The following is a 55,530-nucleotide window of genomic DNA, read 5'->3' on the forward strand; positions in this document are numbered from 1 at the left end:
GACGACAGCCATGCACCACCTGTACACCAACCACAAGGGAAGCCCCATCTCTGGGTGTGGGCGGGCGTCGCCATCGGCGGTCGCGTCGATTCGCACACCGGGGTGGTCGACCATCCCAAGCTGGAATGGAAGGGCGCCCCGATCGGTCAGGTGCTCGGTGACGTGCTGGAGCTGCCGGTCTCGGTCGCGCCGCACGTCGAGGCGATGGCCGCCTCGGAGCTGCTGCTGCCGACCTTCGACGCGCGCAGGCCCGAGCCCGACACCGAACTGCCCGCCACCCAGAACGGCAGCAGCCTCTACTTCTACGTCCGCGAGACCGCGGGCATCGCCGTCACCCTCGACGGCCGCGTGCACACCCCGAACAACGGCCCCGGTTCCATCGCGCACCTGCCCACCGGCTCGGACGTGCAGTGCACCTGCGGCCGTCGCGGCTGCTTGGAAGTGACCGTCGGCGATCGCGCGCTGCAGGCCAGGGCCGTCGGCCGCGGCATCATCCCCGCGCACAACGGCACCGCGGGCACCACCATCGCCGACCTGTACCGGGCCGCCGAGTCCGGGTCCGACGGCGCGCGGGAACTGCTCGCGGAGCGGGCCACGATGCTCGGGCAGACCGTCGCGCTGGTCCGCGACATGCTCAACCCCGACCGCGTCGTCCTCGGCGGCCAGGCGTTCACCGGGTACCGCCCCGCGCTGCCGCACGTCGCCAGGGCCTTCACCCAGAGCACCCAGCTCCCGCCCACCGACATCCGGATCAGCGGATTCGGCGGCAAGGTGCAGGAATTCGCCGCCGTCGTCACCTCGCTCAGCGCGCTCTACGCCGACCCGCTGGCGGCCATCCGCCGGATCTGAGCGGAACCTCGGACAGACGAACGGCCGCCTCGACACAGTCGAAGCGGCCGTTCGGCATCCGCTAGCGGGGGTTGAACGCGCCTTCCAGCGCGGTGATGAAGAACGGGAACTGCGCGGCGAAACGGTGCAGGTTGCGGTCGCGGTCGTAGCCGGCGAACCAGTACAGCCCGGGCTGGGAATCGGCCGACGGGTCCATGTCGCGGAAGGCGCGGATCCAGTTGTCGGCCCGGCCGCTGATCACCGTGTACGGCAGGGCGCGGGAGAACACCGTCTCCTGATCGATCGGCGGGATCTGTTCGCGGGCCACGGTATCCAGGCCGCGCTGCATGGCGCGCACCCGGCCCGCGACGGTGTCGCCGAGGGTGGTCCTGGTCGGCTGGGACGGAACCGTCGCCACTGTCACGTTCCGAGAGGTGGATGTGGCGTTGGAACGCAGCACCACCACGATTTCCACTAAGTTGACCGCCGATGTGAAGGCCTTCTGCACCAACGGCGAAACAACTCTCGACGTCCACGCCTCCGCGACCGGCCGGACCACGGCGGACTACCCGATCAAGGACGGCACCGTCGCCGGGACCGCCAAGTTCCCCGTCCAGGTGAAGATCGAGCACGATCCCGGGTACACGTGCGTGCTGCGGCACAAGGAGATCACCGCGGTTCTCGAGGACTTCCGGACCGGTGCGACCCTGGTTCACCACCAGTCCTGACCCGTCGTCCGAGAGGCCCCCGCTCGGCCGGGTCCGGATCGTTTCGCGCCGCGCCGTGTTCGCAGTCCCCGGCGCACACCCGGGGACTGCGAACATGCGCCTCGGAATGCACTCCTGCGGCCCCGGCGGATTCCGGGGTGACGCGGCGGTGACGGCACTCCGCGACCCCGACGGATGGCCACATCCCGGTGTTGCGACTGCCGAGCAGGTGCGTGGGCGAACGTGGCCGTCCTCAAAACCTTGCTGCTGGTTCAGGCGGCGACGATGGCCGGTCTGGCCCTGTTGCAGCTCAAGGGGATCGGCCCGCTCGGCGGGGCGAGACGCTCGTCCTCTCGCCCGCGGTGCGGTCCGGCACGCGCATCATCGACTCCAACGTCGCGATCGCGCTCGGCAAGCGCGCCCGGGACCTGCAGCTTCTTCCGCTCGAAGAGGCCTTTCTCAAGCGGTTCGACGCGCTCGGAGCCGCCGACGTCCGGGTCGCCGACAGAACGATCGCGGAGGGAACGGTCAGAGGCGGGCCGTTGCCGCAGCGGGGTTTCGCGGTCAGCGTCGACCGGGCGGGCCCCGAATACCAGGCGTTGCTCGCCGAACTCACCAACGCCCGGGTGGGCGCGGTGAAGGGCACCGCGGCCGGACGCGGACATCTACAACCGGCTGTACCGAATGAAGATCGCCAAGGAAGGCGGCATCCCGCTGGCCAAGCTCGGCGCGGCGCTGCCGGAGGCCGACCCGGCGCAGCTCGGTTTCGACGTCAGGAAGGACGGTTTCGACGTCACCGTCAACGACCGGACGCTCAACGTGCTGCCGCTGCCGAAAAGGTGAACGCCGGGCCCTATTCTGTCGCCGCCACGCTGCACTGTTCCCGATGCGGCGGCTGCGCCCGGTGCCTGAACTCGAGCAAAACACGCAAACAACAGTTTTCCGGCGCCGCCCCATGCCGGTCGGAACGAACCGAGTTCCGCGCCCGAAACGGATGTTCGGCCATTCGCAGCAATACCCGATCAGCCGCCGCCTCCCGTCCGTAATCGATCGAGCGCGCTGATAACACATTTTTTGATCATTCCCCGAGAAGTGCTCCCGGGTTTTGCAACCATTAGGCGACACGTCCCCGGGTCGGGTAGCATCCGTCTGCGGAAAATCGAATACCGTGCGGGGGGCCACGACTCAGGGGGACCAATGGGGGCGGAAACACGACCGTCGGCGCTGTCGCGGCCGGTGCCGGAAACTGTCCAACCGCGACCGGACCTCCGTCACGTCGGCGACCTCCTGCACGATCTCGTCGGGCACCATCTCGTCCTGATGACCGCGCAGACCCGGCTGTGGAGCGAAAAAGGCGGCGGCTGCAGCCAGGCCGAGCTGGCGCTGCTCACCGGCATGGCCGAAGCGGCGCTGCGGGATCTGCGGCGCGTGTCGGGACTGTTGCGCTCCGGAAGCGCCGCGAATCCGTCGCCGCGCGGGGTCGCCGACTGGGTCCGGGAAATCCCGTCCCGGATTCCGCGCGAGGTGGCCGACGTGTCGGCGACAGTGCGCGGGCCCGATTGCCCGGACATTTCATCAGCGCAGGAACTTCTGCTCGAGCGCATCGTAATGGAGGGAATTTCCAATGCGGCGAAACACCGGGCGGGCGGGCGCGTGTCGATTCTGGTCGAATTCGGCGGCGAAATCGTGGTGACGATCGTGAGCGGCGGAGTGCCCGAACGGCCCGCGCACCGCGAACTCGATCGCGGGCACGGCCTGCGCGGCCTGGCGCTGGCCGTCACCCGATGCGGCGGCCGGGTGACCACGCGCCGAAGATCCGCCGGCCGGTTCGTCCTCGAAGTGTCCCTTCCCCGCTGAACCGCCCGCCATGATCCGGGTGCTGCTCGTGGACGACCTGCCGCTGGTCCGGATCGGCTTGCGCAGCGTGCTGTGCGAACGCGCCGGAATGACCGTCGTCGGCGAAGCCGGGGACGGCGGGCAAGCGGTGGAACTGTGCCGCCGGCTCAAGCCGGACGTGGTGCTGATGGACATCCGCATGCCCGGCATGAACGGACTGGACGCGCTCTCGCACATCACCGGCCCCGGCGGCTGCGACGGCGTGAAAGTCGTGATGTTCACGATGTTCGACCACGACGAGTACCTCTTCACCGCCCTGCGCCGGGGTGCGGTCGGCTTCATCGTCAAGGATTCACCGCCGGACAAGATCATCGCCGCGCTGCGGGCCGCGCATTCGGGCGAGGCGCTGCTCTCCCCGAGCTCCACCGTGCGGCTGATCTCCGCGTTCGTGGCCCAGCCGCCGCCCGGCGAGACCGCCGAAATGCCGGGCGGCCTCACCGAACGCGAGGCGGAGGTGCTGCAGCTGGTCGTCTCCGGGCTGCGCAACGAGGAGATCGCCGAGCGCCTGATGATCAGCTACACGACAGTGAAGAGCCACATCCGCCATCTGCACGAGAAGCTGTGCTGCCGCGACCGGGTGCAGCTGGTGATCTACGGATTCGAGCACGGAATCCGGCAGTGGTGAGCGCGGTGGCCGAAACGACGGTGATCGCCGCCCGGGCAAAGCTCGTGAGCTACGGATTCGAACCCGGCATCCGGCGCTGCTCAGCGAAAAGCGCGGTCAGCCAGCCCCGCAGCTCCGCTTCCCACGCAGGCCGATGGTTGAAACACAGATGATCGCCATCCGCGTAAACCACACTGCGCACCCGCTCCCCCAACGCCGCCCGCAGCGGCTCGCTCTGCGCGACAGGGACCGTCCCGTCCCGCCCGCCGTGGATCTGCAGCACTGGGCATTCGATGTCACCGAGCAACGGCACCACGTCGAAGGCGCGCAAGCGTTCCCGCGCCGCCTGGTCGGACTCCGCGGCCAGGTTGTACCTCATAGTGCGCGGAATCGGCTCCGGCGCAGACTCGTAGACGTCCAAAAGCCGCACCGGAGCCGAAATCACCGCACAACCCGCGACCCGGTGATCAGTGGCCGCGACCCGCAGGGCGAAATAGCCGCCCGCGCTGCCGCCGACCACCGCGATGCGGTCCGGGTCGATCTCCGGCATCTTGACCAGGTCGTCGAGCACCTCGGACACGACGGTCTCCGCATCAGCCCGCCAGGGCACGCCGTCGAACCGCCGCACCTCACCTTGGCCGGGCAGGTCTAGCGCGACTCCGGCCCAGCCGCGGGAAGCGTAAGCGGCGAGCAGGGCGAAGAACTCCTCTTTCACCCCGTCCACCCCGCCCAGGGTCAGCACGCAAGGCACCGGCTCCGCCGCAGGCGGAAGGCTCACGAAAGCCGGGACCGGCGTCTCCCGGCGCACCACGCGCGGCGTGCTGTGGTCAGCGACCAACCCGGCCACTGACACCAGGCGCGTCCACAACCGGCGACGCGCTTCTTCATCGGCTTCGAGGTATTCGGCGACCCGCAGGTAGGCGACGGCGCGGGTCAGGCTTTCGACCGCGCCCACCGGGTCGCCGCGGTCGATGGCGCGTTGCCCCAGCTCTTCGTGCCGGTCGCCGAGGGCGGTCCATTCCCGCACCCAGCCGGACACGGATTTGATGCGCCGCAGAGCATCCACCGCTTCGCCGGGGTCCGCGCCCATGAACAGCAGGCGCGGCAGCAGCGGTTCGCCCGGCCGCAGGCCCAGCACCTTCAACGCGCCGAGAACCCGCAGCGCCAGCCGGAACGGCACCGGGTAGTCGCTCACAGCGCGCCCGCGACCTCGCCAGCGTAGCGGCGCATGGACCGCTCCACCAGCTCCTGCGGCTGGCCGAAGTCGAAGGTGGCGGCAACGGAGGTGCAGTGCAATTGGTCGGCGAGTTCGCGGAGAATGCGTCGGCAGGTCTCGGGCGAGCCAGCCGCCACCGCGCCGCGTTCGACAGCGCCGCGCACCGTGAAGTCGAACCAGCGCTTGCCCAACGCCGGGTAGTGCGCGAAGTCGGCGGGGACTCCGTCGCGGTGGAAGGTGGCGATCGCCGAGGCACCGGCCGCGCGGGTTTCGTCGACGTACCGGCGCAGGTGCGGCTCGGCCTCGGCCAGCGCCCGCTCGTCGTCCTCCGCCACGTGCACATGCACGTTGACCACGATCTGCGGCTGTTCCGCTTTGGTCCACGCGTCCAGGTACAGCCGCACTTTTTCGCCCAGCGACGGCAGATCCGGCGACAGCAGCGGCGCGACCATCAGATTGAACCCGTTGCGCCCGGCCCATTCGAACGTCTCCGGCGTGGTCGCGGCGGCCACCCAGACCGGCGGCGGATCCTGCACGCACGCAGGTTCCACGTGCAGTTCGGGGAACTCGAAAAAGCGGCCGGAATGCGCGAATTCCTTGCCGGTCAGCGCGGTGAGGACGATTTCGACGCCCTCGGCGAACCGGGCGCGGCTTTCGGTCATCGGAATCCCGAAGCCGTCGTACTCGCATTTGAGGAACGCCCGTCCGAGCCCGAGTTCGACCCGGCCGCCGGTGACCTGGTCGAGGGTCGCGACGCGCTCCGCGACGGACAGCGGATGGTGGTAGGGCACCTGCACGACGCCGAGCCCGAACCGGATCCGCGGCGCGCGCCCGGCCAGCGCGGCGATCAGCACGTCCGGCGCGGACAGGATGCCGCCGTGCGGCTGGAAATGGTGCTCGGCGAACCACGCGCGGCCGAAGCCCAGCTGGTCGGCGAGCACGGTCAGCTCGCTGATCCGCCGGAACATGGCGGTCGGCGGCCCGTCCACGGACCCGGCGAAGGTGGGGAGCGAGAACACGTCGGAACTGATGGCCACGGGCTCATCCTTTCGTCGCTGCGAGAAGCCGCTTTGTCTGCTCGGCGCGCGTTTTCGCCAGATGGCGGCAGGCGCGGGCGATCACCCAGGCGGCCCCGGGATCCCCGGCCCATTCGCTGAGCGCGGCCAGGGTCAGGTCCGGATGGGTCTTGCTGATGTCGGACAGCGAATTTCCCACCGATTTGCGCACGTAGTCGCTGGAATCGGCGCGCAATCGGCCCAGTAGTTCCAGAGCATGGTCCGGGTGGTCGATGAAGTACGGGCGTTTCGTCCACACGCGCGGGCCCTCGGCCGCGGCCCGGCGCACGTTGTGGTGTTCGTGGCCCAGCCATTGCTCGATCACCGGCAGGGATTTCTCCCAGCCGCGCACGGCGCAGAACCAGTCGAACCCTTTGGCCAGCGACTCCTGCACGCGCCAGTCGCCGTCCTCCGGCACGGTGCCGAGCAGGAATTCCATCGCCCCGGCGACGGTGTCCGCGGCAGGCCCGAGCGTCATCGCGACGCCCATCCGGAGATTGGTGTCGGCAGCGCCGGTCCACAATCCGATCAGCGCGGTCGTCACGGTCTCGGGATCGGCTTGATGCCGTTTCCAGAACGCGGCTGTGTTCTTCCGCAATTGCGGCACCGACACGTCCGCAGTGGTTTCCTTGAACTCTTTCCGCAGCGACGCCGAACTCACGCGGCCACCGCCTTCACCGGCGCACCGCGCAACGCCAGAGCCAGCACCACCGCGACCACACCGGCGCCAGCGAGCACCCAGAACCGGGCGTCGACGCCGACTCCCTGCACCAGCAGGCCGCCGAACACCGGGCCGAGAATGGGACCGATGCCCTGGATCAGCCGGTTGGCGCCGAGCGCGGACCCGACCCGGCGCGGGTCCAGCTTCAGGACCTCGTCGGTGACCATGGTGGTGGTCATCGAGATAGCCGGGCCTTCGGCCAGTCCGACGAACGCGTAGATGATCGCGACGCTCACCACCGACACCCCCGCCAGCGGCAGCAGCGCCAGCGCCACCACGACCAGCGCGATGCACCCGATCAGCACCGGCTTGCGGCCGATTTTGTCCGAAATCGCGCCCGCCACCGTGGTCCCGACCGACGCCACGACCTCGTACGGGATGAACACGAACGCGATCAGCCACGCGGACGCGTTCAGCGCGGTCAAGCTGAACGGCACCAGGAAAGTGGCGGCCACGCCGACCGCGAACGCGACTCCGGCCACCAAACCGGACACCACCACGGTCCGGTTGGCGAACCAGGTGAACGTCTGCGCGAACGCCTTCGGCAACGTACTCGGCAGCTTCTCTTTCAAGCTCTCCGGCAGCAGGGCGGCCGCCACGGTGGCTACGGCCAGCAGCGCCCCGTCCACCCAGAGCACCAGCTGCCAATTCCCGCCCGCGGCCAGCAATCCGCCGAGGACGTACCCGAGCACCGAACCCGCGCCGATGCCCCCGGCGAGCACGCCGATCGCCTTTCCGCGCTGCTGAAAGGAGAACAGATCGGCGGGCACGGTGAACGTCGGCGACAGGAACAGGCCGCGGCCGACGCCGAACACCAGCCACCCGGCGATCAGCAAAGCGGGCCCGGACGACGACAGCGCGGCGAGGAAGATGCCGACCGCGCTGACGCCGAGCCCGACGGTGATCGGCGGTTTGCGGCCGTACCGGTCGGCGAGCACACCGGCCGGGACGTTCAACACCGTCATCACCAGCGACGACACCGCGAGCAGCGCGCCGAGACTCGAGGATCCGAGCCTGAGCTCCGCGGCGATGTGCGGCAGCGCCGGGAAGACCGACATCATCACCGCCCACACCAGCACCACGCAGCCCGTCAGCACCGCAAGGGTATTGCGGTGCGGCGACTGCCAGACGCTGTCGGGACGGACTTCGCCGGTTCTTCGCTCGGCCATGCTTTTCTCCTTTGCCACGACGGCTTTTCCCGGCAGGGCCATCGCGTGCGGAAGGGTTATCCGCCCGACGGGCCGGACACGAAGTCCCGGATCGCCGAAGCGACCTCGGCCGGGTGTTCCAGAAACATGAAATGACCAGCGTCGGAAACCACGTGCAGCCGCGCATCGGGAATGCGCTCGGCGAGGAGTTCGGCGCTGCTGACCGGAGTGCTCCGGTCCTGGTCGCCCGCGATCACCAGAGTGGGCGCGGTGATGCCGGCGATGCGTTCCCTCAAATCAGGGTGCCGCAGCTGAATGAGGTTGCGGTGCACGGAGAACGGCACCCACGACCAGCTCGCGATGACCCGTTTCGCGACCTCGGGGTACTGCGGCAGGAAGAAGAACGGGCCCGCCCGTTCGTTGGATTCCGCGATGACATCCCGGTAGGTCTCCTCGGTGACCGGCGGACGCTTCCACTTCATCTCGTAGTGCGCGGCCGCCCCCATCAGCACCAGCGAGCTGACCCGAACCGGTCGGTCCAGCGCGAAAACCATGGCGGTCACCGAACCGAGCGAGTGTCCCACCACGACGGCCCGGCGCCAACCCAGCGCGTCCAGCACGGCCGCCAGGTCGTCGGCGCACTGCTGGGCGGACAGCGGAACATCCTCTTTGGAGGACAGCCCGTGCCCGCGCAGGTCCACGCTCGCGCACGGTCGTTCCCCCGAAAGCCGGGCCGCCAATTCGGCGAAATGCGTGTGATTGTCCCGGTTTCCGTGCAGGAAAACCATCGGCGTCGCGCGCGGGTCGCCGTGGTCCACCCGGACGAAGAGCTGGGCTCCGTCCGGCAGCGTGACCACCTTGCCCTCCGCGGTGCGCGCGGTCAGCTCTCGCGTCATGTGGGTTCTCCCATTCCGATCTCGACCGGCACCGGGCCCTGGCCCGCGGCGTCGCGGCTCACCGCCAGCACCTCGGTGACGGCGTCGCGCGTGGTGTGCGTGCCGGAGATCTGCCGGACCAGGCGGCCGAGGCGGTCCACCACGATCAGGTAAGGCTCCACGTTCGCCGACAGGCCCAGCTCGCCGCTGAACCCCCGGTCCCAGTCCAGCAGCACCGGCACCTGGTGGCCCTGTCCGGCGATCTTGTCCTTCACGAAGTCGCGGGTGATGAAATGCGGCAGCTGGTCCACCACCGCCACCAGCCGGACGTCCAGCTGCGGGGCCAGCTTGCGGATCCGCTCGATGCGCTGCTGCGCCTCCTCGCTCTTCGCCTGCCCCGCGACCACCAGCACGGTCAGATCGCCCGGGCCGTCCGAGACATCGGCCGGGTGGTCGGCCAGATCGGTGAGCAACGTCAACTGCTCGCTGATGTCCCGTCCGTCGCTGCGGCCCAGCCGCGGCGACGAACCGTTCACGTTGAACGTGGAGAAGCCGATCGCGTCCGCGACCCGGCGGCCGATCTGCCTGCTGATCTCGATCGCGTACTCGGCGTTCTCCACGCCCTGGCCCCACGGTTTGGTGCGGATGCCCGGCTGCTCGTCGAACTCGATCAGGCTCAGCCCGACGCTGGCGATCACCGACAGCTTCACGTTCGTCCACAGCGGCATCAGGCTCGCCATCGCCCATTCCTGCCCGATGCCCGCGGAGGTGACGATCTGCGCGGCCACCTTGCCCTGGAACGCGGTGCCCTTGACGTCCGCGGCGACCTCGTAGTTGTAGTACTGGTACTGGAGTTCGTCGGCGTTGGCCGGCTCGCACCGGTCCAGCCACTGCTTCCAGGTGAAGGGCAGCCCGAGCGCGTAGACCGGCGAGGCGAAGACGAACGCGTCGGCCCATTTGATGTGCTTGTACAGCTGGATGTAGCGGTCCTCCGGCCGCTTGAACAGATGACACGGCGTGCGGTTCATGCAGTCGCCGCATCCGTCGCAGTCGACGATCGGGTAGTCGACCAGCCGGATCACCCGGGTCGCGGCCCCGACCTCCTCGGCGCCGCGCATCGCCTGCCGGCACAGGAATTCGCTCGCGCTGGGCCCGCTGGTCTTGGGCGAGCCGCAGATGCCGAGCACGTTCTTCGTCCGCATGTCAGCGATCCAGCCGTTTCGGCATCTTCTGGCCGTCCTTGAGCAGCCGCCCGCGCGCGAGCACCTCGCGCGGGATCGCCTCGACCTGGGCGAAGCGCTCGGAGAAGAACTCGCGGCACACGTTGTTGCCCCAGAACACGCCCTCCTCGGTAAGCGAGATCGCCTCGTCGGTGACGACGAGCAGGCCCTGTGCGGTCAACCGGGCGATCTGCTCGGCGAACACCTCCACCGCGTCGCGGTCGAACAGTTCGCGGAACATCCGCCGGTCGACGCTGAACAGGCGCAGCCCCTTGGCCATCTGCCCGCACATTTCCTCGTCGCGGTCGGCCTTCGAGCCGATCAGCACCGGGAGATCGCCGCCGTCCACGCAGCCCTCGTACTCCGCCAGCGGACCCTTGTTGACGTACATGTACCGGCCCAGGTAGCCGAACGCGGCCGCGCCGACGCCCAGCAGGTCGCGCTGTTCGGAGAAATACAGCACCGCGTGTTTGTTGATCTTGCCGGGCAAAGCGAAGTCGTACACCGAGTACTGCTCGTAACCGGCGTCGCGCAGCATCTGCGAGGCGAGCCGGTACAGCGTCACTTCGTGCTCGTGGTCGCCGGGGCGGGCCAGCTTCTCCTTGTCGATCAGCGAGTGCAGGCGGGTGAACGGCGGGATGATCAGCGAGAACAGGGTGACGTGGTCGTAGTGCCAGTCGATGGCCTCCTGGACGTCGGCCCGCCACTGTTCGACGGTCTGGCCGGGCAGGTTGTAGATCAGGTCGATGCCCACGTTGTCGTAGCCCGCCCGGCGGGCCTGCCGGGTCGCCTCGCGGGACGTTTCCGGCTCTTGTGGGATTTCCAGCGTGGCGGCGAACGCGTCGTTGAACGTCTGCACGCCGAAGCTGATCCGGTTGCAGCCCGCCTCCCGCGCGGCCACGAGCTTGTCGTAGGTGAAGTTGGACGGGTTGCCCTCGATGCTGAATTCGGCGTCGTCGGCGAAGCGCAGCCGGTCCTGGCAGTGCTCCAGGAAACCGGCCATCTGCCGGGCGGTCATGCAGCTGGGCGTGCCGCCGCCGATCGCCAGCGACCCGAACGTCATCGAGGACACCCGCCGGGTCTCGGCGTACCGGGAGACCTCGGAGTTCAGCCGCAGCAGGTAGGCGTCCATCTTCGCCTCGTCCATCAGCTGCTTGTTGAACGGGCAGAAGTTGCAGATCTTGTCGCAGAACGGGATGTGCACGTACATCGCGTTCTGGCCGGGGCGCGGATTCGGCTGGTCGAGTTCCATCAGCGCGGCCAAATCAGCCGGCTGGGGCGGAGCTTCCGGCAGCGGGTAGTGCGAAACGCAGATCCGCTCGCGGCTGGCGTAGGGAATGGTCGGCGTGCTCACGCGGCACCTCCAGAGGCCTTGATGTCCAGGTCGATGACGTCCCGCTTGCGAGCGAGCGATTCGGCGAGTTTCTGCCCGACGGCCTTGATCTCGTCGGAGTAGAAGGCCTTGGCCACGTCGTAGCCGAACAACGTGCCGGTCGGCGTCAGCCGCACGCCGTCCTCGTCGACGGTGATCAGGTCCCGCTCCGCCAGCTCAGCCAGCAACGGGCCGAACAGGTCCTCGGGCTGCGCGCCGTGCCGGGCGACGAACGTGGCGCGCTTGACCTCGAGCATGCGCAGGCCCATCGCCATGGTGGCGCGCGGCTTTTCCGGTTCGGGCGTCTGCTGTCCGGCGTTGATCGGCGGCAGGCCGCGCTCCGTGAGCTCGCGATAGCGCTTGAGTTCGGCGACGTTGACGTAGGTGTACTCGTTGACCGTCCCCATCGCGCCCGCTCCCAGCCCGAGCAGGTCCTCGAACTGCTCGAAATGGATGCGCGCGTGCCGGTAGGTGACCTCCGGCAGCGAGAAGTCCGGCACGGACGTCTGCACCAGCCCGAGGTCGCCGAGGTGGTCGGTGGCCGCGCGGGCCAGTTCCAGCTCGTGGCCGAGTTCGCCGACGCTGGCGATCTTGCGCTCGTGGACGTCCCGGAACAGCTTGGTGTGCGGCATCACCGACAGCGGGAACATGGTGACCTGCTTGACGCCCGCGGCCAGCGCGCTCTCGATGTCGGACCGGACGTGCGCCGCGGTCTGGCCGGGCAGGTTGTAGATCAGGTCGATGCTGATGTGGTCGATGCCCGCGGACTGGGCCCAGCCGATCACCCGGCGCGAGGTGTCGCCGTCCTGGGCGACGTCGCTGGCCCGGCCGATCTCGTCGTCGAAGGTCTGCACGCCGAAGCTGACCCGGTTGATCCCGGCCGCCGCGACCTGCCGGAGCTTGTCGTCGGTCACGGTGATCGGGCTGCATTCGAGGGTGAACTCCGCGTCGCCGACGAAGGAGAACCGCTGCCGGGCGTGCCCCACCAGATCGGCCAACTGCTCCGGCTCGAGGATGCTGGCGGTGCCGCCGCCCATGTACAGCGAACCGAACGAAGCGCCGTCGAAGTACGCCGCGGCCGCGTAGTTGTCCATCTCGCGCTTGAGGTCGACGACGTACTGCCGGATGCGTTCGGGGTCCTGCTTGTACTTGACGAACGGGCAGAACCCGCACAGGTACTGGCAGAACGGGATGTGCATGTACATCGCCTTCGGCCCGGGCGTCGGGGCCGGCGCGGCCAGGCCCATCTGCCCGGCGATCGCCGCGTGGTCCGGCGGCGCCCACGGCATCGGGTAGCACATGATCGGGTAGCGGTCCCGTGCCGCGAACGGCAGCGCGGGTTCCCGGGTTGCTGTCATCGACTCACCCCTGTGTCTTGGAAACGCGCAGCGAACTGGCGGCCACCTCGGCCGCGAGCTTGTTCTGGTCGAAGTTCATCCGCACCATCACCTCCGGGTGCTCGGCGATGAAGGCGTCGATCAGCTGGAGGATCCGCGAGCACTCGTCCCCGCCGAGCGCTTCGTCCACATAGAACAGCGGCATCAGCATGTCCACGCTGCCCTCGGCCTTGCCCAGCGCGTGCCACAGCGGGGTCTGCGGGTAGAGCCGGATGCCGAAGGCGATGGTGAGCACGTGCGGACGGCATTCGGCCATCGTGTCCAAAGTGGACTTCACCGTGTCGACGGTCTCCCCCGGCCCGCCCAGCAGCAGGGAATGCACGATGCGCAGCCCGGAACGGTGCGCGCAGGCGGTGGCGTTGACGATGTCCGCGCGGCTGAAGTCCTTTTGCAGGCTGGTGAGCATCTCGTCGCAGCCGGCGTCCAGGCCGAAGTTCAGCGTCTCGCAGCCCGCTTCTTTGAAAAGGCCGGTCAGCTCGTCGTCGTACTGCAACGGGTTGGTGTAGGCCATCCAGCCGACGCCGAGATCGGCCTTGACCAGCTCGCGGCAGACCGCGATCGCGTGCCGCCGGGGCAGGTTGAAGATGCTGTCGGTGATGAAGAACCGCCGCACCCCCGCCAGATCCCGGACGTGCCGCATCTCGTCCACGATCTCCTTCGGCGAGCGCAGCCGGAACCGTTTGCCCTCGATCGACGGCACCGGGCAGTACGAACAGCGGAAAGTGCAGCCGCGTTTGGTCTGGATGCCGTATGTCGGCTGCGGGCCGACCACCTTCATGCTGAAGTAGCGCGGATCCGGCACGAACGTGCGCGGGGCCCGGATGCTCGCCGGGTCGGCCACCCGCGCCGGTTCGGCCGCGACCAGTTCGCCGTCGACCAGCCGGATCAGCCCGGGCGCGCTGTCGATCGGCTCGCCCTTGCCGATCGCGTCGGCCAGCGCCACGATCGCCGGTTCGCCCTCGCCGACCACGCCGAGGTCGACGCCCAGGACGTGCATGATTTCGGTGGGCATCAGCGAAAACGCCGAGCCGCCCAGCACGACGGGAGCGGCCGAGGTGTCGCGACAGGCCTCGATCACGATGCGGACGTCGCCGAGATTTCCCCGGTAGCGCAGGTAAGTCTCGTTGTCCACGTTGCGGATGGACACCCCGATCAGCGCCGGATCGAACTCCCGCACGGTCTCGGCGACGAGCGGCCCGAGCCGTTCGTCCGGTTCGAAGCACAGGTCGAGGATCCGCGCCTCGTGCCCGGCTTCGAGCAGGGCGTTCTGGAGGTAGGCCACCCCGGCGGGCACCGCGTAGGACGGGCGGGACTCCCGGTTGGTGGCGATCAACAAGACACGCATGTCACCCCTCACTCGCATCAGCGGGCACGAGCGCGACCGGCCGCACCCAACCCGCACCCGCGTCACGGACGTTGATCGGCAAACAGCACGCGGTGAAACCGGTCGGCCGCACCAACCGGTCCAAACCGCCCATCCGCTCGATCTGCAGGTACTCGCGGCGGCGGCCGTACAGGTGGCACGGCCACAGGTGCGTCCGGTCGCCGGTGCGGTAATAGCGTTCGATCATGACCCCGGCGGGCAGGTCGAAGCCCGCCGCGTCGGTGCCGATCACCTTGATCCCGCGGTCCAGCAGGAACTCCAGGGCGGGCACCGTCATGCCCGGGTGGCCGCCGAAGTACGCGGGGGTCGGCCACAGCCGGTCGGATCCGGTGCGCAGCAGCACGATCTCGCCGGGCGAGAGCTCGTGGCCGATCCGGTCCAGTTCGGCGGCGAGGTCGTCGGCGGTGATCGACTCGCCCGCCTCGCGGTGGGTGAGCGTCAGCACCACGCCCGGGCCTACGCACCAGTCCAGCGGGACCTCGTGGATCCGTTTGGCGGCACCGCCTTCGCAGGTCGGTCCATAGTGGAACGGCGCGTCCATGTGCGTGCCCGCGTGCACCGACAGCGTCAGGAATTCGTTGCCGAGGAACAACCCGTCCGGGAAGCTGCGCTCGTCGATCCGCCTGCGACCGGTGAGATACCCCGCCGCGCGCCGCATCCGGGTCGGGAGCGGCAACTGCCGGGAGAAGGCCGCCTTGCGCCCGATCCGGCGCGGACCGTCCTTGTGCGTCCACGGTTTGATCCGGACCACGCCCGGGTCGAACGGAAGGTCGGCGACCGGCATGCTGAGGTCGACGATCGTCGCGGCACTGTCCATTGTGGTCATGCCCGGCCCCCGATCGACTTGAGCACGGCCGCCGCATTGAACCCGCCCGCTCCCCGGGCGATGACGAGCGCGGTGTTCAGTCCGGCGGCGAAGCACGGCTCGCCGGTCACCGCCAGCGGCCCGTCGGCGCCGCCCAGCGCGGGCGGCGCGATGTCGTAGGCCAAAGCCTGCGCGGCCCAGCACAAATCCAGCAGCGCACCGGCGGAGTTGAGGCGGCCGGTCATGGTTTTGGGCACCGCGACCGGCACGTCGGCGAACCCGTCGCCGAAGCAGGCACGCAGGGCAGCCAGTTCGAGGCGGTCCCAGTCGGCGGCGCCGTTGCCGTCGGCGAACACCACGTCGACCTCGTCCGGAGCGACGTCGGCCCGGCGCAGCGCACGGGTGATCGCGGCGACGAGCGCGCCGGGAGTGTGCGGGGCCTGAGTCTGGTCGTGCGCGTCGTGGGTGCTGACGACGGCGGCGAGTTCGCAGTACCGGCCGGGTGCGTTCCGCGCGGTCGCCGACTCCAGGGTCTCGACGAGCAAAGCGGCCCCGCCCTCGCCGAGCACGCCGCCGGTGGCCGGAGTGCGGAACGGCTGGTACTCCCCCGACCGGCTCAGGTCGGGCCGCCGCTGGTGGCACACCATCGAGTAAGGCGAGAACGGCGCTTCGCCGCCCGCCACGAGGATCCGCTGGCCCGGGTCGGTGCGGAGCATCCGCAGCGCCGCGCCCGCCGCGGCGAGCCCGCCCGCGCCGTCCGCCGCGGTCACCGCGCAGCGGCCCCGCAGACCGTGCCGGATGGACAGTTGCCCGGCGCTGGCGGCGTAGAACCAGGCGATGGACTGGTAGGCGGTGACGGCTCGAGGACCCTGTGACCACAGCGACTGCAGCTCCCGCTGCCCGAAGACGTTGCCGCCGGTGGAACTCGGCGTGACCACCGAAAGGCAGTAGGGGTCGGCGCGGTCCAGGTCGAGTTCGGCGTCGGCGAAACAGAACTGGGCGGCGGCCAGGCAGAACCAGGTCCACCGGTCGGTCTGCACTCGTTGCTGGGGAAGGACGAACTCGTCCGGGTCGAAGTCGGGCACCTGCCCGCCGAAGCACAGCCCGGACCCGCCGTGCACCTCGGCCGGCAGCGGGGCGATGCCGCTCTGCTTGGCCAGCGTGGCTTTCCACTGCTGCTGCGTGCCGACGCCGTTCGGCGCGACGACGCCGAGGCCGGTGATCACGACGGGATTCACGAGGCCCCGCCCGAGAGCTCCGACAGCACCATCGCGGATTGGAAGCCGCCGAATCCGCTGCCCACCGACAACGCGTGCCGGACCCGGTGCTCCCGCGCGACCAGCGGCACGTAGTCGAGGTCGCATTCGGGCGACGGGGTGCGCAGGTTCGCGGTCGGCGGCACCGCGCGGTCGCGGATCGCCAGTACACAGGCAGCCGTTTCGATCGCCCCGATGGCGCCGAGCGAATGCCCGACGACGGCCTTGATCGAGCTGATCGGCGTGCGGCGGGCGTGGTCGCCGAGGGCCAGTTTGAACGCGGCGGTTTCGTGGCGGTCGTTCTGCTTCGTGCCGGAGCCGTGCGCGCTGATGTAGTCGATCTGCTCTGGTGCGAGCCGGGCTTGCCGCAGGGCGATCCGGATCGCTTCGGCCATCTCGGTGCCGTCCGGCTTGAGACCGGTCATGTGGAACGAGTTGGCACGGCCCGCGTAGCCGGACAGTTCGCAGTACACGCGCGCGCCTCGCCGTCGCGCCGCTGACAGTTCTTCCAGCACCAGCACTGCCGCGCCTTCGCCGAGCACGAACCCTTCCCGGGTGGCGTCGAACGGACGGGAGGCCCGCGCGGGGTCGTCGTTGAGCGGGCTGGTGGCGCGGATGGCGTCGAAGGAGGCTGCGGTGATCGGCGTGACCGGCGCGTCGGACGCACCGGCGAGCACGACGTCGGCTTCGCCGTCCAGGATCATCTCATGTGCCAGGCCGACGGCGTCGATGCCGGAGGTGCAGCCGGTGGACACCGTCACGACCGGACCGCAGGCGTGCAGCCGGATCGCGGTCTCGGCCGCCAGGCTGGACGGCACCAGCGCCGGGTACAGATCGCCGGTCACCCGCGAGCCGTCGACTGTCCACATGCGACCGTTGCCGCTCGCCAGCGCGTACTGCTCCTCCAGCCGGACCGACGCGCCGACGGCGGTGCCCATGCTCACCCCGACCTCGAACGGGTCCAGTGTGGACAGATCGATCGCCGCGTCGGCGACCGCCTCGTCCGCGGCGGCCAGCGCCATCGCGACGTAGCGGTCCTCGTGCAGGTCCGGCACGTCGTCGCATTCGGCGGCGATCCGGGACCGGAAGGGCGCCGGGTCGAAGGCGGTGATCGTGCGGATCGCCGGGCGGCCGGACAGCACCCGCCGCCAGAAGGCCTCCCGGTCCGGGCCGCCGGGCGCGAAGACGCCGACGCCGGTCACCGCGGTGCGACGGGTCATCACTGCTCTCCGGACTCGGTGTCCACGTGCCCGAGTTCCGGGCGAGGGGCCAGCGGACTCAGCGCGAACACCGCCGTCAACGGGCCGTCGCCGGCGTTGCGCAGCCGGTGCCGGACGTCCCGCGGCACCAGCAGCCCCTCGCGAGGCCCGAGTGGGACCGGCGTGCCGTCGAGGTCGATCTCAGCCCGTCCGGACACCACCAGCAAGTGCTCCTCGGAGTACGGATGCCGGTGCTCGGCGATCCGCTCGCCCGGGGCCAGTTCGACGAATCCGCTGATGCCGTAAGCGGATCCGCACGCCGCCGGCCCGATCAAAGTGCGCATGTCGCCGCCGCGCCCGCGCACCGAAGGCGTGTCCTCCCAGGTCCGCCGACGGCCCCGGCGCTGTTCGATCCGGCGGGCGATGATCTCCATCTGGGCCGCGGAGTTCGTGTCTAGCCGACGCGTCATCGCGGCGTCGTCCAGCGGCGCGGACGGCTTCATCCGGAACTCCTGCGCCCACGTCATGCGGGTGCGGTCCTTCTCCAGCGCCTCGAACGTCCAGCACAGCCGCATGAATGCGAAGTTGCCGCGCTCGATCCGCCACGCGCGGACCGTCCAGCTGTCCCGGTTCCAGCGGCGGCGCGACACCCAGGACCAGCTGACGCCGTTCGCGTCCGGGTTGAGGGTGAGCCGGAAGGTCACCCAGTTCTCGCCCTCGGCCAGCACCTCCACCGCGGCGTACTCGGTGAACAGTTCGGTCCAGCGGCGGACGTCGTTGACCGCGTTCCACACGTAGCCGATCGGCGCGGCGATCTCCACCTGATTCTCGACGCGGGCCGGCGGACACGGCGCGGCGAGGCCGCCGATGATCTCGCCCAGCGCGACCGGGGTCGTCTCCGCGGTCAGCAGGTCTTCGATGTCGCTGCCGTAGCGGTCCTGCACGCGTTTCGAGATTTCCAGCCGGGCCAGCGAATCCACGCCCAGATCGCCGAAGCAGGTGTGCCCGTCCCGCGCCAGGACCTTCGTGCCCACCGCACCGAGCAGGTCCTCGACCTCGCCCGTCACCGCACTGCCGTCTTCGGTCGCCGCCACAGCCGATCCCCTTCCCGCCAGGACTCATCGCCCCACCGGGAAAAGATTCGCAGCCGACAGGTCCGGCCGGCATCGCCCGCAGGTCGGCAGGGAGCGCGACCGCCGGGAGGAGATCGGGCGGGCGGACGTCCTCCGCCGGGAGGAGGTCAGTCCACAGTGGACGGACGGCGGCCGAGGAAGCCGACGAGGCGGTCCAGCAGCGGCGCGCCGCCGGGAACGGGCACCGGGGCCGCGAACATGTAGGGCTGGCGCAGATCCTGTTCGCGGTGCCCGCGTGCGATGCCGTCCACGGCCTGGACCAGTTCGTCGCCGAAGGGACTCTTCTGTCCCGTGGCGGTGGCGAGATCCCAGCCGTGCACCACGTGTTCCAGCACGAGATAGCCGAGCAGGCCGCGGCCGGGCATCGGCCCCCACGGCATCGGATGCTCGGCAGCGAGCACTTCTTCCCGCGACCACACCCCGACCGCCCGGACGGCCGCGGCCCAGTAGGCGGCGAACACGTCGGCACCGGCGAGCTCGACAGTCAGCTCGGTGTCGAATCGCTTGGCGTCCACCAGATCGGCGTACTGGATCAGGCTTTCGACGACGTGCTCCACGACGCCCAGCGCGGTGAAGTCGGGGCACGGCGACGGCAGCCGCCACTGGTCCGGCTCCACCGCGCGAACGAGGCCGCCGAATCCCTCGACGGCCTCGTCCAGCAACCCCGCCAGCTCTGTCATCGCGCCACTGAACCACCCGGGCGCGGCGAGGTCAAACCTCCTGTGCGGCCACGGATTCGATCACCTGGAGCCCGTGCAGCACCGGCGTGAGCGCGGTGACGCGCAGCCCGGCCCGGCTGAGCAGGGCACGGAACTCGTCGCCCGTCCTCTCCCGGCCGCCGGTGCCCACCAGCATGGTCAGATCCGACAGCGCGGACGCCAGATCCGGCTCGCCCGCAACCACCCGTTCGAGTAACAGGACCTTGCCGTCCGGCTTCATCGCGCGGCGGCAGCGGGCGAGAATGTCCACGGTGCGCTCGTCGTCCCAGTCGTGCACCACGCGGGACAGCAGATACGTGTCGTACCCGGCCGGAACCTCGCCGAACAGATCGCCGCCGACGACCTCGCACCGATCCCGCACCGCCGCGAGCTCCTCGGCCCCCGCCACCGTCCGCGGCAGGTCGAACAGCACTCCCCGGATGCCCAGGAACGCCTGGAGGATCGACGCCAGCATCCGCCCGTGCCCGCCGCCGACGTCGACTACAGTTCCGGCCGAGGCGAAGTCGTACGCCCGAACCAACGCGGCCGAACTCATCGCCGTCAATTCGGACATGATGTTGTTGAAGAGCGCCGCGGTTTCCGGATGCTGTTCCCGGTACTGCCATACATCCGTCCCGAAGACGTGCGGGTAAGCCGGTTCTCCGGTCTGGACGCAATGCAGCAGCGACCCCCAGACGCTCCAGGTCGCGTGGTCGCCGAAGAACAACGCCCGGTTGCGCGCCGAACCGGGCACGCCGGCGCGCAGCAACTGCCCGGCGGCAGTGAGAACGAACCGGCCGTCGGACTCGGTCGCGAGCAGATCGGCGGCCACCAGGGCCAGCAGCAAGCGGTGCAGCGCGGCCGGATCCGCGTCCGTCGCCTCCGCCAGTGCGTTGCTCGTCAACGGCCCGTCGGCGAGGAGGTCGGCCACGCCCAGCCGGGCGGCCGCGTAGACGGTCTGAGTGAGCTGGAAGCCCTGGATACAGCGCTGCACCACCAATTGCGGTGGCAACTCGACACCTGGCATGGCCGTTCTTCCTCTCGCCGCGGTACCTGCGTCCACAGTCAGTCACTGGGTCCGAGGTCTCGGCATCGCCCGGGTTGAGGAAAGTGCCTTGTCCCGGAGGAGGACGGGCGGGGCGGTCGGCTCGTCTCCGAGGAGGAGAGAGGCGGTCGATGGTGTTCCCGGCCACCGGATCGTGGTTACTCAGGCTTCTCACAGCGTCGCGTTCATAGCCTGCGACGCGCCTGGGGTCCCGAGCGAACGAGGAGCACGTCATCGTGACACCGCATGCCTGCCGGAAAACCGTGCGGGCCAGGCTCGCGGCATCGGGTTCGGTCGCCGGAGCCTGATCGCGAGCCGCTTGTGTTCCGCCGCACGGATTTCCCGCGCGAACCGCACGACACCCATCCCCCGCAGAAGGAAACCTTGTGAGCGAGGAACTGTCGCTTTCCCTCGAGGACACCGCGCAGCTCCGCCCGGTTCCGCGCCGCGCGCCCGTTCCGGCGCGGTTGCACGAATTCTTCGAGCGCGCGTGCGACGAGACACCGGACGCCGTTGCCCTCGAATGCGGGCGCGACCAGCTCTCCTACCGTCAGCTGGACGAGCACGCGAACCGGCTCGCGCACGTGCTCATCCGCCGCGGCATCGGCCCGCACCGCCGGGTCGGCCTCCTGATTCCCCGGTCGACGCCGATGTACGTCGCGTTGCTCGCAGTGCTGAAGACCGGGGCCGCGTTCGTGCCGATCGACCCCGCGGCGCCCGCGGACCGCGTCGCCTACGTCGCCGCCGACGCCGCGCTCGACCTCCTGCTCGTCGCACCCGAACTGGCCTCGGCAGCCGGCGCGGTCCGCTGCCCGGTGCTCCGGCCCGGGGAACTCGCCGCCGACGCGATGCGGGCCAGCCCGGCGCGGCCGCAGCTCTGGCCGGTCGACGGCGAGGTGTGCTACGTCATCTACACCTCGGGGTCGACCGGACGGCCGAAAGGCGTCGCGGTCAGCCAGGCGAGCATCTGCAACTTCATCGGGGTGGTCGCGGACGTCTACGGCGTGCGCCGCACCGACCGCGTGTACCAGGGCATGACGATCGCGTTCGACTTCTCGATCGAGGAGGTCTGGCCCACCTGGGCGGCCGGAGCCACGCTCGTCGCGGGGCCGGTCGGCGCCGACCGCATCGGCTCCGGTCTCGCGAATTTCCTGGAACGGCACCGCATCACGGTCCTGTACTGCGTGCCCACGGTACTGGCCACTGTGGACCGCGACCTGCCCGGCATCCGCACGCTGCTGGTCGGCGGCGAGGCCTGTCCTGCCGAACTGGTCCAGCGGTGGAGCAGGCCGGGACGCCGGATGCTCAACACCTACGGGCCCACCGAGGCGACCGTCACCGCGACCTGGTGCGAACTGCTTCCCGGCCGTCCGGTCACCATCGGCCGCGCCCTGCCGACCTACCGGATCCGGCTGCTGGACGAGCGGCGGCGGCCGGTCCCGGACGGCGCCGTCGGGGAGATCTGCATCGGCGGGCCGGGCGTCGCGCTCGGCTACCTGAACCGGCCGGACCTGACCGCCGACCGGTTCCTCGACGACCCGCGGATCACCGGCGGGGGCAGGCTCTACCGCACCGGCGACCTCGGCCGGGTGCTGCCCGGCGGCGAGATCGAGTACCTCGGGCGGGCCGATTCCGAGGTCAAGATCCGCGGCCACCGCATCGACCTCCAGGAGATCGAGAGCGTCCTGATGGAACACGCGGAGGTGGCGGTGGCCGCCGTCGCCCCGCATCCCGCAGCGCCGACCGAGGACCTCGTCGCGTACCTCGCGTTCACCCCGGGTGCCCACGACCGGGACGCGATCGTCGCGCAACTGCGGGAAAGCCTGCGGCAGCGGCTGCCCGCGCCGATGGTCCCCGGTTACGTCGACACGCTCGCCGAACTGCCCATGATGCCCAGCGGCAAGGTCGACCGCGGCCGCCTTCCCCGCCCGTCCGGGGCCCGGTTCCACGCGGTCGCCGCGGTGGCCCCGGAAACCGGCGCGGAACGAGCGATCGCCGCGGTGTGGGCAGAGCTGCTCGGCACCGCCGAGGTGTCGGTGACCGCTGACTTCTTCCACGACATCGGCGGCCACTCGCTGCTGGCCGCCCGCGCGGTTTCGCTGCTGCGGAAACGGGGCGTGGCACCGGACGCGTCCGGTGCCGACATTTACGCCCACCCCACGATTCGCGCGCTCGCCAAGGCATTCGCGAACCGGGCGCCCGCGCACTCGCGCCGCGAACCGGTCCAGCCGGCCCCGAGCGTCGGCCGGGCGCGGCTGTTCGGCTGGGGCACCGCGCAGATCGGTGCGTTGTGCCTGCTTCTCCTGCTGCTCGGCGGACCGGCCGCGGCGATTCTCGGGCTCAGCGCGGGCGTCCTGTCGCTCAACACCGTGTGGCTGCTGGTGGCGATCGCGCCCGTGCTGTACCTGACCGCGCGGTTCCTGCTGCCGATCGCCGGTGTCCGCCTGCTGTCGCGCGGGATCCGGCCGGGCGAGTATCCATTGTGGAGCGCCGCGTACTTCCGGGTGTGGCTCGTGAGCGGACTGCTGGCGATGGCCCCGCTCGGCTCGATGAGCGGATCTCCGTTGCTGCCCTGGTATTTGCGGCTCCTCGGCGCCCGGGTGGGCCGGCACTGCCAGCTCGCGACCGGGAATCTGGGCCTGCCGTCGCTGCTGACGATCGGCGAGGACGTCAGCGTCGGCTACGGCGCGCACGTGCAGAACGTCCGGGTGCGGGGCAACCGCGTCGAGATCGCGCCGGTCGTGCTGCGCGACCGGGTCTTCGTCGGCGCGAACGCGGTCGTCGAGCCAGGCGCCCGGCTCGACGTCGGCTCCGGTCTCGCGGAAATGTCGGCCGCGGCGGCCGGGCAGCGCATCCCGGCCGGGCAGTACTGGTCCGGTTCTCCCGCTCAGCGTTGCGCGGAAACCGACCCGCTCGTCGCCGCATTGCGCGCCCGACCCGGGCAAGCCCCGTCCCGGGCGTTGCAGGCCCGGTTCACGGCAGCTTGGCTGTGCATCGAACTGCTGCCGCTGCTGTTCCTCGCTCCCGCCATCGCGCTCGGCAGCTGGCTGTATCTCGCGCACGGCGTCGCCGGCGGATGGTGGGCGTGCCTGCTCGCCGGACCGGTCACCGCGGCCGCCGTGTGCCTCGTGGTCTTCGCCGGCAAACGGCTCGTGCTCCCCGTAACCCGCCCCGGCGTGCGGCACGTCGCCTCCTCGTTCGGGCTGCGCAAGTGGGTCACGGACAAACTCCTCGGCGCGAGCCTCGCCGCCACCAACTCGCTCTACTCCACGCTGTACACGCCCGGCTGGCTGCGCGCGCTCGGCGCCCGCATCGGACCGCGCGCCGAGGTGTCAACGGCCTCCCAGCTCGACCCCGGATTGCTCACGCTCGGAGCGGAAAGCTTCGTGGCCGACATGGCCGCGGTCGGGGCCGCGACGTACTGCCACGGCCAGGTGGCGGTCGGCCGAACGACAGTCGGGACCAGGTCGTTCCTCGGCAACGCCTCGTTCCTGCGCTCCGGCGCCACGGTCGGCGACGGCTGCCTGATCGGCGTGCACACCGCGGCTCCCGCCGACGGCAGCCCGGACGGCACGTCCTGGCTCGGCACCCCGCCGATCCGGCTCCCCCGCCGCCAGGACAGCGGCCAGTTCGCCGACGAGCTGATCTTCCGCCCGACCCGGCTGCGCGTCCTGGAACGGCTGGTCATCGAGTTCTTCCGGATCGTGGTCCCCGGCAGCCTGCTCGCCGCGGCCGGCTACCTCGTGCTGCTCGCCCAGCTGCAGGCCGGGAAATCGTCCGGCGTGCTCGCCGCCGTCCTCGTGACCCCGATCGCGGCCCTGCTGAGCGGATTCGGCGTGGTGCTCGCGGTCGCCGCCGCGAAGTGGCTGATCGTCGGGCGGTACCGGCCGCGCGTCGAACCCCTGTGGAGCCGGTTCGTGCGCCGCACCGAATTCGTGACCGCGCTGTACGAAACCGCCGCCGTGCCCGCTTTGCTGGGCTCGCTGGCGGGCACCCCGCTGCTGGGCCCGCTGCTGCGGCTGTTCGGCGCGCGGATCGGCAAACGCTGCTGGATCGCGACGACGTACCTGACCGAATTCGACCTGGTCCGCCTCGGCGACGACGTCTGCGTCGGCCCGGCGACGTCGCTCCAGACCCACCTCTTCGAGGACCGGGTGATGAAAATGTCCACTGTGGACGTCCGATCCGGCGCGAGCGTCGGCGCGCGCTCGGTGGTGCTGTACGACAGCGTGGTCGGCGATCGCACGGAGGTGGACGCGATGTCCCTGGTGATGAAGGGAGAACAGCTTCCCCCGGGGACTGCTTGGCGCGGCATCCCGGCGCGGGGAATTTCCGGGGCCCGCCCTTGATCCGTCCGGAGCGGCTGGCTAGCCCGCGCTGACGCGCAGGTCCTCGACATCCGCGGTGGCCGCGTTTTCCCGCTGGGCCTCGACCTCCGCCAGCCGCTCCCGCAGCACGCCGGTCATCAGACGCCAAGCATCCGAGCCCAGCACCAGACGCCGCGGCGGCTCCGGCGACACCGCCGCGCGGATGATGCCCGCGACCGTGCGTTCCAGGCTGTCGGTCATCTCCTCGACCGGGATCGGCTCCTGATCAGCTGGCCCGCCCCGGTACGGCGCGCTGACCGGCACCCGGGTCGCCGCGTCGAAGAAGCCGGTGCGGACCATGCCCGGCTCGATCAGCGTGGTGCGGATGCCGAACGGCGCCACCTCGGCGGCCAGCGCGTCGAAGAAGCCCTCGATGCCCCATTTGGTCACGTGGTAGAGCGAGAACGACGGGAAGGCGAGCTGTCCGCCCATGCTCGACATCTGCATCAGCAGCCCGCCGTCCTGCGCTCGCAGACGCGGGACCACCGCGCGGGCGAGCTGGATCGAACCGGTCAGGTTGGTCGCGATCATCTGGTCGATCTGCGCGTCGGTCAGGTCCTCGGCCGTGGCGAACACGCCGTAGCCCGCGTTGGACACGACGACGTCGATGCGCCCGTGCGCGGCGAACGCCTCCTCGACCACGGCACGCACTCGCGGCGTGTCGGTCACGTCCAGCGCCCGCACCCAGAGGCGGTCGCCGTACCGTTTCGCGAGGTCGTCCAGCTGCTCCGGGCGACGCAACGTGGCAGCGACCCGGTCACCGCGCGCCAGCACCTGTTCGACCAGTTCCCGGCCCATCCCCCGGGAAGCACCGGTCACGAACCAGCTTCTCGACATGATCTTCTCCTTTTGCCTGCCTGACTCGACAACTTCAAGCATGCCAACAAAAATCCATGCGCGGGATGACAGCTTTGGATGGGACCCATACGCTTTCCGGATGGGTGAAGTAACCGTGTCCGGCCTGCGGGCAGTCCGGGAGATCGCGCTGACCGGATCGTTCACCGCGGCGGCACGCCTGCTCGGCTATTCGCAACCGGCGATCTCGCGGCAAGTCGCCGCGATGGAGACCGCGACCGGATCCGCGCTGTTCCTCCGCGAAGGCCGCGGCGTGCGGCTCACCCCGGCGGGCACCGTCGTGATGGAGCACGCGGGCCGGATCCTGGCCGGAGTCGAGGCGCTGCACCAAGATCTCTCGGCCCTGGACGACCGCTTGTCCGGCCGGATCAAACTGGGCGCCTTCCCCGCCGCGACCGCCGTGCTGGTCCCCCTGACCCTCGCGCGCCTGCGCACCGAACACCCCGGTCTGGAAGTGACGCTGGCCGAAGGACCGACACCCACCCTCCTGCGGCAACTGCGCGCCCGGCGCTTGGCACTAGCCGTCATCGGCGTCGGCGCCGGACTCCCGGACTACGACCTGTCCGGCCTCGGACAGGAGATCGTGTCCGCTGGCGGCCTGTGCGTCGCGGTACCCACCGGCCACCGGCTCGCGACCGCCGCTGCCGTCCCCGTGGCGGAGCTGGCCGGCGAAACCTGGATCGCCGGCGCAGCCACCGGCGGCGACCCCCAGTTCCAGGCCTGGCCCACCCTCGCCGACCCGGTCATCGGCCACGCCGTCCGCGGCTGGCCCGCCCGGCTCGGCCTGGTCGCCGCTGGACTGGGCGTATGCCTGGTGCCAGAGGTCGCCGCCCTGTCCATTCCGGCTGGAGTGACCACCATCGACGTCGACGACCCGACCTGGCCGGGACGGTCGACTGTGGCGGTCACTCCGCCGGACCCGGACGCCGAGACTGCCGCTGTGGTCGCCGCGCTGCGCCACGCGGGCGAGGAGATCCGGAGTCGCCGCCGGAATGCGGTGCAGGGCCGTGGATGACGGGAACTGCACCGCAGCAGAGATCGAGGCGCTCTACCGCGCTCCGTCCCGACCTACCGCAGGCGGCTAGAAAAGAACGACACGACCTCACGAACCGCGGCGCCGCGCTGCTGAGCCGGCGTCAGCTTGCCGACGCAGTTCGCGGGCGCGTCGTCCTCCCCGCCGATTTTGCCGGGCGACCATTCGGTGTTGTAGAAGTTGTGGTTCGCCCCGGTGAACGTCACCGAGCTCGCATCGGGATTCTTCCCGGCAGCGTCTTTGACGTACTGCAGCCCCACGGTGCCGACCGCGCCGTCGCAGCTGCTGACGATCACCTTGAACGGCACGCGGGTCACCAGCACGTCGCTGTTGTCGTCCTCGGTGGAGTTGAAGTAGACCGGCGCGAGCGGGACCACCGCGCGGATCCGGACACCGGCGGGCCACTCGGGCGCGTGCTTGTCGGAGGCCTGCCACATCACGCCCTTGCCGCCTCGCGAATGGCCCATCGTTCCGGCGCGGGAGAGGTCGACGTGTCCGCGGAACCGGCCGAGGGTGCTCGCCAGGGGTCCTTCGCCGCGGGCGAGGTCGCGCCACAGCTCCAGGTGCTTGTTGACCAGGTGGGCACGGGCGAAGTAGCCCTCGTCGCCGAGGAGGTGCGCGTTGATGGCGTTGGCGCTGATCGACACGACGACGAAACCCCGTTCGGCCAGCTTCTCTCCGAGGTAGTCGTAGCCGCGGTAGCTCGGCAGGGTCCGCTGCCCCGCCGGGCAGGGCCAGTCGCCGCCCGGCGCCTTCGCGACCGGGTCCACACAGCTCCACCAGCTGCCGTGCTCCTGCACGATCAGCGGATGCGGCCGGCCGCCGAGATCGCGCGGATAGTGCACGACGGCGGCCAGCTCCATCGGCACGGACACGGTGGGATCGCGGAAAGCCTGGTCGCCGAGGTTGTACTCGACAACGCCGACGCCCGGCGCGGCTGATGCCTGCGGTGCCAGGATCGTCACCAAAGCCAGCGCCAGCGCGGCGACGGCCATGCGAAGGAAGGTCATGCCGCACAGGGTGCCGAAGAAGTGTCAAGGACTCATGAGCGTCGGCCGCCCGTCTTCTGCCAAGGTGGAAGCATCGAGGAGGAAGGCGGACACGATGCGGAATTGGCGAAGATGGCTGGCGGCGGCGGTGCCGGGACTGTGCCTCGCCGCCTGCACCGGCACCTTGACCCAGCCGGAAACCGCACCTGCGACCCCGACAACGCAGGCTTCCTCCCCCGCGCTCGGCGGAAACCAGGACACCGCACGGTTCGCCCCGACGGCGCGGACGCGGGCGCAGGAGGCGGGCGTGTCGCCGCGGCTGGTCATGGCGATCCTGTTCAACGAGTCGTACAAACCGCACGACCCGGGTCTCGAACGCGCCTGGCAGCGGATGAAACCGGGAGCGGCGTTCGGGGTCGCGAACATGCACGAGGCGACTTTCAACGCCACGAAGAAGGGCCGGGCGTTCGCCGGGCGCTCGTGGGACCAGCTGCCGGACGACCCAGACCTCGCGATCCAGGCCGAAGCCTGGTACCTGCACGACCTGGCCGCGCAACTGCCCCCGCACCGGTCCGGCTCGATCACCTCCGACGAACTGCTCGCGCTCGGCTACAACGCGGGGCCCGCCGCGATGAAGACCTTCGCGCGCGGGACCAAACCCGGCCCGCAGGCACAGTCCTATTTGGACACTCTGCGCGGGAACTGGGCCAAGGCCGGGCAGTCGCTCGGCGAGTCCTGAACAACTCCCTCAGCGGGCCTAGTGGTTCGGCGAAGGAATCTTTACCGAGCGATACCCGTTGTCGTCGCGGCCCATCGGTCTTTCCCGGACGCCCCATTCCCGGTGCGTGCGCTCGGTTCGGTTCGGGCCGCCGACGGCTTGCGGGTGCGCAGCGCGTGCGCGCGTCCGGAGGCCGCCGGGAGACCGTCGTAGGTCACGGTGTCTGGGTGCGTCATGATGGCGCAGCGTCTGGGGCGCCGTAAAGGAACGCGAACCGGGCCCGCTCGGATTCCGGGTCGAAGTCGGGAACGCGCGCCGCCACGCGGGTGACGAGTTCGTCGAGCGGGATCGCCGGTCCGCCGTAGACAGTCCGGAAGGACGGGCGGCCCGGAAGCCCCCCGCTCACGCGAAGGTACCGATCCGCCAGAAGCCCTCGGGCGCCTCGGCGGGAATCAGCGGCGTGAGCCACTCCGTGACGACCTCGACGACGGCCGCTTCGAGGTCGTCGCGCGTCCAACCGCGCGGACGCGGCGGAACCGCGGGCGCCCAGCCGTCTTCACCCCACTCCACGCCGAAAAGGTGCCGATCGTCGTCGAACCGGCGGTCGAGCGCGAACGCGTCGGGTCCTTCGAACCGGGCCCAGACGTCGAACGGGCCTTCGCCGTCCTGGTCCACGAAGACGTCGATCACGATGCCTTCGGCGCCCGCCGCGGTCCAGAACCGCTCCAGCCTGGCGGAAGTTTCCTGTGCCGCGGAGCCGAGGATCCCGGTCACCGCGGCCCGGTAATCACCCGTGTCCACGGGCCGAGCTTATCGCCGAAGGTCAGGAACGGGCCAGAAGCGTCCAGTCCGCTGTGGACTCGGCCATCCGGAAGTGCTGCGCCAGATAGCCGCCGTAGATCCGGGCCATCGTCTCGACAGTGTCCTGGCAGCAGCCCTGCCCGGCCCGCAGCTTGGGCACCATGACCCACTGCGCGTCCCCGAAAACCTGGTCCGCCGGCGGGTAAGTGCGCTCGTCGAAGCTGATCTCCAGGTCCCACCAGAGCGGGCCGCCGGTCGCCGGGGCCAGGTCGAGCGCGAAGGCGAACGGGTTGGCCAAGGACATGCTGGCCACGCGATCGCCGGGCCGGATGTGGCGACGCAGCAACGCCAGTCCGTCGTCGAGCATCGCTGGAACGGCGGAGGCGGTGCGGTAGGCGGTTTGCCAGGTCGCGTCCGGCGGGACGACGAAGTCGCCGAGGTGCGCGCTGGTGATCCGTTGCGACTGCGGAGGTGCTTCGACGAGGCCCCGGCGCGACGCGCTGATGCCGAGTGCCAGCGCGTCCTTCCCGGCGATCGGCGCCGTCGTCACGATGAGCAGCAGGACGAGCCCGGCGAGCAACGGCGCCGGAATCCGGCGTCGACCGTCTCCTCCGGTCCAGCGCGGCAGCTCCGGTTTCAGCGCCGCCACGAGCACGAGCGGGATGACGGCAAGTGCGGCGAGGTCGGACTTCTCCGGGCTGTTGGCGGCCGAGATCACGACGCTCGAACCGAGCACGAACAGCGTGATCAGGAGCAGGCGCCACGGCCGAGCCGGTTCTCCGCGCCGCCGGGCGAGGAGGAAAAGCCCGGCTACGACGAGCAAGGCGAGCGCGCCGACCGGAGCGTTGTACGCGACGGCGTGCAGCAGCATGCTCAGCCGCTTCCCGCTTCCTTGTGCCGCGAACGCCGTCGCGACGTCGCCCGCGTAACCGACCGGACTGATCCCGAAACCCAGCCAGAACACCACCACGATCAGCCCGAAACCGCCGGCCAGGCCAGGCATCTCCCGCGCGGCGAGGGTCCGCAGAAACAATCCGAGGACGACGGCGACCACGCCCATGAGGAAGAAGCTCGCCTTGTCGTAGGCGAGCAGTCCGAGCAAAACACCGAGGACGGCACCGTCGGCCAGCGGTCGCCGCGTGCGCGGCCGGACCAGCACGGCGAGCAGGAGCGTGGAGTAGAGCAGCCAGCCGAACTTGTTGTAGAGCATCGCGTACGTGGTCGTGCCCGGCGAGTAGCCCGGCGGCCGGACGGAAATGACCAGCAATGCCATGAAGACGGTGAATCCGGTCGCGTACCCGCCGGGCAACCGCCGATGGGAAACATATCCGGCGAGCACGGCCGCGACCGGGAGAAACAGCAAACAGCCGTACGTGACCGCGGCAAGCGATGGAACTGCTTGCAGCTGAATGCCGAGCGAAGCGAGCACATAGACCAACGGGCCGATGGCATTCGAGAAATCGGCGCCGGGAACTTGACCCTGCGCGATCCGGTAGCCGCCGTCCAGCAGGATGAAATTGTCCCACGGCGCCACGAGCGCGACCGGGCCGAGCCACCAGGAGTACAAGCCCAGCAGGACAACTCCGGTGACAGTCAGCAGCGGCCACCGCACCCGGCGGCGCGCATCGCGCACGGAAGCATCGGAATCCTCGAGACGGACATCATTTTCTGCCGACATGCGTTTCCCATCCCCGGGATTCGTTCGACTGATCATTTCGAGGCGCCGAAGATCCGGCCGCCCCGCGATGCCTCGTAATCGAGAAGGAAACACCAGGCGTTACATTCGATTTTCATCAGGGAAAATTATCGACAAGATAATTGCTGAAGCTCTTTTCCACTGCTGGCGCGGCGGGACAATTGACACCCGCGGGCCGTCCCGGTGTGCCGTCAACGCCGGGCGCGGAGCGCAATTATCGACTCGCACACAGCAATCTCGGACATGGAGACGGGAGCCGCCCGGCCCTACGGTTGCACTCGTGGCCGATATTTCCGCGAACGACCCGCTGCCCAGCCCCGCGCCCATCCGCGTCGCCGAAGAGGATCTTGCCGATCTGCGGACGAGACTGGACCGGGTCCGGCTCCCCGAACACGAGACCGTGCCGGACGCGGCCCAGGGCATCCCGTTGGCGCAGCTGGCGAAGCTGCTGACGGCCTGGCGGGAACACGACTGGCACGCGCGGCAGGAGCAGTGGAACGCCATCCCCCACTACCGGGCGGTGGTCGACGGCCTGGGCATCGCGTTCTGGCACGTGCGTTCCCCCGAACCGAAAGCGCTGCCGCTGGTCCTGACGCACGGCTGGCCCGGGTCGATCCTCGAGTTCGAGAACGTCATCGGACCGCTGAGCGATCCCGTCGCGCACGGCGGTTCCGCGCGCGACGCCTTCCACCTGGTGATCCCGGCGCTGCCAGGGTTCGGCTTCAGCGACCGGCCGCGGGAGCAGGGCTGGGATCCCGGGCGCACCGCGCGGGCGTGGGCACAGTTGATGACCGTGCTCGGCTACCCGCGTTTCGGCGCGCACGGCGGGGACTGGGGCGCGTTCGTGAGCACCGAGCTCGCGCGGATCGTGCCCGAGCGCGTCGCGGGTCTGCACCTGACGATGCCGGTGGCCTCGCCGATGCCCGACGATCTGCTCGCGCCCAGCCCCGCCGAACAACGCGTCCTCGACCGGCGCGCCCTGCACCTGACCGACGGCTACGGCTTCGGGATGCAAATGAGCACCCGCCCGCAGACCCTGGGCTATTCGCTGCTCGACTCCCCCGCCGGGCTGGCCGCGTGGCTGGGCGAGAAATTCGCCGCCTACGCCGACAATCGGCCCGAAATCGGCGGCGGCGTAAGCATTTCGCAGCAGATCGACAACATCGCCCTGTACTGGCTGACCGGCACTGGCGCCTCGTCGTCCCGGTGGTACTGGGAGGCGATGCGCTGGGTGCCGCGCAGTGCCGAAGCGGAGAACGCGCAACCGGTGACCGTCCCGACCGCCTGCTCGATTTTCCCGGCCGATCCCTGGCCGACCGTCCGGCACTGGGCCGAACGCCGGTACCTCGATCTGCGCTCCTGGCACGAACTCGACCGCGGCGGCCATTTCCCCGGCCTTGAGCAGCCGGATCTGCTGGTGTCGGAGATCAGGGAAGCGTTCCGGCACACGCGAACCGGTTCCTGATGCCGTCCCGGTCAAGAATCGCGGTACGCCGAGGGCCGCATTCCGGTGTGCCGCAGGAAAGCCGTCGACAGCACCGCCGGGTTCGCGAAGCCGCATCGCCCGGCGATCTGGGCGATCGTCAGATCGGTGTCGCGCAACAGCCGTTTCGCTTCGTCGATCCGCAACCGGGTCAGATACCGGTACGGCGTCGCCCCGGTCGCTTCCTTGAAGACCCGGACGAGGTGGTAGACGCTCAGGTGCGCCTCGCCGGCGAGGTCGGCGAGGGTGATCGGCTCGGCGAGCCGCTCGCGCATCGCCGCGACCACCGCCCGGACCCGCGGATGCTCCCGCTTCGGCTGCGTCCCGGCGGACAGCCGGGCATGGCGGATGAGCAGCTGCATCGTCAGGAACGCCGCCGCGGACTCGGCGTAGAGATCGTCGGCTTCGCTCGCGCCGCCGAGGGCTCGGATGATTTCCTCGACCAGCGGATCCCCCGCCGTCAACGACGCGGCCATCGCGGCGAAGTCCACCGCGGCGCCGCCGAGCTGGGCCGCGGTCGCATCGACGGTGGCCCGCGGAATGTGGACCTGCACGCTGTTCAGCACCCCGTCCGCCCGATAGCGGCGCACGGCGGGCTGATCCGGCGGCATCAACTCGACCCGCCCCGGCATCCACGGACTTCGCCTCCACGGGCCGCCTCGCCGCGTCTCCAGCACCGCGCGTCCCTTGGTCGGCAACACCAGGTGCAGATCGGCCGCGGCCGGGAGTTCCATGTCCTCGGCCACCGGGACGTGCTCGAACCGCTGCACGAGCAAGGATTCCCAGCCGGAGTCCTCCCAGCTGCAATACGTCCGCCGGACGTAACGGCCCATTTCGAACCCGGCGTACGGCTGGAGGTCCAGCCGCGTGGAGTCGAACACCATGGTCCACAGGCTATCGACCCCAGGAGGTTCCATGACCGCCGCACGCACCGCCGCCCAAGCCTTGCACGCCGCCGTCCGAAGGCGGGACAAGGCGGCGTGGCTTGACCTGTTCGCCGCGGACGCCCTGGTCGAAGACCCGGTCGGCCCTTCGCACTTCGACCCGGACGGCAACGGGCACCGCGGCCGGGACGCCATCTCGGCGTTCTGGGACCAGGCCATCGCGCCCAACGAGTCGATCGAGTTCCTCTTCGACGATTCTTTCGCGTGCGGGAACGAAGTCGCCTTCACCGGCCACGTCCGCAGCCAGCACGACGGACAGGTGCTCGAGGCCGAGGGCGTGTTCGTCTACCGGGTGGACGAGGCGGGCAAGATCGCCGCCGTGCGGGCCTTCTGGGAAGTCGAGCGCACCATACGGACAATGCGGCCCGCCTGACCGCTACGCGCGGCCCGAGAGCCGGAGATGGGCGACGGTCCTCCGCCAGGACAGCCAGAACATCGCGTACGGAATCCCGGCGAGCAAACCTAAAACGGCACTGCCAAGGCCGACGAAGTAGATCGCATAAGCACCGCGCCGGTCGGAGTGCACGGCTTGCTGAAGGAGGGCGATGATCCCCGCGCTCTGCAGGACGGCCCCGGCAGCGATCATGATCACCGCGGCCGCGGTGAAGCGCCGGAGACGGTGTTCCCAAGGCAGCAAAGGGCCGGCGGGGCCCCGCTCGCCCTTGGGGACCCGCCGCCAAGTCACCGCCGCCGCCACGCCGACCGCCAGCCCCAACGCGGTGCAGCACATTCCGAAAGTGAAAGCGGCGGCCGCGCCGATATTGGCGCCGCCGTTGGGCGGCGCGGTGATCTCGCCGAGGAATCCCAGGCCCAGCAGCACCGCTCCGGCGCCGAGGAGCCATATCGCGACGAACTTCAACGTCCTGACAGTAGTTCTCATGGTTCCTTCCGGCTGAATGACACTTCCGCGAAGCGTTCGCCTCGCAGTCCCCCCTGATCACTCAGCCGTTCGCGTCGGACACCAGCAGTGCACGAAACGCAGGAACAACCGATTTCAGGCAAATGCATCATATCTGGTCGCAACCAGCCTGGCGGAGCCTGAGAACGGTGTCGCCGAATGGTTATCGAGCGCCGCTCCCGCTCAACCCTCGCGAGGGGCCGGGATCACGACCCCGCTCGCGGACCGGTTCCCGCGATAACGGGCCACCGCGACCCGGACGCCGTTGCGGAACGCGTCCGGCATCTCCGCGAGGACGGTGCTGTGCGGCACCGGACGCGGAACGTCGAGCCCGGTCATCGGCCGCGCGAGGCCGATCCCGCGGACCGTCCACCGCGGCCGCCCGTCCTTGTCCAGGTCGGTGAATTCCAGCGAGACCGGGCGCATCGCCGCCGCGCGCACGAGCCCGCTGTCCGGGCCGGTCGGGATCAGCACGTCGCCCGCGTCGAGAAGGAGGCAGACGCGCGGGACCGGCTTGCGGCCGTCGATCGCGACGATGCCGCGGCGGCCGCGTTCGGGCGACCGGAGCAGGCGGACGCATTCGCGGTGCGTCAGCTCGACGTCGTCCATCGCCCGGCTCCTCCCCCGCGCCCTTTCCCGATTCCACCCCGCGACGGGCGGGAACGCCCACCGCCGGACGTCACTTCCTGAGGGGACTCAAGGCCTTCACTGAACTATTCGCCGGAAAAGTCGATCACGCCAGCCCTGTTCACCGGGTAGTGGAACCGTCGGTCTCCCACGGACTCCCGGCGTTCGTCCGGACCGCGCTGCCGCCGGGCGGCAGGTCGAGGACGTCGAGCAGGCTTTGCTCCTCGTCGATGGCGTGGTGCAGGTGCCCGGTCTTGGCGGTGCCGCGGTCGAGGTCCGAGGCACCGAGAAGATGCCAGACGCCGTCGTCGCCGTGCCGGACCCGCAGAATCGGCTCGCGGCATTCGAAGACCTCGGCGCTCTGGACGCACGGCGTGCCCAGCAGCCAATGCAGCAGCCACCAGGCCCGCCGGTCGCGCTCCATGACCAGATCGGCGACCGCCCAGACGAACGGCAGGTCGCCGTGCGCGCGCGCCTTCTCCGCGGTCAGGTGCGGGCCGCCCTCCGGGACGCGCTCGAACGGGTCGTCGACCAAGGAGAACGCGTGCCCGTCCCCGTCGTCGAAGACGACCGCGTGGAAGGTCCCGCCGCCCGGATTGCCCGCCCCGATCCCGACCGAAAGCCGAGCGACGTGCGGGTCCGCCCCGGTAGTCCAGCCGAGCGCGTACGACGCCAGCTCTCCCCGAGGCCCGACGAACTCGCCGAACGCCCGCCGGTCCATGCCCGTGACCTCGCTGGTCGGCACCTCGACCAGGGTGCCCTCCACCACCTCGATATCCACGGGCGAAAGATAGCGGATCAGCTGGTCGGCGCTGGGGCCAACGCCGATGTCGTGAGTACGGTGACGCGATGGACTCCCGGGATTGGCACGCACTGCCTGGACCGACGTGGTACCGGCCGGCGGAAGCCGCTGCCGCTGCGAGAGATCTGGCCAAGTCAGCGTCTGCGGACGACGCCGCCTCGGCGGTCCGCCGCTTGGTCGCCGCAGTCGGCAACGACCATGGCGGGACCCTGTACCCGGCCGCGATCCCGGCGGTGCGCATCCTGCTCGGCGTCGTCCGGGACCGGCCGGGCAAGCCGCGCATCGCAGCGTTGAATACATTGCTGGACTGGTGGGGCTGTTTCGTCCCGGAGCCCGGATACGACAGCTACCGCGGCCACGACGGACAGCCGGTGGACCTGATCGACGCGGTCGAACGCGAGATCCGCAGCGCGGCGGGAACGTTGCGGACCCTGACCTGCCCGGACGACGGTGCCGGGGAGATGGCCGAGGACTTGCTGGCGCAACTGGAAGCGGGCAGCTGGTCGGATCTGGTCGCTGACCGCTGACGGGGCGGATTCCGCCACATCCGCTGAAACGCCCGATCATCGCCAGCGATCCGCGCTGCTCAGCCGAAACCTAGGGCCGGAACCGGTCCAACCACGCCTCCGTTGCCTGCTGTGGATCAGGTGCAGTCCCGGCGAATGGCCGCGTTGATCCGCGTGCCCTCGGCCCGGCTCACCGGATGCCGCGGAGTGCTGAAACTCCGGACTGCCTCGCCGTCCGGGTCGGGCAGGCGGGCGTTGAGCGCGGTGCACTGCCGCACCGCGCGCTGCGGGAAGTCGGGCAGTTCCTGCAAGGACCCCAGCCCGCGGTGGACGAGATCGCTCTCTAAGCGGGTCATCGCGGCCGCAGCGAAGTCCTGGGCCACCGTGTCGGACGGGTTCTCGGTCGCGTCCCGCATCCAGCTCGGCAGGTACTTCGGGTCTGCCTTGATCGGCGCGGGCGGCGTGTCGGACCCCGAGGCAGACGGGCTCGACGACGGTGCGCTCGCCGCGCGGCTGGCGGGCGCGGCAGTGGGCGGCGCTGAGCCGCAGGCGGCCAGCACAGCCGCAGTGCCGACAACCGTCAAGAGGAGCCGGACGCGACCTGGCCTCCCCGCGAGCTGCGCCGAGGTCAGCCTGGTGAAGCGCCGTTGACCCAGTCCCTGCGGAGAAGTGGTTGCGCATCGCTGTCCGGGCACTGGGCGCTCCGTTCCTGAGCCGAGCTCGTCGGCGGCAAGAGTGCCCGGCCCCGGCGGGAGGGGTCCCGGCGTCGTCAGCGCGATCGGGGCCGCATGGTCCGGGCGCGCCGGGGTACCCGTCGGGTGAACCGCAATTCCCGGCGACGGTCAGGAGGACCCCCATGCTGGCGCTGCTCGGTCTGCTTTTGGTGATCTGGCTGGTGTGCATCGTGCTCGGGGTGGTGATCAAGGGCCTGTTCTGGCTGATCGTGGTCGGCGCGGTCCTGTTCGTGGCGACCGCGCTGGTCGGATTCGTCAAACGGGAGGCGCTGGGCCGCGGACGCTAACCGCTCCGGCCCGCGTCGAAACCTCCCGGCGGCGAGACGATCGCAACACCCGGGCCGGCCCTTCCCGGCTTAGGCTGAAGCCATGGCCGACACGACACCGCCGACCCCGCAGGAAGCGTTCGACCTGCTCATGGCCGGCAACCAGCGCTTCGTCACCAGCGCCCCGGAACACCCCAACCAGGACGCGGCCCGGCGCGCGGCGATCGCACCGAACCAGCACCCCTTCGCCGTCCTGTTCGGCTGCTCCGACTCCCGCCTCGCCGCCGAGATCATCTTCGACCGCGGCCTCGGCGACCTCTTCGTCGTGCGCACCGCCGGCCAGGTCATCGGCGGCGAAGTCCTCGGCAGCATCGAATACGGCGTCGACCTGCTGAGCTGCCCCCTCGTCGTCGTCCTCGGCCACGACTCCTGCGGCGCCGTCGGCGCGGCCCGCGCCGCACTCGAGGACGGGCTCGCGCCGGTCGGCTACGTCCGCGACGTCGTCGAGAAGGTGACCCCCAGCGTCCTCGCCGCCCGGGCGGCGGGCCGGGTCGAACCGCACGAAATCCTCGCCGAGCACGTCAAACACACCGTCGACCTGCTGCTCGACCGCTCCCGCGTACTCGCCGACCGCGTCGCCGACGGCCGCGCCGCCGTCGTCGGCCTCCGCTACCGCCTGGCCGACGGAAGCGCCGAAGTCGTGGCCGCACACGGCATCGACGTGCCCGCCGCCAGCTCCCCGGCCTGAGCGAACCCCTTCGCCGCCTCGCGATCGCCTGCGAGGCGGCGAAGTCTAATGTGGACAGACCGGTCTTTCGAGCAGCGTCTGTGCGCGCAACAGGCAACTCCGCGACGGTTTCGCCCCTCGCCGTCCTTCACCAGGCATAAGGTCATCGCTGAAGCCAGCGACGCCCGCCGGAATTCCCTGCGACACAACGGGTGCCGCTTCGAAGGACGGACGATGCCATGAAGCTTCTCGTCAGCGCGACCCCCGCTTTCGGCCACATCCTGCCGTTGGTTCCGCTCATGCAGGCGGCGGTCGAAGCCGGGCACTCAGTCGGCTTGCTGTCGAGCGCCGGATTCCGGTCCGCGATCACGGCCGAACTTCCCCCGGAGGTCGAATTCCTCGACGCCGGAGCGATGTCAGGCGAGTTCTCCGAGGAAGCGGCCCGCCGCACCGGAGCCGACGTGTTCCATCCGACGCCCGCGGTCATCGGCGGAGCACGCGTCGACCTCAGCCTCGCCGAAAGCATCGACAAAGCCGCCGACTGGCACGCGGACCTGGTTATCGCCGAGCCTTTCGATGCCGTCGGCCCCACCGTCGCCGCCCGGCTGGGAATCGCCTGGCACCGCGCCGGAATCGGACCAGCGCTCCCGGCGGTGATCAGCGACGAGATCGATCGCGCGGCCTCGGCCCGCCGCGACTGCCCGGCCCCGGCCGCGAGTTATCTCGACCCATGCCCGCCGCAGCTGCCGGATCCGGACTAGGCCCTGCCTCCCTGGTGCGGCCGGTCCGGCCGCAGGCGCACCGCCGGGCGAAGGACGTCGCGCTGGAACTGTCCGAATTCGACACTCCCGGCAGGCCGACGGTGCTCGTCACGTTCGGCACCATCTTCTCCGACCCGGACGTGCTCTCCACGGCCGTAGCGGCGGTCGCCGACGGCGGGGCCAACGTCCTCGCCACGCTCGGCTCGTCGCTCCGGCATCCCACCGCGAGCCAGGAGATCCAAGCCGACCCGCGTGTGCAGTACGTGCCCTTCGTGCCGCTGGGCCAGTTGCTCGACCGGGCCGATCTGGCGGTCGGCGCGGGCGGTGTCGGCACCATTCTCGGCACCCTGGCGCACGGACTCCCCATGGTGCTCTGGCCGCAGGGGGCCGACCAGCCGACCAACGCCGCCCGCGCGGCCGCGTCCCGGACGTCGATCACGGTGGACTCGGCGGCCGGAATCCGTGCAGCCGTGGCGGAAGCGCTCGAGAACAGCGCCTATCGCCGCGAGGCTCGGAAGGTCGCGGCCGAGATCGCCGACCGCCCCGATCCGTGCACCGTGATCGCCGCGATTGCCCAGTCGTAGCAAGGGTTTTCCTGCCGACGGTGATCTTCCCGGCGGTCGCGTCGACGAGCGGGTGCCCGCCAACGCACCGACGTTCTCCGCGATCGGCCAGCCGCCACCCACTCCGCCCGTATCCGGTAAACCGGGAGAACAGCTGCTTCTGGGGGAATCTGGTGGACTGGAGTCTGTACCCGGACATCGCCGAGGCGTCGTCGTTCCAGATCGCGCTGCAGCGCGAATTCGACCGGGCGGGTCACGACCTTGAGGCTCGTCTCCTGTCGTCGCCCGGGTGGCGCGACGTAGCCGCTGTCGTGCACGACGAAGACCGCAGCGTCGACGTCGGCATGGGCAGCGAAGAACGAGTATTCGCCCTGCAGTTCTGGGCATCCGGAGTCCAGCTGGCGCACGGGAGCACGGCGGACCTGGCCGCCGTCGCCGAGTCGATCCGGATCTGGCTGAGCGGCGTTCCGGTCCGGCAGCTCAATGCCGCGTGCCCCTTCGCGGAGTTCAGTCCCTGGTCCGAGGCCTGCGAACGCGGCGAAGGCATCGAGTTCACGTGGCAGCAGCACCTCGCCAACCCATGGCAGGCCGCTCGCCTGAGAGCACTCCACTCGTTCCTCGCGGCCGCCGCCCGGCAACCGCGGCTGCGTGCGCTGTATCCGTTCACCTCCCATGACAATCTCAGTTTCCGGCCCGCGGTCCGCTACACCAAAGCGGTGGGCCTCTGGACAGAGCCGCTGGGCGACGACCGCTGCCGGGTGTACGGCCCGGGGCGGAAGGAAGCCGGAGCGGCCGACGCGGCGGGCAGTGTCGAACTCGCCCTCGCCGTGCTCGACGCGATCGCTCAGGAATAGCGCCCGGAGGCGCCGCGCCCGCGGGCCGGCCGGTCATTCCCGGGCGAACTTTTCCGACATTCGTACGGCAGCCGGGACATTCCCTACGAAAGTCGGCTCGATGCCGAAAGCACCGAAAATCCCTGCATCGGCAAGGCATATACGAATTGACCGGCGAATCCTGAACATACCGTTGGTCCGTTTGGAGCATTGACGCCCCGATGCGCCGATCCTTTACTCGACTGTGCTCGGCCGCATACCCACCGTAAGCGGCCGGACACGTTCCCTCTCCCCGCACCCATCGTCCTGCCTTCATGGAAGGAAGACCTCGATGCCCCATCGCGGACTCACGACGGGCCTGGCGGCTGCCGCCGGGCTCGCTATGACGCTCGTATTGCCGACGGTTCCGGCCAGCGCGGCCCAGGAAGCCCAGCCCGCGTCCCCGGACGCGGCCGCCGCGCGCGCCGCTGATCAAGCGGTCGCCTCCGGGCTCGCCGCGCTCAGCCGCGGCCCCGCGGAGGCGTTCCGGCGCGTCGGCCTGACCGCGGGCGACGCCGGACTTTTCTACGGCGCCTACGAGCGCACCTACCAAGGCCTGCGGGTCGTGGGCGGGGACGCGGTCGTCGTCGCGGACGGGGCCGGGAACGTCCGCGGCACCAGCGCCGCGGAGACCGCGCCCATCTCCGTGGGGACGCAGGCCGTTCTCGACGCCGCGAAGGCCGCTTCCGCCGCGCGCGCTCAACTGCCCACTGTGGACAGTGTGAGCACGCCGGAAAAGGTGGTGCTGGCCGGGACGAATCCGAGGCTGGCCTACGAGGTAGTCGTCTCCGGGCGCACCGCCACGGCACCGAGCAAGCTGCACGTGTTCGTCGACGCCGCCACCGGCGCGGTGCTCGACAAGCGGGACGACATCAAGACCTTCAGCTCCGGGGCCAAGTCCCAGCCGCAGTCGAACGCGGTGAACGCCGCGGGCACCGGCAACAGCTACTACGTCGGCACCGTATCGATCGACACGACGCAGTCCGGCTCCACCTACTCCATGCGCGACCCCGGCCGCCCGGGCCTCAGCTGCGGCCGCGAGGGCGGGTCTGTCTACAGCGGACCGGACAACAGCTGGGGCAACGGCTCCGGCACGAACCTCGAAACCGGCTGCGTCGACACCCTGTTCAGCGTCCAGACCGAGTGGAAGATGCTGAAGGACTGGCTGGGCCGCAACGGCATCAACGGCAGCGGCCGGGGCTACCCGGCGTCCGTCGGGCTCAACGACGTCAACGCCTACTGGGACGGCTCTTCGACGCACTTCGGGCACTCGCAGGACAACCGGCGCCAGGCCACCTCGATGGACGTCGTCGGCCACGAGTTCGGGCACGGCATCTTCCAGACCACCCCGGGCGGCGCGGGTTCCGGCAACGAGAACGGCGGCTTGAACGAGTCGACCGGCGACATCTTCGGCGCGATGACCGAAGCGTACGCGAACAACGCGAAGGACCGGCCGGACTACGAGGTCGGCGAAGGCGTCAACCTGGTCGGCCAGGGCCCGATCCGCTACATGTACAACCCGTCGAAGGTCGGCGACCCGAACTGCTACTCCTCGTCGATCCCGAGCACCGAGGTGCACGCCGCGGCCGGCCCGCAGAACCACTGGTTCTACCTGCTCGCCGAAGGCTCGAACCCGGGCAGCGGCAAGCCGGCCAGCCCGACGTGCAACAACAGCAGCGTGACCGGGGTGGGCATTCAGAAGGCCGCCAAGATCTTCTACAACGGCCTGCTGAAGAAGACCTCGTCGTGGAACCACCGGGCCGCCCGCAAGGCGACGCTGGAAGCCGCGATCGCGCTCTACCCGGGCAGCTGCACCGAATTCAACGCGACCAAGGCCGCCTGGAACGCCGTCTCCGTGCCCGCCGTCTCCGGCGAGCCGACCTGCACGGCGCGGCCCTGACCTGACGCGGCCGGGTCCCGCTCCCCGCTGACCGGCGGGACCCGGCCGCTCGTCAGGCAGTCCCCGTCCCCGGAATCCCCGCTCCCCCAACCGAAGGAACGCACCGCCATGAAGTGGAAGACAAGACTCGGCGCCGGGGTCACCGCCCTGGTGGCCGTATTGGGCGTCGTCACCGTGCCCGCGGCCACCGCCGCGCCCGCCTCGACGCTCGCCGCGCCGGACATCTCGCTGGCCAACATCAAGACGCATCTCAACCAGCTGCAGACCATCGCCCGCAACAACGGCGGCACGCGTTCGCCGCGCGGCGGCGGCTACGCGGCGTCGGTGTCCTATGTGGAAAACCTGCTCAAGAACGCGGGCTACACCACGAAACGGCAGACCTGCACGAGCTGCACCGGCCAGTCGCAGAACTTGATCGCCGAATGGCCGCAGGGCGACGCGAACCAGGTCCTCATGCTCGGCGCGCACCTCGACTCGGTGAGCGCGGGCCCCGGCATCAACGACAACGGTTCCGGCAGCGCGTCGATCCTCGAGGTCGCGCTGACGCTGGCCCGCACGAACCCGGCGATGGCCAAGCGCGTCCGGTTCGCGTGGTGGGCCGACGAGGAGTCCGGCATGGTCGGCTCGCGGTACTACGTGAGCACCCTGTCGAGCACCGAGCGCGCGAAGATCAAGACCTACCTGAACTTCGACATGATCGGCTCGAAGAACTGGGGCTACTTCGTCTACGACGACGTCGCTTCCGTCAAGGCCGTCTTCGACGAGTATTTCGCCTCCATCGGCATCGAGACCGAGGGAGACACCGAAGGCGACGGCCGGTCCGACCACGCGTCGTTCAAGCGCGCGGGCATCCCGGTCGGCGGCCTCGCGACCGGCGCCGGCGACATCAAGAGCTACGAACAGGCCGACAAGTGGGGCGGCACGGCGGGCGCACCGTTCGACAACTGCTACCACCGCGCCTGCGACACGACGGCGAACATCCCGGACACGCCGCTGGAGAAGAACTCCGACGCGATCGGGTACGCGGTGTGGAAGCTGGCTGTCGCCACGCCGGTTGCGACGGCTCATCGCTGAACCTGATCGGACAGCTGCTCCGGGCCGTCGCCACGAGGACGGCGGCCTGGAGCGTCCGGCTGTCCGGGATCGGCCTGCCGGACGAGGATCGGTTCGACCAGGAACGGGCGGTACCCCGCGATCTCGGGCAGGTCGAAATGCTCGAACGCGTTTCGCGGTAAGTGCCACCGGATGATGCGGCGGGTCGACCCGCGGTTCGGTTGGGAGAAGACCAGCGTGCCGGGGGTTTCCCAGATCGGCGCGGTCGACGGGGTGCCGCTGGTGTCGCAGCCCTCGGGGAGCGGATATTCGGCGGTTGTCCCGGCGGCCAGGTCGAGCACCTCCACCGCGGGCAGTTCGTAGCCGGTCGAATGCATCAACGCGCCGCCCGGCACGAAGCGCCAGCGATGGGGTTCCGGCAACGCCCGCCGCTCCCCAGACGCCCTGAACACCGCTGCCTCCCCGGCTTCTTCGCGCACTTGAGCGCCGGAAAGCGGGTCAAGCTGATGCAGTGCCGAGGCAAACTCCACCGGTTCCTGGCCTGGCGTCCAGCGGGAAGCGGTGAATGTCCCGTCTCCCAACCTGGTGGTGAAGTACACGGAGCCGTCGTGGATGGCCAGGACTGTTCGGGTCAGCTCGGCTGATTTCGGCAGGCTCCACACTTCTTCGGTGGCCACGTCGAAGACATGCACCTGGTCCCACGTCCGCCGGCCGATGTGCGTCTCCACACCGGCCAAGCAGCGTCCGTCGACGCTGCGGACCGGCAGCATGCCCAAGTCCACCGGCACCTGGCTGGCGGCACCGGCCCAGTCGATCAGCTGTCCTTGCCCGCCGGAGGCGGCGACGTAAACGCCTGCCAGAGTCTCGAACGCACGGTAGCGATAGTCGCTCTCGACCCGGCCGAGGGCCACCGGTTCCCCCGCGCGCCACACGACAACTGTGCCGTCGCCGGACACAAACCCCGCTTCCGGCGGCGAACCGGCCGCGGTCGCTGGTTCCTCCCTGCGCACGGTCTTGACCCGCCTGCGTACCGGCCGGGTCGGCCGCGGTCGGCGAGGAAGCGCTGTGACGGCACCGTTTTCCCGGCGGATCAGCTTGTCGCTGACCGCGTACGCGAGCAATGGCTCGACGGTTTCCTCCGGCACCGCCAGCAACTCAGCCAAATCCCTTACGTGCGCCGGATTCGACCAGGCCGCGATGCTGACCAGGTCGGCCGCCAGCGAGGCGTAGCCGGCACGGATCGCGGCGGCGTCTATCCGGTTCGCCAGTTCGTCCGGGAGGTCGAGCACTTCCGTGGCCCGCCGCGGCGTTCCCGCCTCGTATCCGCCGTCGCCGTCCTCCACGAGCAGCCCCGCGGCGACCAGCAGCGGAATCGCGTCCCGACGCGTGCGCGGCGGGTCGACGCCCAGTTGGGCGCACACATTCTCCGACGGCTGCTCCTCGCCGGGCAACGGTTCGTCCAGCCAGCCGTCCGGGCGCAGCATGCCGACGAGCGTGAAATACCACGACACTTCGATGACGTCGTGCCCGAACACTTGCCGCCAGCCCGGATCCTCCGGGTGAATCGCCGGACGGGTGCGCTTGAGCCACCGCGGCGGTTCCAGGACCTCCTGCGGCCAGAATTGAAACAGCCAGACGTCGCCTTCCTCGCCCGCTTCCGCCGGTTTGCGGCACACCCGGACGCGGAAAAACCCGTTCGCGCCCAGACTCAGTTCCGCGCTGAGCGTCCCGCCCGTCAACCATCCCAGTCCCGCGATCCCCGAACGGCTGCGAAAGGGCGACTCGACGATGTCTTCCCAGCTCCCGAATTGCACTTCTGGCGGACCGTCGTGCGCTTCGCAGCGGATTGCCTGATAAAAGCGGCTCGCCGTGGCGTGCAGCCAGCCGTCGCCCGCGGTCGCGACTGTGCCGGACGACGTCTCCGTCCCGCCTTCGCCGAGAAGTTCGTTGCTCAGCGCGGGCAAAGTCTTGTCGCGGTACACGTCTCGAAGCACGATGGTGCCGTATTCGGGCGAGTACTCGTCGTCCTCGCGGAACTCCAGAAGCGTCATGCCAAGAAAGGTAGCGGCGGGGTCCGACAATTTTCGGCGGCAGCGGTGTCCCGGCGCGACGGCGGTGCACAGTCCGATGTGGCCAGTTCTCCGTCATTCGCCGGAAAACATCGAGCAGAGAACGGAATCCCGCACTCAGCCGAGCAATCGGCGAAGGAAATCCCGGTACGCCTCATGCAAAAACTGGCACACCTCCACCGCCGCGTCGACGTCCCCGCCCAGCATTCCGCCCGCCAGCAAGCGATGCCGCTCCAGATCGTCCCGATCCATCACATGTCCCTTGGGATCGATCTGCACGATCTGCTCGATCTCCGCGGTGTGCTCGTCCCACAGCCGGATCAACGATTCGGACCCCGTCGCCTGCACCAAAGCCCGGTGCAGCGCATGGTCTGATTCGCTGAGTTCCTGCCCCGCCTCCACGGTCTTCTCCAGCCGTTCCAGCGCCTCGCGCACCGTTGCCTGGCCCTCGGAGGAGACCCCGCGCCGACGGGCCAGCTGGAGGGCTCCGACTTCCAGGACTTCCCGCACCAGGTCGATGTCGGTCAGCGAACGCTGCACCTCCTGCGACTGCGCGGCCACGTCCTTCTCGGTCACGAACGCGCCCCGGCCCACCTGGATCTCGACCAGTCCCAGCGAGCTCAGCATCCCCAGCGCTTCCCGCACCACCGGCCGCGAGACTTCGAATTCCAGCGCCAGCCTCCGCTCCGACGGCAGCTTGCTCCCGCCCGGGTACCTGCCGTGCCGGATGCCCCGGAAAAGCTCGTCCGCCACCCGCGCGCGCTGCGTGCTGAAGGCCACCGCCTCCTCCTTCTCCCCTGTCGTGCCGGAGGTTCCCCCGCCACGGCAGCTTAGGCCGCTCCCGCCGGCCGCGACCGGCGGAGCAAACTGGTATTACCGGTATTGCCTCTGTCCGGTTTTGAGCTTAGCCTTCGTCCACGGCACCCGACCACTGCAGGCAGAGGAGCAAGCGTGGACGACAACCTCCCCCGCGCCGGGATCAGCCGGCGCGACGCGCTCAGACTGGCCGGGAGCGGCGCGGCCCTCCTCGGCACGACCTCGCTGCTGAGCGCCTGCGGCGGCAGCTCAGGCAGCCAGGACTTCAGCCTTCAGCTCGGCTGGGTCCCGGACGCCGAGTACTCCGGCTTCTTCATGGCCGCAGAGAACGGGCACTTCGCGAAGAACGGCCTGACCCCGAAGATCCTCCCCGGCGGCCCGACGACCAGCCCGGAACCGATCGTCCTCACCGGCAAGGCGCTGCTCGCGGTCGAACCGGTCCCGGAGAACGTCGCGAACGCCGCGCAGCGCGGCAACGACCTCAAGATCGTCGGCGCGCAGTTCCAGCGCAGCCCCGAATGCTGGGTCTCGCTGGCCAAAGCACCGGTCAAGACGCCGGGCGACATCGTCGGCAAGAAGCTCGGCATCACGCTGTCCGGCAAGAACACCGCGCTGGCGTTCCTCCGGAAGAACGGCGTCGACCCGGCGAAAGTCACGCTCGTGCCGATCAGTTTCGACCCCGCTCCCCTGGTCGCCGGCGAGATCGACGCACTGTGGGGCATCGCGACCAATCAGCCGGTGACGCTCGGCGAAAAGGGCACCCAGACGCACACCATGCTGCTGGCGGACTACGGCTTCAACCGGATGCAGGACGTCCTGGTGACCACCGGTGCCGCGCTGAAGGATCCGGACAAGGCGGCGTTGCTGAAGAAAGTCGTCGCGGCGAGCCAACAGGGATGGCAGGACGCGCTGGGCAATCCGGCCGCTGCCGCGCAGACGACCGTGACGAAGTACGGCAAATCCCTTGGCCTGACGGCGACTTCGCAGGTCAAGACGCTCGAAGCGATGAAGCCGTTTATGCAGCCGACAGCGGGCGGCCCGGTGCTCACCATGTCCGACGCGCTGATCAAGGACACCGTCAACGCGCTGCAGAACATCGTCGGTGTCAAAACTTCGCCCTCCTTGTTCACCAATGAACTCTTCTGACGCCATGGCCGCCCAAGGCGGCCTCGACCTGTCCTGCGTGACGAAGACCTTCCACGACGGCAAGCAGCAGGTCGAAGCCGTCCGCGAGTTCTCACTGACCGCGCCGAAGGGAGCGTTCGCCGGGATCATCGGCCCGTCCGGCTGCGGCAAATCCACCGTGCTGCGCATGCTGGCCGACCTCGACACTCCGACGTCCGGCACGATCTCCGTCAACGGCACCGCTCCGCGAGAACTCCGTTCGCAGCACGGGATCGGCGTCGCCTTCCAGGACGCGGGCCTGCTCCCCTGGCGCAGTGTCGAAGCGAACATCACCTTGCCGTTGCAGGTCGCCCGGCGAACGCCGGACCCGCGGGACGTCGCCGAGCTCATCGATCTGGTCGGCCTGTCCGGCTTCGAGAAATCGCGGCCGTCCCGGCTTTCCGGCGGCATGCGGCAGCGAGCCGCGCTGGCCCGCGCGCTGATCAACCACCCGAGCCTGCTGCTGCTCGACGAACCGTTCGGCGCGCTCGACGATCTCACCCGGCAGCGGCTGAACTTCGAACTGCAGCGGATGTGGCTGGACCGCGGCACCACGACCGTCCTGGTCACGCACAGCATTTCCGAGGCGGTGCTGCTGTGCGACACCGTCGTGGTGATGAGCCCGCGACCCGGCACGATCTCTAAGGTCGTCACGATCGATCTCCCCCGGCCGCGCACCGCCGCGACGCTGCGCGAACCGAAGTTCCACGAGTTGTGCGACGAATTGTCGGCGGTGCTGTTCGAGAACCCGGCGGGCAGCTGAATGCCCCGGCGCACGATCCGCAGATACGGCGGTGCCGCTCTCGCCGCTGTCGTCGTCATCGCGCTGTGGCACCTGGTCTCGCTGTCCGGCCCGTACGCCAGCGTCGTTCCGTCACCGGTCGAACTCCTCCGGCAGATGTGGAGCGACCGCGGCTTCTACGGTCCCAACATCGCCGCGACGATCAGCGAAGCGGCGCAAGGGTTCTTGTGGGGCAACGTCCTCGCGATCGCCGCCGCCCTGCTGACGTCCCGGTACCGGATCCTGCAACGGGTGCTGGAACGGTTCGCGGTCACCGCGATCGCGTTGCCTCTGGTCGCCGTCGCGCCGATCCTGTCGATCCTGTTCTCCTCCGGGACGCCGAGCGTGATCCTGGCCGCCCAGTCGGTGGTGTTCCTGACCGTCGCCTCCGTCCTCTTAGGACTCCGGTCCGTCGGAGCCGGTTCGGTCGACGTCATCCGCGCCGCCGGCGGCAGCGAATGGACCGTACTGCGTCGCGCCCGGATCCCCGCCGCGCTGCCGAATCTGGTCGGCGGACTGCAGATCGCCGCACCGAGCGCGCTGCTCGGCGCGATCATCGGCGAGTACCTCGGCGCCGAGCACGGCCTCGGCGTGGCGATGATCCAGGCGCAGGGCGCGTTCCAGGTGGCCCGGCTCTGGGGTCTGCTCGTCGTGACGTCGCTGCTCGCCGCGATCTGCTACGCCGCGATCCCGCTGATCGCGAAACTGCTGGTTCCCGCGTTGCGCTCGGTCGAGACGACCCTTGGTGCGGCCGAACGCGCCGCGCCGAAACCGAGTGCGGCCCGGCGACTGCTTAGCGGCGGGCTCAGCCTGGTGAGCACCCTCGCGGTCATCCTCGCCGCTTGGTGGGGCGTGGCGATCCTGCTGCCGGGCGCGTCCTCGATCGCCCCGGCCCCGGACCGCGTCCTCCCCTACCTGCTCCACGGCCACACCTCGCTCGGCACCACGGACGCCGAATCGGCCCAGGCGCTCCCGTACATGCTCGGCCAGTTGCTCCGGACGCTCGGCGACACCGGGCTCGGCCTGTTCTCGGGCGTCGTGCTCGCGGTGCTGGTCTCGATCGCCGCCTTCGAGTTCAAGGCGGTCGAAAGCGCGGTCCTCGGCGTGTCGGTCGCGCTGCGCTCCATTCCGATGCTCGCGATCATCCCGCTGCTCGCCTTGGTTTTCGGCCGGGGTCTGGTGGCGGTCACCGTGCTGATCGCGGTGATGACCTTCTTCCCGACTGTCGTCAACGTCCTGCTGGCCATGCGGGCGATTCCCGCCGCGGCCGAAGACATCCTGCGCTCCGCCGGAGCACCGCGCTGGCAAACGATCCTGCGGCTGCGGATTCCCTATGCCTTGCCGGGGCTTCTCGCGTCGGTCAAGATCGCGATTCCCGTTTCGATCGGCGCCGCGATGGTCGCCGAATGGCTGTCGACCGGCAGCGGCCTCGGCGCGACGCTCACCGTCGCCGCCGCGGTCTACGACTACGACTTCATCTGGGGCGCGGTCTTCCTGATCCTGCTGACCTCGCTCGCGGCGTACCACCTCGCCGCCGCGGCGGAAGCCAGACTGGCCGCCCGCCGCTCCTGAATGCCGCTGACCCCGCGTCCCTCGACGCGGGCGGAGAGGAGAAGCAATGCCACGCACCGTGCTGACGAACGGGCGGCTCAACGGAGCCCCGGAGGCACAGACGCTGGTGATCGAGGACGGACGGATCGCGAAGGTCCTCGCCACGGCGCCGCCCGCCGAGGACGGAGAGGAGCGGATCGACCTGGCCGGCCAGATCGTCCTCCCCGGTTTCGTGGACGGGCACGCCCACCTGGACATGAGCCTGTGGGGCGAACCGTGGGTCCGGCGCACGTCTGAGGCCATCACGATGGAGCAGATGTTCGCCGACACGCTGCAGGACTGGCGGGAAACCACGACGCCCAGCGCGCTGCGCGGCGGCCGGTTCCTCGCCGAATGCATCCGCCACGGGTCGACCAACGTGCGCACTTTCGCCAATGTCGCTCCGGAAATCGGGCTCGAAGGCGTGCACGGGATGCTCGAGGTGCGCGCGGCTTTTGCCGAACAGGTCGATCTGGAGATCATCGCCTTCGGGCAGATCGGCGTCCTCAGCCATCCCGGAACCGCCGACTTCCTCGACGAAGCTCTCAAGCTCGGCATCGACGGGGTCGCCGGAGTCGACCCGGCCGGAATCGACGGGGACGCCAAGGCCTCCCTCGACACCGTTTTCGGGCTGGCGGGCAAGTACGGCGTCGCGGTGGACTTCCACCTGCACGAGACCGGAGAACTCGGCCGGTGGCTGATCAGGCAGATCGCCGAACGCACGAAAGCGCTGGGCCTGCAAGGGAAAGTGTCCCTGTGCGACGTCTTCTGCCTCGCCGAGCCCTGGCCGACGCCGGACCAGCTCGCCGAGACCAGCCACGTCCTGGCCGACGCGGGAATCGCCGTCGCGGTCGGCGTGCACGGCCTCCTGCCGGTGCCGGACGTGCGGCGGCTGGCCGAGTTCGGCGTCCCGATGTGCCTCGGTTCGGATTCGTCGCGAAGCCGCTGGTCGCCGTGGGGCGACGGCGACATCCTCGCGCGGGCGATGATGCTGTCGTACAAGTCCTACTTCCGCCGCGACGAGGATCTGGAGTTCGCGCTGTCGATGACTTCCCAGCGGGGGCGGGCTGCTTTCGGTTACGAGAAGGCCGATCTTGCCGCAGGCGATGTCGCTGATCTTGTTGTGCTGCCAGGAGAAGCGCTCGGCGAACTCGTCGTGCTTCCGCCTCCGCGCAGTCTGGTGATGAAGCGGGGAAGGATCGTCGCGCGCGACGGGGTGCTCACGCAAAGTCCTTCCCTGATCGGGTAACCGGCCGAGAGATCAGTAGAAGCCGTCTCGCCGCACCGGCGCGGGCCTCGGGTCGTACCCGAGGTCCGTGCTGATCGCCGCCGCGGTTTCGAGCAGCACCGGAACGGTTTCCTTGCGCAGCCGCTCCGGCGCGAGCCGCCCGGTGGCCGTCGACGAGGCGAGCGCCGCGACGACCGCACCGGTCCGGTCGCGCACCGGGGCCGACGCGGACAGCAGGCCCTCCTCCAGCTCTCCGTCCACAACGGACAGACCGGCGTCGCGCACCGCGGAGAGTTCGAGCCGCAGCTTCGCCGGATCGGTGACGGTGCGCGCGGTGTACGGCCGCAGCGGCACCTCCTCCAGGTAGCGGGTGATCCGCTCCGGCCCCGCCCACGCCAGCAGCACCCGGCCCATCGAGGTCGCGTGCGCGGGCAGCCGGGTGCCGACCGCGACGTTGATGCTCATGATCCGCCGCACCGGCACCCGCGCGACGTAGACCGCTTCGTTGGCGTCGAATTCCGCCAGCGACGCCGACTCCCCCGTCGCCTCGGCCAGCCGCAGCAGGTGCGGGTGCGCCAGGTCGATCATCGCCCGGGTCGCCGTGTAGTGCTGGCCGATCGTCAGCACGCGCGGGGTGAGCGACCAGCGAGGTCCGTCGCTGGTCACGTAGCCCATCCGCTGCAGGGTCAGCAGCAGGCGGCGCACCGCCGGACGCGACAGGTTCGTCGCCGTCGCCAGTTCGGTGAGCGTGGGGTTGGTGCGCTCCTCGTCGAAGGCGAGGAGCACGGCGAACCCGCGCTCCAGGCTCTGCACGAAGTCGCGCTCGTTTCCGGCTGCCGTCACGCTCCGCAGTATTTCACCCGCTCCGGGCACGGCCTTGACCTCCGCCGCCTCCTGATGCATCCTTCCTCTCACTGCACGCATAGCGTTCACTTCGTACGCATAGCGTACATCGCACGAGGAGGTGCGAGATGACGGTTCCGTCCCGCGAACTGCGCGACGCGTTCGGCCGGTTCGCCACCGGGGTCACCGTGGTGACCTGCCGCAACGACCAGGACGCCCCGCACGGGGCCACGGTCAACGCGTTCACCGCGGTCTCGCTCGAACCCGCGTTGTGCCAGGTCACGCTCACCCGGCAATCGAAGGCCTGCAGCTACCTCGACGGCGCCGCCTTCGCCGTCAACGTGCTCGGCGCGGACCAGGCAGACACCGCCTGGCACTTCGCCGGACGCCCGGCCGATCCCGGGCCAGAGTGGGCCGAAGGGCCGGTCGCGCCGGTCCTGGTCGGCTCCGCCGCGGTGTACTCCTGCCGGCCGTGGCGCACCTACGACGGCGGCGACCACCTGATCGTGGTCGGCGAAGTCGTCGACATCGCCGTCGCAGACCGGCAGCCGCTGCTGTTCTACGCCGGCGCGTTCCGCGAACTCGGCCCCCGCGAGACCGGCACCCACTGGGGCGGCTCGCTCGACTGCCCCGAGGCGGGCTGGTTCGGCGCCTCGACCACGTTCACCCCGCTGCGCCCGCACGCGGCTTGACCCTCATCCGAAAGGACATCGCGATGACCATCGAGCAGGACCGCTCCGCGGCCGCCGCCCCCACCGCTTCCGCGCCGATGACCGGCGACGAGTACATCCAGTCCATTCAGGACGGACGCGAGGTGTGGATCTACGGCGAGCGCGTCAAGGACGTCACGACGCACCCGGCCTTCCGCAACCCGGTCCGGATGACCGCCCGGCTGTACGACGCGCTGCACTCGCCCGACACCCGCGACGCGCTGACCGTGCCGACCGACACCGGCAACGGCGGCGTCACGCACCCGTTCTTCCGCAGCCCGCACACCGTGGACGACCTGCTCGCCGACCGCCGCGCGATCGAAACCTGGTCGCGGATGACGTACGGCTGGATGGGCCGCAGCCCCGACTACAAGGCCAGCTTCCTCGGCACGCTAGGCGCGAACTCCGACTTCTACGCGCCGTTCGAGGACAACGCGAAGCGCTGGTATAAGGAGTCGCAGGAGAAGGTCCTGTACTGGAACCACGCGATCATCAACCCGCCGGTCGACCGGAACCTGCCGCCGGACGAGGTCGGCGACGTGTTCATGAAGGTCGAGAAGGAGACCGACGCGGGCCTGATCGTCTCCGGGGCGAAGGTCGTCGCCACCGGTTCGGCCATCACGAACTACAACTTCATCGCCCACTACGGGCTGCCGATCAAGAAGAAGGAGTTCGCGCTCATCTGCACGGTGCCGATGGACGCGCCGGGCGTGAAGCTCATCTGCCGCACCTCCTACACGCAGCAGGCCGCGGTGATGGGCAGCCCGTTCGACTACCCGCTGTCCTCCCGGATGGACGAGAACGACACCATCTTCGTGTTCGACAAGGTGCTCGTGCCGTGGGAGAACGTGTTCCTCTACGGCGACATCGAGAAGATCAACGGGTTCTTCCCGGTCTCCGGCTTCATCCCGCGCTTCACCTTCCACGGCTGCGTCCGGCTCGCCACGAAGATCGACTTCATCGCCGGGCTGCTGCTCAAAGCACTGGAGATCACCGGCAGCAAGGACTTCCGCGGCGTGCAGACCCGGGTCGGCGAGGTCGTCGGCTGGCGCAACACGTTCTTCGCGCTCGCCGACGCGATGGCGCGCAATCCGGACGAGTGGACCAACGGGACGCTGCTGCCCAAGCTCGACTACGGCCTCACCTACCGGATGCTGATGATCCAGGCGTACCCGCGCATCAAGGAGATCATCGAATCCGACGTGGCCAGCGGCCTGATCTACCTCAACTCGCATTCGGTCGACTTCAAGACCCCCGAGGTGCGGCCGTACCTGGACAAGTACGTGCGCGGCTCCAACGGCTACGAGGCGGTCGACCGGGTCAAGGTCATGAAGGCGCTGTGGGACGCGGTCGGCTCGGAATTCGGCGGACGGCACGAACTCTACGAGCGCAACTACTCCGGCAACCACGAGAACGTCAAGGCGGAGCTGCTGTTCGCCGCCGAGGCCCAGGGCACCACCGAGTCAATGAAGGGCTTGGCCGAGCAGTGCCTGTCCGAATACGACCTCGACGGCTGGACCGTGCCGGACCTGATCGGCAACGACGACGTCTCGTTCCTCAAGAAGCGGGGTTCTTGATCCGCCGCGGCGCCTCCGCGTTCCCCGGGGGCGCCGCGGTTCCCACCACTGTCCGGTCTCGGGAGGTTCGCGTGAGCACTGTTTTCTGGCACGGCACCGCCGAGGTGCCGGACGGCTGGGGCCGGTCCGTCGTGGCGCTCGGCGTTTTCGACGGACTGCACCGCGGTCACCAGCGCGTGCTCGAGCGCGCTGTGCGCCTCGGCCGGGAGCGCGGCGCGCCGGTGGTCCTCACGACCTTCGACCCGCACCCGGCGACTATTGCCGGGCGGCCGCGCGACACCAGGCCGGTGGCGACGCTGGAACATCGTGCCGAACTGGCGCGGAGTCACGGTGCCGACGAGGTGCTGGTGCTCTCGTTCACCGAATGCCTCGCGCGGACGTCAGCCGAGGATTTCGTCGCGGACGTTCTGATGCGCGCCCTGCACGCCACCGCTGTGGTCACGGGCAGCAACTTCCGGTTTGGTCACCGCGGAGCCGGGGACACCGCCCTGTTGCGGAAGCTCGGGCCTGCCTGCGGCTTCACCGCACACGCCGTCGACCTGCTTCCTGGTTGTTCCTCGACGATGGTTCGCACGCTGGTCACGACCGGCGATCTTGCTGGTGCCGCAGCGGTTCTCGGCCGTCCGCACCGGGTGCACGGGACTGTCGAAGGGGAAATCTTCACGCCGTGCACCACGTTGTTACCGCCGCCGGGGAAATACTGGGCGCACACCCCGCACGGCGACCGGACTGTCGCGGTGGAGGCCGGCCTGCTGATCGCCGATTTACCGGACGGGCCCACGGCGGTGGATCTCGTCGGCGCGAGGTGAACCCGCGGCCGGGTCCGCCCAGGTGGTGGACACGATTGCGTCCGGATGCGAGGAGCGGTCCACTCGGCCCGTCCATTCTTCTCGCGGAAGGATCCTCATGTCCGTCACCGACGAGCTTCTGGCCAACAACGCCGCGTACGCCGCGAATTTCACCGGGCCGCTCCCCTTGCCGCCCGCCAAGCACGTCGCGGTGCTCGCTTGCATGGACGCCCGACTCAACGTCTACGGGGTGCTCGGCCTCACCGAAGGCGACGCGCACGTCATCCGCAACGCGGGCGGCGTCGTCACCGAGGACGAGATCCGTTCTCTCGCCATCAGCCAGCGGCTGCTCGGCACCACGGAAATCATTCTGATCCACCACACCGACTGCGGCATGCTCACTTTCGGCGACGACGAATTCCGGAACTCGATCCGGCGGGAAACCGGCATCAAGCCCGCTTGGGCCGCCGAGGCTTTCACCGACATCGAGGAGGACGTCCGCCAGTCCCTCGCGCGGATCCGGACCAGTCCCTTCATTCCGCACCAGGATTCGGTCCGGGGCTTCGTTTTCGACGTCGCCACCGGGAAACTCGCCGAAGTCCGCTAGGCGAGGAACGCGTGCGGGTCGGTGTAGAGCGCGTCCAGTTGCACCGCCCCGGCGGCGACGCCGAGCAGGTCCCGGCCGGGGAAACTCGTCGGGAGCACTCGGCTCGCCGCGTCGACGCGTCCCCGGGAGCGGGCCGACACCTCCGCGCGCACCGCGTCGCGGCAGGCGGGCAGGTCCGCGATTCCCGGTTCGGCGACCACCAG

General features: G+C 69.8%; 58 protein-coding genes (1 of these 58 only partly in view). 26 read left to right on the forward strand and 32 right to left on the reverse strand.

Annotated features, from left to right (window positions below; translation table 11 throughout):
* On the forward strand, positions 1-849 hold an 849-nt coding region (locus tag ACWDNU_RS11675; RefSeq protein WP_449668749.1), incomplete at its 5' end, for an ROK family protein.
* 61 nt (positions 850-910) lie between these two features.
* Here the strand turns inward: ACWDNU_RS11675 and ACWDNU_RS11680 are convergent.
* On the reverse strand, positions 911-1,252 hold the full coding sequence (locus tag ACWDNU_RS11680) for a hypothetical protein (protein ID WP_449668750.1): 342 nt from the start codon (positions 1,250-1,252) through the stop codon (positions 911-913).
* Positions 1,253-1,262: 10 nt separating this feature from the next.
* On the opposite strand from ACWDNU_RS11680, the gene ACWDNU_RS11685 reads away from it, so the two are divergent.
* A complete protein-coding gene (locus ACWDNU_RS11685; RefSeq protein WP_449668751.1) occupies positions 1,263-1,556 on the forward strand; it encodes a hypothetical protein in 294 nt (97 codons plus the stop codon).
* Positions 1,557-1,807: 251 nt separating this feature from the next.
* On the opposite strand, the gene ACWDNU_RS11690 is transcribed toward ACWDNU_RS11685, so the two are convergent.
* The gene (locus ACWDNU_RS11690; RefSeq protein ID WP_449668752.1) at positions 1,808-2,200 is read right to left on the reverse strand and encodes a hypothetical protein; all 393 of its coding nucleotides are present in this window, start codon (positions 2,198-2,200) and stop codon (positions 1,808-1,810) included.
* 19 nt (positions 2,201-2,219) lie between these two features.
* Here ACWDNU_RS11690 and ACWDNU_RS11695 point away from each other — a divergent pair, with 19 nt between their 5' ends.
* The 3 genes from ACWDNU_RS11695 to ACWDNU_RS11705 all read left to right on the forward strand — a co-directional run bounded on the left by ACWDNU_RS11695 (position 2,220) and on the right by ACWDNU_RS11705 (position 4,056).
* Entirely contained in the window at positions 2,220-2,378 is a 159-nt protein-coding gene (locus tag ACWDNU_RS11695) for a hypothetical protein (RefSeq protein WP_449668753.1), read from the forward strand.
* A 354-nt stretch (positions 2,379-2,732) separates the two neighbouring features.
* A complete protein-coding gene (locus ACWDNU_RS11700) occupies positions 2,733-3,392 on the forward strand; it encodes a sensor histidine kinase (RefSeq protein ID WP_370937674.1) in 660 nt (219 codons plus the stop codon).
* 10 nt (positions 3,393-3,402) lie between these two features.
* Positions 3,403-4,056, forward strand: coding sequence for a response regulator (locus tag ACWDNU_RS11705; protein ID WP_370937675.1), 654 nt, complete (start codon positions 3,403-3,405; stop codon positions 4,054-4,056).
* Between the two features lie 49 nt (positions 4,057-4,105).
* On the opposite strand, the gene ACWDNU_RS11710 is transcribed toward ACWDNU_RS11705, so the two are convergent.
* From ACWDNU_RS11710 to ACWDNU_RS11780, 15 genes are all read right to left on the reverse strand, one after another.
* Positions 4,106-5,230, reverse strand: a complete 1,125-nt coding sequence (locus ACWDNU_RS11710) for an alpha/beta hydrolase family protein (protein WP_449668754.1) — start codon at positions 5,228-5,230, stop codon at positions 4,106-4,108.
* Positions 5,227-6,288 carry an LLM class flavin-dependent oxidoreductase gene (locus ACWDNU_RS11715; protein ID WP_449668755.1) on the reverse strand — a complete coding sequence of 354 codons (1,062 nt, stop codon included), beginning with the start codon at positions 6,286-6,288 and terminating at the stop codon, positions 5,227-5,229. Before ACWDNU_RS11715 ends, ACWDNU_RS11710 begins: the two co-directional genes overlap by 4 nt.
* Before the next feature lie 4 nt (positions 6,289-6,292).
* Positions 6,293-6,967 (reverse strand): DNA alkylation repair protein, encoded by a 675-nt coding sequence (locus ACWDNU_RS11720; protein ID WP_449668756.1) that lies wholly within the window; start codon positions 6,965-6,967, stop codon positions 6,293-6,295.
* Positions 6,964-8,196, reverse strand: coding sequence for an MFS transporter (locus ACWDNU_RS11725; RefSeq protein ID WP_449668757.1), 1,233 nt, complete (start codon positions 8,194-8,196; stop codon positions 6,964-6,966). The genes ACWDNU_RS11720 and ACWDNU_RS11725 overlap by 4 nt, the downstream gene beginning before the upstream one ends.
* A 56-nt stretch (positions 8,197-8,252) precedes the next feature.
* On the reverse strand, positions 8,253-9,071 hold the full coding sequence (locus ACWDNU_RS11730; protein WP_449668758.1) for an alpha/beta fold hydrolase: 819 nt from the start codon (positions 9,069-9,071) through the stop codon (positions 8,253-8,255).
* Positions 9,068-10,252 carry a flavodoxin family protein gene (locus ACWDNU_RS11735; RefSeq protein ID WP_449668759.1) on the reverse strand — a complete coding sequence of 395 codons (1,185 nt, stop codon included), beginning with the start codon at positions 10,250-10,252 and terminating at the stop codon, positions 9,068-9,070. Before ACWDNU_RS11735 ends, ACWDNU_RS11730 begins: the two co-directional genes overlap by 4 nt.
* A 1-nt stretch (position 10,253) precedes the next feature.
* Positions 10,254-11,624, reverse strand: a complete 1,371-nt coding sequence (gene hemW, locus ACWDNU_RS11740) for a radical SAM family heme chaperone HemW (protein ID WP_449668760.1) — start codon at positions 11,622-11,624, stop codon at positions 10,254-10,256.
* The gene (locus ACWDNU_RS11745; protein ID WP_449668761.1) at positions 11,621-13,000 is read right to left on the reverse strand and encodes a coproporphyrinogen-III oxidase family protein; all 1,380 of its coding nucleotides are present in this window, start codon (positions 12,998-13,000) and stop codon (positions 11,621-11,623) included. Before ACWDNU_RS11745 ends, hemW begins: the two co-directional genes overlap by 4 nt.
* Positions 13,001-13,004: 4 nt before the next feature.
* Positions 13,005-14,384 (reverse strand): B12-binding domain-containing radical SAM protein, encoded by a 1,380-nt coding sequence (locus ACWDNU_RS11750; protein ID WP_449668762.1) that lies wholly within the window; start codon positions 14,382-14,384, stop codon positions 13,005-13,007.
* A gap of 1 nt (position 14,385) precedes the next feature.
* Complete coding sequence (locus ACWDNU_RS11755) at positions 14,386-15,249, reverse strand: cyclase family protein (RefSeq protein ID WP_449668763.1); 864 nt, start codon at positions 15,247-15,249, stop codon at positions 14,386-14,388.
* On the reverse strand, positions 15,246-16,466 hold the full coding sequence (locus ACWDNU_RS11760; RefSeq protein ID WP_449668764.1) for a beta-ketoacyl synthase N-terminal-like domain-containing protein: 1,221 nt from the start codon (positions 16,464-16,466) through the stop codon (positions 15,246-15,248). Before ACWDNU_RS11760 ends, ACWDNU_RS11755 begins: the two co-directional genes overlap by 4 nt.
* On the reverse strand, positions 16,463-17,704 hold the full coding sequence (locus tag ACWDNU_RS11765; RefSeq protein ID WP_449668765.1) for a beta-ketoacyl-[acyl-carrier-protein] synthase family protein: 1,242 nt from the start codon (positions 17,702-17,704) through the stop codon (positions 16,463-16,465). The genes ACWDNU_RS11760 and ACWDNU_RS11765 overlap by 4 nt, the downstream gene beginning before the upstream one ends.
* Positions 17,704-18,777, reverse strand: coding sequence for a cupin domain-containing protein (locus ACWDNU_RS11770; RefSeq protein WP_449668766.1), 1,074 nt, complete (start codon positions 18,775-18,777; stop codon positions 17,704-17,706). The genes ACWDNU_RS11765 and ACWDNU_RS11770 overlap by 1 nt, the downstream gene beginning before the upstream one ends.
* Before the next feature lie 146 nt (positions 18,778-18,923).
* Positions 18,924-19,496 carry a TIGR03086 family metal-binding protein gene (locus ACWDNU_RS11775; RefSeq protein WP_449668767.1) on the reverse strand — a complete coding sequence of 191 codons (573 nt, stop codon included), beginning with the start codon at positions 19,494-19,496 and terminating at the stop codon, positions 18,924-18,926.
* 31 nt (positions 19,497-19,527) lie between these two features.
* On the reverse strand, positions 19,528-20,541 hold the full coding sequence (locus ACWDNU_RS11780; protein ID WP_449668768.1) for a methyltransferase: 1,014 nt from the start codon (positions 20,539-20,541) through the stop codon (positions 19,528-19,530).
* A gap of 404 nt (positions 20,542-20,945) precedes the next feature.
* Between ACWDNU_RS11780 and ACWDNU_RS11785 the strand changes: the two genes are divergently transcribed.
* A complete protein-coding gene (locus tag ACWDNU_RS11785) occupies positions 20,946-24,908 on the forward strand; it encodes a Pls/PosA family non-ribosomal peptide synthetase (RefSeq protein WP_449668769.1) in 3,963 nt (1,320 codons plus the stop codon).
* Positions 24,909-24,926: 18 nt separating this feature from the next.
* On the opposite strand, the gene ACWDNU_RS11790 is transcribed toward ACWDNU_RS11785, so the two are convergent.
* Positions 24,927-25,763, reverse strand: coding sequence for an SDR family oxidoreductase (locus tag ACWDNU_RS11790; protein ID WP_449668770.1), 837 nt, complete (start codon positions 25,761-25,763; stop codon positions 24,927-24,929).
* A 100-nt stretch (positions 25,764-25,863) separates the two neighbouring features.
* Between ACWDNU_RS11790 and ACWDNU_RS11795 the strand changes: the two genes are divergently transcribed.
* Positions 25,864-26,796 carry a LysR family transcriptional regulator gene (locus tag ACWDNU_RS11795; protein WP_449668771.1) on the forward strand — a complete coding sequence of 311 codons (933 nt, stop codon included), beginning with the start codon at positions 25,864-25,866 and terminating at the stop codon, positions 26,794-26,796.
* 53 nt (positions 26,797-26,849) lie between these two features.
* On the opposite strand, the gene ACWDNU_RS11800 is transcribed toward ACWDNU_RS11795, so the two are convergent.
* Positions 26,850-27,824, reverse strand: coding sequence for an alpha/beta hydrolase family protein (locus ACWDNU_RS11800; RefSeq protein WP_449668772.1), 975 nt, complete (start codon positions 27,822-27,824; stop codon positions 26,850-26,852).
* 94 nt (positions 27,825-27,918) lie between these two features.
* Between ACWDNU_RS11800 and ACWDNU_RS11805 the strand changes: the two genes are divergently transcribed.
* A complete protein-coding gene (locus ACWDNU_RS11805; RefSeq protein WP_449668773.1) occupies positions 27,919-28,542 on the forward strand; it encodes a transglycosylase SLT domain-containing protein in 624 nt (207 codons plus the stop codon).
* Positions 28,543-28,583: 41 nt separating this feature from the next.
* Here ACWDNU_RS11805 and ACWDNU_RS11810 read toward each other — a convergent pair whose 3' ends face one another.
* The 4 genes from ACWDNU_RS11810 to ACWDNU_RS11825 are packed head-to-tail and all read right to left on the reverse strand — an operon-like array spanning position 28,584 to position 31,000.
* The gene (locus ACWDNU_RS11810) at positions 28,584-28,757 is read right to left on the reverse strand and encodes a hypothetical protein (RefSeq protein ID WP_449668774.1); all 174 of its coding nucleotides are present in this window, start codon (positions 28,755-28,757) and stop codon (positions 28,584-28,586) included.
* Complete coding sequence (locus ACWDNU_RS11815) at positions 28,754-28,927, reverse strand: hypothetical protein (RefSeq protein WP_449668775.1); 174 nt, start codon at positions 28,925-28,927, stop codon at positions 28,754-28,756. Before ACWDNU_RS11815 ends, ACWDNU_RS11810 begins: the two co-directional genes overlap by 4 nt.
* Positions 28,924-29,322 carry a DUF6389 family protein gene (locus ACWDNU_RS11820; RefSeq protein WP_449668776.1) on the reverse strand — a complete coding sequence of 133 codons (399 nt, stop codon included), beginning with the start codon at positions 29,320-29,322 and terminating at the stop codon, positions 28,924-28,926. Before ACWDNU_RS11820 ends, ACWDNU_RS11815 begins: the two co-directional genes overlap by 4 nt.
* A gap of 22 nt (positions 29,323-29,344) precedes the next feature.
* A complete protein-coding gene (locus ACWDNU_RS11825) occupies positions 29,345-31,000 on the reverse strand; it encodes a hypothetical protein (RefSeq protein ID WP_449668777.1) in 1,656 nt (551 codons plus the stop codon).
* A gap of 298 nt (positions 31,001-31,298) precedes the next feature.
* On the opposite strand from ACWDNU_RS11825, the gene ACWDNU_RS11830 reads away from it, so the two are divergent.
* The gene (locus tag ACWDNU_RS11830; protein WP_449668778.1) at positions 31,299-32,483 is read left to right on the forward strand and encodes an epoxide hydrolase family protein; all 1,185 of its coding nucleotides are present in this window, start codon (positions 31,299-31,301) and stop codon (positions 32,481-32,483) included.
* Positions 32,484-32,494: 11 nt separating this feature from the next.
* Here ACWDNU_RS11830 and ACWDNU_RS11835 read toward each other — a convergent pair whose 3' ends face one another.
* On the reverse strand, positions 32,495-33,385 hold the full coding sequence (locus ACWDNU_RS11835; RefSeq protein WP_449668779.1) for a helix-turn-helix domain-containing protein: 891 nt from the start codon (positions 33,383-33,385) through the stop codon (positions 32,495-32,497).
* 31 nt (positions 33,386-33,416) lie between these two features.
* Between ACWDNU_RS11835 and ACWDNU_RS11840 the strand changes: the two genes are divergently transcribed.
* A complete protein-coding gene (locus ACWDNU_RS11840; protein ID WP_449668780.1) occupies positions 33,417-33,818 on the forward strand; it encodes a nuclear transport factor 2 family protein in 402 nt (133 codons plus the stop codon).
* Between the two features lie 3 nt (positions 33,819-33,821).
* Here the strand turns inward: ACWDNU_RS11840 and ACWDNU_RS11845 are convergent, their stop codons facing one another.
* From ACWDNU_RS11845 to ACWDNU_RS11855, 3 genes are all read right to left on the reverse strand, one after another.
* Positions 33,822-34,325, reverse strand: a complete 504-nt coding sequence (locus tag ACWDNU_RS11845; protein ID WP_449668781.1) for a hypothetical protein — start codon at positions 34,323-34,325, stop codon at positions 33,822-33,824.
* Positions 34,326-34,526: 201 nt separating this feature from the next.
* A complete protein-coding gene (locus ACWDNU_RS11850; protein WP_449668782.1) occupies positions 34,527-34,952 on the reverse strand; it encodes a hypothetical protein in 426 nt (141 codons plus the stop codon).
* A gap of 139 nt (positions 34,953-35,091) precedes the next feature.
* Positions 35,092-35,751: a hypothetical protein gene (locus ACWDNU_RS11855; RefSeq protein ID WP_449668783.1), complete on the reverse strand. Its 660-nt coding sequence runs from the start codon at positions 35,749-35,751 to the stop codon at positions 35,092-35,094.
* Positions 35,752-35,819: 68 nt separating this feature from the next.
* Here ACWDNU_RS11855 and ACWDNU_RS11860 point away from each other — a divergent pair, with 68 nt between their 5' ends.
* The gene (locus ACWDNU_RS11860; protein WP_449668784.1) at positions 35,820-36,299 is read left to right on the forward strand and encodes a hypothetical protein; all 480 of its coding nucleotides are present in this window, start codon (positions 35,820-35,822) and stop codon (positions 36,297-36,299) included.
* Between the two features lie 116 nt (positions 36,300-36,415).
* On the opposite strand, the gene ACWDNU_RS11865 is transcribed toward ACWDNU_RS11860, so the two are convergent.
* Positions 36,416-36,862, reverse strand: coding sequence for a hypothetical protein (locus ACWDNU_RS11865; RefSeq protein ID WP_449668785.1), 447 nt, complete (start codon positions 36,860-36,862; stop codon positions 36,416-36,418).
* 272 nt (positions 36,863-37,134) lie between these two features.
* On the opposite strand from ACWDNU_RS11865, the gene ACWDNU_RS11870 reads away from it, so the two are divergent.
* From ACWDNU_RS11870 to ACWDNU_RS11900, 7 genes are all read left to right on the forward strand, one after another.
* The gene (locus ACWDNU_RS11870) at positions 37,135-37,299 is read left to right on the forward strand and encodes a hypothetical protein (RefSeq protein WP_344273237.1); all 165 of its coding nucleotides are present in this window, start codon (positions 37,135-37,137) and stop codon (positions 37,297-37,299) included.
* Between the two features lie 82 nt (positions 37,300-37,381).
* On the forward strand, positions 37,382-38,026 hold the full coding sequence (locus ACWDNU_RS11875; protein WP_449668786.1) for a carbonic anhydrase: 645 nt from the start codon (positions 37,382-37,384) through the stop codon (positions 38,024-38,026).
* A 218-nt stretch (positions 38,027-38,244) separates the two neighbouring features.
* Positions 38,245-38,766 carry a hypothetical protein gene (locus ACWDNU_RS11880; protein ID WP_449668787.1) on the forward strand — a complete coding sequence of 174 codons (522 nt, stop codon included), beginning with the start codon at positions 38,245-38,247 and terminating at the stop codon, positions 38,764-38,766.
* Positions 38,736-39,350, forward strand: a complete 615-nt coding sequence (locus tag ACWDNU_RS11885; RefSeq protein ID WP_449668788.1) for a glycosyltransferase — start codon at positions 38,736-38,738, stop codon at positions 39,348-39,350. The genes ACWDNU_RS11880 and ACWDNU_RS11885 overlap by 31 nt, the downstream gene beginning before the upstream one ends.
* A gap of 152 nt (positions 39,351-39,502) precedes the next feature.
* Positions 39,503-40,183 (forward strand): DUF6193 family natural product biosynthesis protein, encoded by a 681-nt coding sequence (locus ACWDNU_RS11890; RefSeq protein WP_449668789.1) that lies wholly within the window; start codon positions 39,503-39,505, stop codon positions 40,181-40,183.
* 310 nt (positions 40,184-40,493) lie between these two features.
* Positions 40,494-42,101: a M4 family metallopeptidase gene (locus ACWDNU_RS11895; protein WP_449668790.1), complete on the forward strand. Its 1,608-nt coding sequence runs from the start codon at positions 40,494-40,496 to the stop codon at positions 42,099-42,101.
* 108 nt (positions 42,102-42,209) lie between these two features.
* The gene (locus ACWDNU_RS11900) at positions 42,210-43,175 is read left to right on the forward strand and encodes a M28 family metallopeptidase (protein ID WP_449668791.1); all 966 of its coding nucleotides are present in this window, start codon (positions 42,210-42,212) and stop codon (positions 43,173-43,175) included.
* Here ACWDNU_RS11900 and ACWDNU_RS11905 read toward each other — a convergent pair.
* Together ACWDNU_RS11905 and ACWDNU_RS11910 are read right to left on the reverse strand one after the other, a co-directional pair.
* Entirely contained in the window at positions 43,166-45,205 is a 2,040-nt protein-coding gene (locus tag ACWDNU_RS11905) for a hypothetical protein (protein ID WP_449668792.1), read from the reverse strand. The genes ACWDNU_RS11900 and ACWDNU_RS11905 overlap by 10 nt on opposite strands.
* A 135-nt stretch (positions 45,206-45,340) precedes the next feature.
* Positions 45,341-46,003, reverse strand: a complete 663-nt coding sequence (locus ACWDNU_RS11910) for a FadR/GntR family transcriptional regulator (RefSeq protein ID WP_449668793.1) — start codon at positions 46,001-46,003, stop codon at positions 45,341-45,343.
* Between the two features lie 171 nt (positions 46,004-46,174).
* On the opposite strand from ACWDNU_RS11910, the gene ACWDNU_RS11915 reads away from it, so the two are divergent.
* From ACWDNU_RS11915 to ACWDNU_RS11930, 4 genes are read left to right on the forward strand one after another with little or no spacing between them, the layout of a single operon-like run.
* Positions 46,175-47,185 (forward strand): ABC transporter substrate-binding protein, encoded by a 1,011-nt coding sequence (locus ACWDNU_RS11915; protein ID WP_449668794.1) that lies wholly within the window; start codon positions 46,175-46,177, stop codon positions 47,183-47,185.
* Complete coding sequence (locus tag ACWDNU_RS11920) at positions 47,172-47,966, forward strand: ABC transporter ATP-binding protein (RefSeq protein ID WP_449668795.1); 795 nt, start codon at positions 47,172-47,174, stop codon at positions 47,964-47,966. The genes ACWDNU_RS11915 and ACWDNU_RS11920 overlap by 14 nt, the downstream gene beginning before the upstream one ends.
* Positions 47,967-49,556 carry an ABC transporter permease gene (locus ACWDNU_RS11925; protein WP_449668796.1) on the forward strand — a complete coding sequence of 530 codons (1,590 nt, stop codon included), beginning with the start codon at positions 47,967-47,969 and terminating at the stop codon, positions 49,554-49,556.
* Between the two features lie 46 nt (positions 49,557-49,602).
* The gene (locus tag ACWDNU_RS11930; RefSeq protein WP_449668797.1) at positions 49,603-50,823 is read left to right on the forward strand and encodes an amidohydrolase family protein; all 1,221 of its coding nucleotides are present in this window, start codon (positions 49,603-49,605) and stop codon (positions 50,821-50,823) included.
* Positions 50,824-50,835: 12 nt separating this feature from the next.
* Here ACWDNU_RS11930 and ACWDNU_RS11935 read toward each other — a convergent pair whose 3' ends face one another.
* Positions 50,836-51,645: an IclR family transcriptional regulator domain-containing protein gene (locus tag ACWDNU_RS11935; RefSeq protein ID WP_449668798.1), complete on the reverse strand. Its 810-nt coding sequence runs from the start codon at positions 51,643-51,645 to the stop codon at positions 50,836-50,838.
* Between the two features lie 128 nt (positions 51,646-51,773).
* On the opposite strand from ACWDNU_RS11935, the gene ACWDNU_RS11940 reads away from it, so the two are divergent.
* The 4 genes from ACWDNU_RS11940 to ACWDNU_RS11955 all read left to right on the forward strand — a co-directional run bounded on the left by ACWDNU_RS11940 (position 51,774) and on the right by ACWDNU_RS11955 (position 55,327).
* The gene (locus ACWDNU_RS11940) at positions 51,774-52,337 is read left to right on the forward strand and encodes a flavin reductase family protein (RefSeq protein WP_449668799.1); all 564 of its coding nucleotides are present in this window, start codon (positions 51,774-51,776) and stop codon (positions 52,335-52,337) included.
* Between the two features lie 23 nt (positions 52,338-52,360).
* Positions 52,361-53,932 (forward strand): 4-hydroxyphenylacetate 3-hydroxylase family protein, encoded by a 1,572-nt coding sequence (locus ACWDNU_RS11945; protein WP_449668800.1) that lies wholly within the window; start codon positions 52,361-52,363, stop codon positions 53,930-53,932.
* A 71-nt stretch (positions 53,933-54,003) separates the two neighbouring features.
* Complete coding sequence (locus tag ACWDNU_RS11950) at positions 54,004-54,741, forward strand: adenylyltransferase/cytidyltransferase family protein (RefSeq protein WP_449668801.1); 738 nt, start codon at positions 54,004-54,006, stop codon at positions 54,739-54,741.
* Positions 54,742-54,838: 97 nt separating this feature from the next.
* Complete coding sequence (locus ACWDNU_RS11955) at positions 54,839-55,327, forward strand: beta-class carbonic anhydrase (RefSeq protein ID WP_370937723.1); 489 nt, start codon at positions 54,839-54,841, stop codon at positions 55,325-55,327.
* On the opposite strand, the gene ACWDNU_RS11960 is transcribed toward ACWDNU_RS11955, so the two are convergent.
* A protein-coding gene (locus tag ACWDNU_RS11960) for an ROK family protein (protein ID WP_449668802.1) crosses the window boundary here: on the reverse strand, positions 55,324-55,530 show its 3' end. The gene runs 960 nt beyond the window's last position; the window shows 207 of its 1,167 coding nt (coding positions 961-1,167); the start codon falls outside the window, past its right edge; its stop codon occupies positions 55,324-55,326. The two genes, ACWDNU_RS11955 and ACWDNU_RS11960, sit on opposite strands and share 4 nt — an antisense overlap.

It is taken from the genome of Amycolatopsis sp. NPDC003676 (assembly GCF_053587275.1).

Bases quoted from the DNA above. Each gene is read 5' to 3' on its own strand.
- ACWDNU_RS11690 (WP_449668752.1), bottom strand. From the start codon at position 2,200: ATGTCCGCGTCCGGCCGCGGTGCCCTTCACCGCGCCCACCCGGGCGTT.
- ACWDNU_RS11695 (WP_449668753.1), top strand. From the start codon at position 2,220: ATGAAGATCGCCAAGGAAGGCGGCATCCCGCTGGCCAAGCTCGGCGCG.
- ACWDNU_RS11700 (WP_370937674.1), top strand. From the start codon at position 2,733: ATGGGGGCGGAAACACGACCGTCGGCGCTGTCGCGGCCGGTGCCGGAA.
- ACWDNU_RS11705 (WP_370937675.1), top strand. From the start codon at position 3,403: ATGATCCGGGTGCTGCTCGTGGACGACCTGCCGCTGGTCCGGATCGGC.
- ACWDNU_RS11725 (WP_449668757.1), bottom strand. From the start codon at position 8,196: ATGGCCGAGCGAAGAACCGGCGAAGTCCGTCCCGACAGCGTCTGGCAG.
- ACWDNU_RS11730 (WP_449668758.1), bottom strand. From the start codon at position 9,071: ATGACGCGAGAGCTGACCGCGCGCACCGCGGAGGGCAAGGTGGTCACG.
- ACWDNU_RS11735 (WP_449668759.1), bottom strand. From the start codon at position 10,252: ATGCGGACGAAGAACGTGCTCGGCATCTGCGGCTCGCCCAAGACCAGC.
- ACWDNU_RS11745 (WP_449668761.1), bottom strand. From the start codon at position 13,000: ATGACAGCAACCCGGGAACCCGCGCTGCCGTTCGCGGCACGGGACCGC.
- ACWDNU_RS11750 (WP_449668762.1), bottom strand. From the start codon at position 14,384: ATGCGTGTCTTGTTGATCGCCACCAACCGGGAGTCCCGCCCGTCCTAC.
- ACWDNU_RS11755 (WP_449668763.1), bottom strand. From the start codon at position 15,249: ATGACCACAATGGACAGTGCCGCGACGATCGTCGACCTCAGCATGCCG.
- ACWDNU_RS11765 (WP_449668765.1), bottom strand. From the start codon at position 17,704: ATGACCCGTCGCACCGCGGTGACCGGCGTCGGCGTCTTCGCGCCCGGC.
- ACWDNU_RS11775 (WP_449668767.1), bottom strand. From the start codon at position 19,496: ATGACAGAGCTGGCGGGGTTGCTGGACGAGGCCGTCGAGGGATTCGGC.
- ACWDNU_RS11780 (WP_449668768.1), bottom strand. From the start codon at position 20,541: ATGCCAGGTGTCGAGTTGCCACCGCAATTGGTGGTGCAGCGCTGTATC.
- ACWDNU_RS11790 (WP_449668770.1), bottom strand. From the start codon at position 25,763: ATGTCGAGAAGCTGGTTCGTGACCGGTGCTTCCCGGGGGATGGGCCGG.
- ACWDNU_RS11795 (WP_449668771.1), top strand. From the start codon at position 25,864: ATGGGTGAAGTAACCGTGTCCGGCCTGCGGGCAGTCCGGGAGATCGCG.
- ACWDNU_RS11800 (WP_449668772.1), bottom strand. From the start codon at position 27,824: ATGACCTTCCTTCGCATGGCCGTCGCCGCGCTGGCGCTGGCTTTGGTG.
- ACWDNU_RS11805 (WP_449668773.1), top strand. From the start codon at position 27,919: ATGCGGAATTGGCGAAGATGGCTGGCGGCGGCGGTGCCGGGACTGTGC.
- ACWDNU_RS11810 (WP_449668774.1), bottom strand. From the start codon at position 28,757: ATGACGCACCCAGACACCGTGACCTACGACGGTCTCCCGGCGGCCTCC.
- ACWDNU_RS11825 (WP_449668777.1), bottom strand. From the start codon at position 31,000: ATGTCGGCAGAAAATGATGTCCGTCTCGAGGATTCCGATGCTTCCGTG.
- ACWDNU_RS11835 (WP_449668779.1), bottom strand. From the start codon at position 33,385: ATGGTGTTCGACTCCACGCGGCTGGACCTCCAGCCGTACGCCGGGTTC.
- ACWDNU_RS11840 (WP_449668780.1), top strand. From the start codon at position 33,417: ATGACCGCCGCACGCACCGCCGCCCAAGCCTTGCACGCCGCCGTCCGA.
- ACWDNU_RS11845 (WP_449668781.1), bottom strand. From the start codon at position 34,325: ATGAGAACTACTGTCAGGACGTTGAAGTTCGTCGCGATATGGCTCCTC.
- ACWDNU_RS11850 (WP_449668782.1), bottom strand. From the start codon at position 34,952: ATGGACGACGTCGAGCTGACGCACCGCGAATGCGTCCGCCTGCTCCGG.
- ACWDNU_RS11860 (WP_449668784.1), top strand. From the start codon at position 35,820: ATGGACTCCCGGGATTGGCACGCACTGCCTGGACCGACGTGGTACCGG.
- ACWDNU_RS11870 (WP_344273237.1), top strand. From the start codon at position 37,135: ATGCTGGCGCTGCTCGGTCTGCTTTTGGTGATCTGGCTGGTGTGCATC.
- ACWDNU_RS11875 (WP_449668786.1), top strand. From the start codon at position 37,382: ATGGCCGACACGACACCGCCGACCCCGCAGGAAGCGTTCGACCTGCTC.
- ACWDNU_RS11880 (WP_449668787.1), top strand. From the start codon at position 38,245: ATGAAGCTTCTCGTCAGCGCGACCCCCGCTTTCGGCCACATCCTGCCG.
- ACWDNU_RS11885 (WP_449668788.1), top strand. From the start codon at position 38,736: ATGCCCGCCGCAGCTGCCGGATCCGGACTAGGCCCTGCCTCCCTGGTG.
- ACWDNU_RS11895 (WP_449668790.1), top strand. From the start codon at position 40,494: ATGCCCCATCGCGGACTCACGACGGGCCTGGCGGCTGCCGCCGGGCTC.
- ACWDNU_RS11900 (WP_449668791.1), top strand. From the start codon at position 42,210: ATGAAGTGGAAGACAAGACTCGGCGCCGGGGTCACCGCCCTGGTGGCC.
- ACWDNU_RS11905 (WP_449668792.1), bottom strand. From the start codon at position 45,205: ATGACGCTTCTGGAGTTCCGCGAGGACGACGAGTACTCGCCCGAATAC.
- ACWDNU_RS11920 (WP_449668795.1), top strand. From the start codon at position 47,172: ATGAACTCTTCTGACGCCATGGCCGCCCAAGGCGGCCTCGACCTGTCC.
- ACWDNU_RS11925 (WP_449668796.1), top strand. From the start codon at position 47,967: ATGCCCCGGCGCACGATCCGCAGATACGGCGGTGCCGCTCTCGCCGCT.
- ACWDNU_RS11930 (WP_449668797.1), top strand. From the start codon at position 49,603: ATGCCACGCACCGTGCTGACGAACGGGCGGCTCAACGGAGCCCCGGAG.
- ACWDNU_RS11940 (WP_449668799.1), top strand. From the start codon at position 51,774: ATGACGGTTCCGTCCCGCGAACTGCGCGACGCGTTCGGCCGGTTCGCC.
- ACWDNU_RS11945 (WP_449668800.1), top strand. From the start codon at position 52,361: ATGACCATCGAGCAGGACCGCTCCGCGGCCGCCGCCCCCACCGCTTCC.
- ACWDNU_RS11955 (WP_370937723.1), top strand. From the start codon at position 54,839: ATGTCCGTCACCGACGAGCTTCTGGCCAACAACGCCGCGTACGCCGCG.